Source organism: Akkermansia muciniphila, from assembly GCF_900184965.1.
In the GTDB taxonomy this organism is placed as follows: Bacteria; Verrucomicrobiota; Verrucomicrobiia; order Verrucomicrobiales; family Akkermansiaceae; genus Akkermansia; species Akkermansia muciniphila_A.
On the sequence record NZ_FXYA01000135.1, the window covers coordinates 1 to 57,671 of the forward strand.

General features: G+C 54.4%; 44 protein-coding genes, 1 tRNA gene and 1 rRNA gene (1 of these 46 running past the window's edge). 20 read left to right on the forward strand and 26 right to left on the reverse strand.

Going from position 1 to position 57,671, the window contains the following annotated elements:
* Positions 1 to 284: 284 nt before the first annotated feature.
* Together rrf and CI070_RS02235 are read left to right on the forward strand one after the other, a co-directional pair.
* Positions 285 to 400 (forward strand): 5S ribosomal RNA (gene rrf, locus CI070_RS02230).
* A gap of 197 nt (positions 401 to 597) precedes the next feature.
* Positions 598 to 3,114 (forward strand): alpha-N-acetylglucosaminidase, encoded by a 2,517-nt coding sequence (locus tag CI070_RS02235; protein WP_179218304.1) that lies wholly within the window; start codon positions 598 to 600, stop codon positions 3,112 to 3,114.
* A 164-nt stretch (positions 3,115 to 3,278) separates the two neighbouring features.
* Here the strand turns inward: CI070_RS02235 and CI070_RS12980 are convergent, their stop codons facing one another.
* Together CI070_RS12980 and CI070_RS02245 are read right to left on the reverse strand one after the other, a co-directional pair.
* Positions 3,279 to 3,473: a hypothetical protein gene (locus CI070_RS12980; protein ID WP_143246892.1), complete on the reverse strand. Its 195-nt coding sequence runs from the start codon at positions 3,471 to 3,473 to the stop codon at positions 3,279 to 3,281.
* Positions 3,474 to 3,618: 145 nt separating this feature from the next.
* The gene (locus CI070_RS02245; protein ID WP_094135523.1) at positions 3,619 to 5,487 is read right to left on the reverse strand and encodes an OPT family oligopeptide transporter; all 1,869 of its coding nucleotides are present in this window, start codon (positions 5,485 to 5,487) and stop codon (positions 3,619 to 3,621) included.
* 120 nt (positions 5,488 to 5,607) lie between these two features.
* Here CI070_RS02245 and pyrF point away from each other — a divergent pair, with 120 nt between their 5' ends.
* The 3 genes from pyrF to CI070_RS02260 all read left to right on the forward strand — a co-directional run bounded on the left by pyrF (position 5,608) and on the right by CI070_RS02260 (position 9,004).
* Positions 5,608 to 6,393, forward strand: coding sequence for an orotidine-5'-phosphate decarboxylase (pyrF, locus tag CI070_RS02250; protein WP_256943517.1), 786 nt, complete (start codon positions 5,608 to 5,610; stop codon positions 6,391 to 6,393).
* Between the two features lie 123 nt (positions 6,394 to 6,516).
* The gene (locus CI070_RS02255; protein ID WP_094135524.1) at positions 6,517 to 7,290 is read left to right on the forward strand and encodes an energy transducer TonB; all 774 of its coding nucleotides are present in this window, start codon (positions 6,517 to 6,519) and stop codon (positions 7,288 to 7,290) included.
* Positions 7,291 to 7,312: 22 nt separating this feature from the next.
* Positions 7,313 to 9,004, forward strand: coding sequence for a putative manganese-dependent inorganic diphosphatase (locus tag CI070_RS02260; RefSeq protein ID WP_094135525.1), 1,692 nt, complete (start codon positions 7,313 to 7,315; stop codon positions 9,002 to 9,004).
* A gap of 79 nt (positions 9,005 to 9,083) precedes the next feature.
* Here the strand turns inward: CI070_RS02260 and CI070_RS02265 are convergent, their stop codons facing one another.
* From CI070_RS02265 to dnaX, 3 genes are read right to left on the reverse strand one after another with little or no spacing between them, the layout of a single operon-like run.
* The gene (locus CI070_RS02265; protein ID WP_143245520.1) at positions 9,084 to 10,124 is read right to left on the reverse strand and encodes an endonuclease/exonuclease/phosphatase family protein; all 1,041 of its coding nucleotides are present in this window, start codon (positions 10,122 to 10,124) and stop codon (positions 9,084 to 9,086) included.
* A gap of 12 nt (positions 10,125 to 10,136) precedes the next feature.
* Positions 10,137 to 10,451 (reverse strand): YbaB/EbfC family nucleoid-associated protein, encoded by a 315-nt coding sequence (locus CI070_RS02270; protein WP_094135527.1) that lies wholly within the window; start codon positions 10,449 to 10,451, stop codon positions 10,137 to 10,139.
* A gap of 29 nt (positions 10,452 to 10,480) precedes the next feature.
* Complete coding sequence (dnaX, locus tag CI070_RS02275) at positions 10,481 to 12,679, reverse strand: DNA polymerase III subunit gamma/tau (protein ID WP_094135528.1); 2,199 nt, start codon at positions 12,677 to 12,679, stop codon at positions 10,481 to 10,483.
* Here dnaX and CI070_RS13405 point away from each other — a divergent pair.
* From CI070_RS13405 to CI070_RS02295, 4 genes are all read left to right on the forward strand, one after another.
* Entirely contained in the window at positions 12,563 to 12,892 is a 330-nt protein-coding gene (locus tag CI070_RS13405; protein WP_179218303.1) for a hypothetical protein, read from the forward strand. The two genes, dnaX and CI070_RS13405, sit on opposite strands and share 117 nt — an antisense overlap.
* A 6-nt stretch (positions 12,893 to 12,898) precedes the next feature.
* Complete coding sequence (locus CI070_RS02280; protein ID WP_143245521.1) at positions 12,899 to 13,675, forward strand: hypothetical protein; 777 nt, start codon at positions 12,899 to 12,901, stop codon at positions 13,673 to 13,675.
* 47 nt (positions 13,676 to 13,722) lie between these two features.
* Positions 13,723 to 14,538 (forward strand): hypothetical protein, encoded by an 816-nt coding sequence (locus CI070_RS02285; protein WP_094135530.1) that lies wholly within the window; start codon positions 13,723 to 13,725, stop codon positions 14,536 to 14,538.
* A gap of 361 nt (positions 14,539 to 14,899) precedes the next feature.
* A tRNA-Ser gene (locus CI070_RS02295) sits at positions 14,900 to 14,990 on the forward strand.
* Positions 14,991 to 15,072: 82 nt separating this feature from the next.
* Here CI070_RS02295 and radC read toward each other — a convergent pair.
* The 3 genes from radC to infA all read right to left on the reverse strand — a co-directional run bounded on the left by radC (position 15,073) and on the right by infA (position 17,896).
* Positions 15,073 to 15,813, reverse strand: coding sequence for a RadC family protein (gene radC / locus CI070_RS02300; RefSeq protein WP_094135532.1), 741 nt, complete (start codon positions 15,811 to 15,813; stop codon positions 15,073 to 15,075).
* Position 15,814: 1 nt separating this feature from the next.
* Positions 15,815 to 17,305, reverse strand: coding sequence for an NAD(P)H-hydrate dehydratase (locus tag CI070_RS02305; protein WP_094135533.1), 1,491 nt, complete (start codon positions 17,303 to 17,305; stop codon positions 15,815 to 15,817).
* Positions 17,306 to 17,398: 93 nt separating this feature from the next.
* Positions 17,399 to 17,896 carry a translation initiation factor IF-1 gene (gene infA / locus CI070_RS14355; RefSeq protein ID WP_343125203.1) on the reverse strand — a complete coding sequence of 166 codons (498 nt, stop codon included), beginning with the start codon at positions 17,894 to 17,896 and terminating at the stop codon, positions 17,399 to 17,401.
* A 254-nt stretch (positions 17,897 to 18,150) separates the two neighbouring features.
* Here infA and rplM point away from each other — a divergent pair, with 254 nt between their 5' ends.
* Positions 18,151 to 18,579 carry a 50S ribosomal protein L13 gene (rplM, locus tag CI070_RS02315; RefSeq protein ID WP_012420274.1) on the forward strand — a complete coding sequence of 143 codons (429 nt, stop codon included), beginning with the start codon at positions 18,151 to 18,153 and terminating at the stop codon, positions 18,577 to 18,579.
* 15 nt (positions 18,580 to 18,594) lie between these two features.
* Positions 18,595 to 18,990 carry a 30S ribosomal protein S9 gene (gene rpsI / locus CI070_RS02320; RefSeq protein ID WP_012420275.1) on the forward strand — a complete coding sequence of 132 codons (396 nt, stop codon included), beginning with the start codon at positions 18,595 to 18,597 and terminating at the stop codon, positions 18,988 to 18,990.
* Positions 18,991 to 19,215: 225 nt separating this feature from the next.
* On the opposite strand, the gene CI070_RS02325 is transcribed toward rpsI, so the two are convergent.
* Both CI070_RS02325 and CI070_RS02330 read right to left on the reverse strand, forming a co-directional pair.
* The gene (locus tag CI070_RS02325) at positions 19,216 to 19,653 is read right to left on the reverse strand and encodes a 23S rRNA (pseudouridine(1915)-N(3))-methyltransferase RlmH (RefSeq protein ID WP_094135534.1); all 438 of its coding nucleotides are present in this window, start codon (positions 19,651 to 19,653) and stop codon (positions 19,216 to 19,218) included.
* Positions 19,654 to 19,659: 6 nt separating this feature from the next.
* The gene (locus CI070_RS02330) at positions 19,660 to 21,228 is read right to left on the reverse strand and encodes an excinuclease ABC subunit UvrC (protein WP_256943518.1); all 1,569 of its coding nucleotides are present in this window, start codon (positions 21,226 to 21,228) and stop codon (positions 19,660 to 19,662) included.
* Between the two features lie 111 nt (positions 21,229 to 21,339).
* Here CI070_RS02330 and CI070_RS02335 point away from each other — a divergent pair, with 111 nt between their 5' ends.
* The 6 genes from CI070_RS02335 to ispF all read left to right on the forward strand — a co-directional run bounded on the left by CI070_RS02335 (position 21,340) and on the right by ispF (position 28,183).
* Positions 21,340 to 22,122: a MotA/TolQ/ExbB proton channel family protein gene (locus tag CI070_RS02335; RefSeq protein WP_094135536.1), complete on the forward strand. Its 783-nt coding sequence runs from the start codon at positions 21,340 to 21,342 to the stop codon at positions 22,120 to 22,122.
* Positions 22,123 to 22,212: 90 nt separating this feature from the next.
* The gene (locus CI070_RS02340; protein ID WP_218824875.1) at positions 22,213 to 22,608 is read left to right on the forward strand and encodes an ExbD/TolR family protein; all 396 of its coding nucleotides are present in this window, start codon (positions 22,213 to 22,215) and stop codon (positions 22,606 to 22,608) included.
* 41 nt (positions 22,609 to 22,649) lie between these two features.
* Positions 22,650 to 25,037, forward strand: a complete 2,388-nt coding sequence (locus tag CI070_RS02345) for a tetratricopeptide repeat protein (protein ID WP_179219345.1) — start codon at positions 22,650 to 22,652, stop codon at positions 25,035 to 25,037.
* 24 nt (positions 25,038 to 25,061) lie between these two features.
* Positions 25,062 to 26,855, forward strand: coding sequence for a transglycosylase domain-containing protein (locus CI070_RS02350; RefSeq protein ID WP_094135539.1), 1,794 nt, complete (start codon positions 25,062 to 25,064; stop codon positions 26,853 to 26,855).
* Between the two features lie 27 nt (positions 26,856 to 26,882).
* Entirely contained in the window at positions 26,883 to 27,647 is a 765-nt protein-coding gene (locus tag CI070_RS02355; RefSeq protein WP_094135540.1) for an inositol monophosphatase family protein, read from the forward strand.
* A gap of 26 nt (positions 27,648 to 27,673) precedes the next feature.
* On the forward strand, positions 27,674 to 28,183 hold the full coding sequence (gene ispF, locus CI070_RS02360) for a 2-C-methyl-D-erythritol 2,4-cyclodiphosphate synthase (protein WP_094135541.1): 510 nt from the start codon (positions 27,674 to 27,676) through the stop codon (positions 28,181 to 28,183).
* Positions 28,184 to 28,429: 246 nt separating this feature from the next.
* Here the strand turns inward: ispF and CI070_RS02365 are convergent, their stop codons facing one another.
* From CI070_RS02365 to CI070_RS02405, 9 genes are all read right to left on the reverse strand, one after another.
* On the reverse strand, positions 28,430 to 29,161 hold the full coding sequence (locus CI070_RS02365) for a peptidoglycan recognition protein family protein (protein WP_094135542.1): 732 nt from the start codon (positions 29,159 to 29,161) through the stop codon (positions 28,430 to 28,432).
* A 147-nt stretch (positions 29,162 to 29,308) separates the two neighbouring features.
* Complete coding sequence (locus tag CI070_RS02370; protein WP_094135543.1) at positions 29,309 to 30,229, reverse strand: type I phosphomannose isomerase catalytic subunit; 921 nt, start codon at positions 30,227 to 30,229, stop codon at positions 29,309 to 29,311.
* Positions 30,230 to 30,322: 93 nt separating this feature from the next.
* Positions 30,323 to 31,567 (reverse strand): hypothetical protein, encoded by a 1,245-nt coding sequence (locus tag CI070_RS02375; protein WP_094135544.1) that lies wholly within the window; start codon positions 31,565 to 31,567, stop codon positions 30,323 to 30,325.
* Between the two features lie 111 nt (positions 31,568 to 31,678).
* Positions 31,679 to 33,004 (reverse strand): Na+/H+ antiporter NhaC family protein, encoded by a 1,326-nt coding sequence (locus tag CI070_RS02380; RefSeq protein WP_094135545.1) that lies wholly within the window; start codon positions 33,002 to 33,004, stop codon positions 31,679 to 31,681.
* A gap of 27 nt (positions 33,005 to 33,031) precedes the next feature.
* Positions 33,032 to 34,120 carry a GDP-L-fucose synthase family protein gene (locus tag CI070_RS02385; protein WP_094135546.1) on the reverse strand — a complete coding sequence of 363 codons (1,089 nt, stop codon included), beginning with the start codon at positions 34,118 to 34,120 and terminating at the stop codon, positions 33,032 to 33,034.
* A 1-nt stretch (position 34,121) separates the two neighbouring features.
* Positions 34,122 to 35,189, reverse strand: a complete 1,068-nt coding sequence (gmd, locus tag CI070_RS02390) for a GDP-mannose 4,6-dehydratase (protein WP_094135547.1) — start codon at positions 35,187 to 35,189, stop codon at positions 34,122 to 34,124.
* A gap of 148 nt (positions 35,190 to 35,337) precedes the next feature.
* The gene (gene carA / locus CI070_RS02395) at positions 35,338 to 36,456 is read right to left on the reverse strand and encodes a glutamine-hydrolyzing carbamoyl-phosphate synthase small subunit (protein WP_094135548.1); all 1,119 of its coding nucleotides are present in this window, start codon (positions 36,454 to 36,456) and stop codon (positions 35,338 to 35,340) included.
* A gap of 32 nt (positions 36,457 to 36,488) precedes the next feature.
* The gene (gene carB / locus CI070_RS02400) at positions 36,489 to 39,692 is read right to left on the reverse strand and encodes a carbamoyl-phosphate synthase large subunit (RefSeq protein ID WP_094135549.1); all 3,204 of its coding nucleotides are present in this window, start codon (positions 39,690 to 39,692) and stop codon (positions 36,489 to 36,491) included.
* A gap of 251 nt (positions 39,693 to 39,943) precedes the next feature.
* Positions 39,944 to 42,079: a glutamine synthetase III family protein gene (locus CI070_RS02405; RefSeq protein ID WP_179218305.1), complete on the reverse strand. Its 2,136-nt coding sequence runs from the start codon at positions 42,077 to 42,079 to the stop codon at positions 39,944 to 39,946.
* A gap of 397 nt (positions 42,080 to 42,476) precedes the next feature.
* Between CI070_RS02405 and gltB the strand changes: the two genes are divergently transcribed.
* Positions 42,477 to 46,916 (forward strand): glutamate synthase large subunit, encoded by a 4,440-nt coding sequence (gene gltB / locus CI070_RS02410; protein ID WP_094135550.1) that lies wholly within the window; start codon positions 42,477 to 42,479, stop codon positions 46,914 to 46,916.
* A 567-nt stretch (positions 46,917 to 47,483) separates the two neighbouring features.
* Here gltB and CI070_RS02420 read toward each other — a convergent pair.
* The 6 genes from CI070_RS02420 to CI070_RS02445 form a co-directional block, all read right to left on the reverse strand.
* Positions 47,484 to 47,729: a YidC/Oxa1 family membrane protein insertase gene (locus CI070_RS02420; RefSeq protein ID WP_143245522.1), complete on the reverse strand. Its 246-nt coding sequence runs from the start codon at positions 47,727 to 47,729 to the stop codon at positions 47,484 to 47,486.
* Positions 47,730 to 47,943: 214 nt separating this feature from the next.
* Positions 47,944 to 49,830 carry a membrane protein insertase YidC gene (yidC, locus tag CI070_RS02425; RefSeq protein WP_094135553.1) on the reverse strand — a complete coding sequence of 629 codons (1,887 nt, stop codon included), beginning with the start codon at positions 49,828 to 49,830 and terminating at the stop codon, positions 47,944 to 47,946.
* Positions 49,831 to 49,886: 56 nt separating this feature from the next.
* Positions 49,887 to 50,135 carry a membrane protein insertion efficiency factor YidD gene (yidD, locus tag CI070_RS02430; RefSeq protein ID WP_094135554.1) on the reverse strand — a complete coding sequence of 83 codons (249 nt, stop codon included), beginning with the start codon at positions 50,133 to 50,135 and terminating at the stop codon, positions 49,887 to 49,889.
* Positions 50,132 to 50,503 carry a ribonuclease P protein component gene (gene rnpA / locus CI070_RS02435; RefSeq protein WP_094135555.1) on the reverse strand — a complete coding sequence of 124 codons (372 nt, stop codon included), beginning with the start codon at positions 50,501 to 50,503 and terminating at the stop codon, positions 50,132 to 50,134. The genes yidD and rnpA overlap by 4 nt, the downstream gene beginning before the upstream one ends.
* A gap of 64 nt (positions 50,504 to 50,567) precedes the next feature.
* Entirely contained in the window at positions 50,568 to 50,753 is a 186-nt protein-coding gene (gene rpmH / locus CI070_RS02440; protein WP_012420297.1) for a 50S ribosomal protein L34, read from the reverse strand.
* Positions 50,754 to 50,963: 210 nt separating this feature from the next.
* The gene (locus tag CI070_RS02445) at positions 50,964 to 53,075 is read right to left on the reverse strand and encodes a glutamine synthetase III family protein (protein WP_094135580.1); all 2,112 of its coding nucleotides are present in this window, start codon (positions 53,073 to 53,075) and stop codon (positions 50,964 to 50,966) included.
* A gap of 435 nt (positions 53,076 to 53,510) precedes the next feature.
* On the opposite strand from CI070_RS02445, the gene CI070_RS02450 reads away from it, so the two are divergent.
* Together CI070_RS02450 and CI070_RS02455 are read left to right on the forward strand one after the other, a co-directional pair.
* Entirely contained in the window at positions 53,511 to 55,661 is a 2,151-nt protein-coding gene (locus tag CI070_RS02450; protein ID WP_179218307.1) for a GDSL-type esterase/lipase family protein, read from the forward strand.
* A gap of 28 nt (positions 55,662 to 55,689) precedes the next feature.
* Positions 55,690 to 57,213 (forward strand): amylo-alpha-1,6-glucosidase, encoded by a 1,524-nt coding sequence (locus CI070_RS02455; RefSeq protein WP_218824876.1) that lies wholly within the window; start codon positions 55,690 to 55,692, stop codon positions 57,211 to 57,213.
* 69 nt (positions 57,214 to 57,282) lie between these two features.
* On the opposite strand, the gene CI070_RS02460 is transcribed toward CI070_RS02455, so the two are convergent.
* Positions 57,283 to 57,671: the 3' end of a D-hexose-6-phosphate mutarotase gene (locus CI070_RS02460; protein WP_094135558.1), read on the reverse strand. The gene runs 466 nt beyond the window's last position; 389 of the gene's 855 nt are visible here — the last part of the coding sequence; its start codon lies beyond the right edge, outside the window; the stop codon is at positions 57,283 to 57,285.

The following is a 57,671-nucleotide window of genomic DNA, read 5'->3' on the forward strand; positions in this document are numbered from 1 at the left end:
GGTGTAAGTGCAGCAATGTATTGAGCCAAGCGATACTAATTACCAATTGACTTCATCATATTACATCACTCCCCGTCGTGAATGAACACTTGCTCTTGTCTCATTCTCCTATGCATGATCTCAACCACCAGCCACGCAGATGTCAGTTTACGCTGAATGCCCCCTCCCCAAAAATCTTCTTAGACTCATACAAACCCATTAAAAAAATCCCACACTCGAAAGCCCCAATGCTGGGCTCCCGGGCAGGCAGGATGAAGATCGATGAAAGTCCCTTCCCCCTGAAGCCCGGTGGCCAGAGCGCAGTGGTCCCACCCGGTCCCGTTCCGAACCCGGAAGTGAAACGCTGCCGCGCCAATGGTAGTCGGACGATAGGTCCCGCAAGAGTAGGTCGCCGCCGGGATTTTTTCCCATCAGGCCCCGCCAGTCTCCAGACTCGCGGGGCCTGTTCGCTTCTTGCTCTCTCTTATGCCGTCTTCTTGAAGTTATTATTAGTGATAATATTGACTTTATTCCTTGTAAGAATCTGCAATTCTTGTATGTAGTAAAGTCACTATGTTTTCTCATGCCTTTGCCGTTGGAGCGGTTCTTGGAACTGTCATGTCCCCGCTTGTTTGCGTATCTGCTGCGGAAAGATCTCCTGTAGCGGCGGCTGAAGATGTAGTGGCGCGTGTAACTCCCTCGGCAAAAGGGGCTGTCCTGTTTCATTTAAATCCGGATTTGGGCAACAAGATCACTATCTCCGGTGTTGCCGGAGGCATCCGGGTGGAGGCTTCTGATGTGCGTCGCCTGGTGGCGGGGTATGGCTGGTATTTGAAGAATATCGCCAAGGTCCATTTTTCGTGGAACGGGAATCGGATGGCGCTTCCTTCCCCTTTGCCGGTTCCCTCCAGTCCGGTAACGATAGAAAGTCCGTGGAATATTGTTTTTGCCTATAATTACTGCACCCTTTCTTATACGGCTGCTTTCTGGGATTGGAACAGATGGCAGCGGGAGATTGATTTTCTGGCGTTGAACGGGTTTACGCATGCGCTGGTAACGGCGGGTCTGGAAAAGACATGGGAGGATTTTCTGATTGGCCTGGGGTATCCCCGGGAAAAAGCTCTTCGTTTTATCCCTAATCCGGCATTTGCCGCCTGGTGGAATATGGGGAACCTGGAAGGCCACGGCGGACCGTTGAGCCAGCAGCAGATAGATAAGATGGCGCAGATGGGAAGGCGTATTGTATCCCGTATGGAGCAGTTGGGGATGACGCCCGTACTTCAGGGGTATGTGGGATTCGTCCCCTCTGACTTTCAGGAAAACGTCCAAATGGATGGTCTGAAACTTATTCCGCAGGGTACATGGGTTGATAATTTTAAGAGGCCATGGGTAGCGGATCCCACTTGTGAGGCTTTTCCGAAACTGGCCTCGGACTGGTATAAGGCTGTCCGCAAGGTATACGGCATTTCCGGAAAGATGTTTGGCGGGGATTTGTTTCATGAGGGGGGACGGAAGGGGGACATTAACGTGACGAATGCGGCACAGGCCGTTCAGAAAGCCATGCAAAAGGCCTCTCCGGGTGCTTCATGGGTGATTCAGGCTTGGGGCGGGAATCCTACCCGCGAGTTGCTGTCCGGCTTGGACCCGGAACGCGCGCTTGTATTGCAGCTTACCAAGGATATGGCTAACGGAGGGAAGAATTTAAGAACTTTTAACGGTATTCCGTGGGTCTGGTGCGAACTGGCGAACTTTGGAGGCAATACGGGACTGTACGGTGGGATTCCCCTTCTTTCCCGGCTCGGAAGTGATTTGTCCGGTTATAGGGACAAGGGGCTGGTGGGCATGGGAACTTTGTCCGAAGGGCTGGAGACGAACCCGCTTCATTACGCCCTGTTCAGTGACCGTTTGTGGACCGGGGAGGATATTTCCCTCCGGGAGTGGCTTGGGAAGTACGCGCGTCAACGTTACGGTTCCGCCCCAAAGGCTGTCGTGAAGGCGCTGGAAGTCTTGTCTTCCTCCATTTACAACCCCGTCCGCTCTCAGGAGGGGTGTACGGAATCTATTATTTGCGCCCGTCCGTCCTGGAATGCCCGGAAGGCTTCCACATGGTCCAGCGGGGAGCGGTATTATCACTTGGGCGATATTGTAAAAGCGGCGCGCGGTTATCTGAAAGCCGCGAATGATCAGCCGAATCTGGTGAAAAAGGAGACATTCCGTTATGATTTGGTGGATGTTGTGCGTCAGGTTCTTGCGGACGCCGCTTTTTACCAGCTTCAACAGGTCAGAAGCGCGTTTGATTCCGGAGATGCGGCTGCGTACAAAAAGCAGGTAAGGCGTTTCCTGTCTCTGATTTCAGATATGGATGCCCTGTTGGCGACGGATAGCCAGTTTCTTTTGGGGACTTGGCAGAAAAGAGCTCTGGATTGGGGCAATTCCCGCCAGGAAAAGGCCTTGATGGACAAGTCAGCCAAAATGCTTGTTACTACGTGGAGTGATCTGGCTCCCCGGTCGCTGAATGATTATTCCAATCGCCAGTGGGCCGGTCTTGTTTCCGATTTTTATTTGCCTCGGTGGAGGAATTTTTTTGAATCTCAGATGGATGTGCTGACCGGCAGGAAGACGCGTGATGCCGCCCATGCCGCATTTATGGATAAAACGGTTCGGGAGGAGCTGGCTTTTGCCGGAAATGGGAAAATATATTCTGCCAAACCGGCAGGGGATACCCTGGCCGTCGCCAATCGCGTGATGAATGCCCACCGGGAAATGCTGGATGCCCTGAGTGCGGAAGAAAAGTTTTCCTCGGGAATTCCCTGGGAACTTCATCAAGGTTCCCCGTTGCAGTTTGATGTCACGGATCAGGTGACCGAACCGGGCACGTATACCGCAACTTTCCAGTGGAAAAATGGTCCCAGCGCCTTGAAAATCCATTCCGTTAAATTATATGAGGGCAACAAGGAGGTGGCTGCCGATGTTCATGAGGGTACGACTGGCGTGGAAAATAAGAATAATGTTTACAGGCTGGAATTGAAGAAGTACAGAACCAACCTTGATTCCTATACTCTGAAGGCAGAAGTTAGCGGTGTTTCTCAAGGCGCTTCCAAAGGAGAAATGATGTTGAAAAGGCCGGTGAATTAAGAAGCGGGCAAATTGTTGCGGAAAGGAGAGGCAAGGCGGTTATACGTGTGGGTTCTGCCGTTTTCTGTCTTCTGTTTTTTCCGGAATCAGTTTGTTCACCTTGCCGAAAAAAGGGAGAAGAGGAATTCCCTCTTCTCCCTTGAAAGATGGCTTGAGGGTGAAATTTATCGGCGGCAGCGCAATAATAGAGCGCCCAGGCCGAGCAGTCCCAGCGTAGCGGTTGCCGGTTCCGCTGGGCAGGAGACGGTATTATGGGACATGGAGAGGGAGGCGGAGACGGCATGATTTCTGTAAGCAGCCATATTCTCTGTGTCGGTCGTCAGGTTCAGGTCTTCCCAAGCGGTATTGGTAGTGGTCATGATGGGGGAAGCCATAGGGTCGCAAAACCGAAGTAGTTGCTGCCTGCGCTGCTGGCAGCGTTAGTGTTGGTGGTGGAGAATATGCTGGCTGCTTGGGCACCCCACCCAAACGATATGGAATTTTCTGAGGGAGAACGTTTCCGGTTCAGTGTGCCGCCTGGTAAATGCTGAACATCAGAATGGCCATTCCCGTGAGGGCTGCCCCTGCAATGATGCCGGAGGCGGAGGGAATTTTATATTCCCGTGATTTGTCCTTGAAAAGACGGTCCGCAGTCCAGCCGAGCACAGCCCCTGCAAAGAAGAGGAAGGAATCATTCCACTGGATGGCCCAGGCCAGACCAAAGCCGATGGGAGTGGGGAGCCATTTTCCTGTCCGGGGAAGATAGCGGGGGATAAGTACCAGAATGAGCCCGAGAATGCCGCCTGCGATGATGGAAAGGACCTTGATGCTATGCAAATGGCTGAATCCCATGCCCAGCGCTTCCGCCGTGGCTGCCCATGTTCTGGCTCCCGGGGCATTGAAAGACTGGAGAGCGTTCGCATCCGGAACCATGGAGCGGAAGGCCAGCACGGAAACGAGGGTCCCTAGAAAAATTCCGGAAAACTGGGCGATAAATTGTTTGCGGGGGTTGGCTCCCAGCAGGTAGCCTACTTTGAGGTCCACGAGCAGGTCTGCCGAGGAACTGGACGCTCCGGAAGTGATGTTGGCCGCCATCAGGTTGGCCGTTACATGCCCAGGTGCAATCCCTCCGAAGATGAGCTGGGTAACTTTTCCCATGGCTCCGGTGGGTGTAATATTGGCTTCTCCGGTGATTCGGCAGACGACCAGCGCCAGGAAGAAAGATATGACTACTGCGATGCAACTCATCCAGTACGGAACGTCAAAGGATGCATGAGCCAGATAGCCGAGAGCTCCCAGTGAGATAAGCTGGCCTGCCAGAAACCAGCTCATGGGCGTTTCTATTTTTTCCACATCCGTCAGTTCACGTTTTTTGCTCAGGGAGAACATGGCCCCCAGGGAAGAAAAGGAACGAACAATACTTTTCCATTGGAACAGGAAGGCCACAATGCTGGCGACGACCATGCAGGCGGTCCCTCCCCACAAGGTCCAGCTTACGCTTTCCCGATAGCCTGCTCCTGCAGGAAGCAGTTCCTGGCTTTCCAGCCACGGCACGTAAAGGGCCCAGCAAACAGTCCCTCCGATGAAGAGACTGAGGGATGTTTTCATGCCTATCAGAGCTCCCGCGCCCACGAACATGAGATCCCATTTGAAGAAGATAGTACGCTGGTACCAGTTGCCGAGAATATGTTGCTGGACTACTCCAAGCCATCGTTCTCCCCCTGCAGCCATGGCGATGGCGTTGGCGGCGGAGAAAAGGGCGGAGTAAAGAAGGGCCTTGGCCTGTCCCGCCGCTTTTTTGCCTTCCGAATAGAGAACCTTGAGAGTTTCCGCCGTGGCAATGCTGTCCGGGAATCTGATTTGTTCAATGTTGATCATTTGGCGTTTCATTGGAATGGCCATGGTGACGCCCAGTACGGCAATGAAAAATATCCAGGCAAAGGTGGTGCCAAGAGGCATGTGCTGTCCTGTCAACAGAAGCAGGGCTGCTACGGCGGAAGTGAGGGTTCCCCCTGTAGAATAGCCTGCGGAGCTGGCGGCGGACTGCATGCATGTGTTTTCCAGAATAGTCATGGGGGATTTTGAGATGCCCAGGCGCACAAAGGCGTTCCAGAGGGCAAAAGAGATAACTCCCGCCGTCAGAGCTACCCCAAAGGACCATCCCATTTTAAGGTTGGCATACAGATTAGTGAGGGAAAGGATGGAGCCGAGGAGCATGCCGACGATGACGGCTCTCCAGGTAAGCTGCTTCATTCTGTCTCCGGAACCCAGGTAGACTTGATCGTACCATTGCTGTTCTACTTCATCCGGAGTGCCTTGGAATCCCTCCAGAGGCAGTGGTTTTTCCAGACAGGAGGGGAGAGAGCAGGGCGACTGGGGAGACGTGGATGACATATGATCTATAAAATACCATTTACGGCCGTGGCGGAAAAGTCGTATCTGTCTTTCCTTGCTTTCGGAGCATCCTCCGCTTGGGACTTGCCTGCCTGTGACGGCCGTGGTTTAATGGACGTCATGAGCCAATCTTTTACGGATAAACTTGCCGCCCGCATTAAGGAGACCGGTTCCGCCTTGTGCGTCGGGTTGGATCCGCGCCCCGGCATGGATGATTTGGAGACGATTCCTGCGCTGTTGCGGAAGGTTGTGGAGGAAACCGCCCCGTATGCGGCGGCGTTTAAGCCGAATATTGCCTATTTTGAAGCCATGGGGCTGCGGGGACTGGAAATACTTGAGGATTTACTTCCGGATATGCCTGAGGATGTTCCGGTGGTACTGGATGCCAAGCGTGGAGATATTGGAGAGACTCAGAAGTATTATGCGCATGCTTATTTTGAACGCCTGGGCGTGGACGCTGTGACGTTGAGCCCTTTTATGGGATATGATACGCTGGAGCCTTTTCTGGATTATGAAGGTAAAGGTATTTACCTGCTGGCGGTTACTTCCAATCCCGGTTCTGCGGATGTGGAACGGCAGGAACTGGCAGGGGGCCGCAGGGTTTTTGAACTGGTGGGAGACATGGTGCTCCGCTCTGTCCGGGAAGGATGTAAAACTTCCGTAGGCATGGTGGTTGGGTTGACCAATGCGGATTCCAGTATTTTGGAGCGTATTCCGGATGCTCCTTTGCTCATTCCCGGTCTGGGAGCTCAAGGCGGCGATCTTTCCTGCCTGAGTGGCTCCGGTCATGTGGCTCCTCCCCTGATTAACGTCTCCCGAGGCATCATGTACCAGAATCCGGAATTGGGTTTTGCAGAGAAGGCTGCCGGATTTGCTCAGCGCATTCGGGAAGCATTGAATTATTGATGTTCACGTATTTTTTGCAAATCACAAAACGATAACGTCCTGCTTATGGCTATGCATGCGCTTGTCAAAGGGAGAGGGCTGGTATATTGAACAGGTGTTCCCCCCGTTCCCTGCCCGTTTTTTATGGATGAAAAGCCTGGAATTGTAAAATTCACTCCCCATTCCACTTCCAGATCCGCAATATTGATTGCGATGGCTGTGGCAGTGGGCGTACAGGTAGCTTTGTGTGCCGTGCTTGTAGCCATACATTTGCAGGATATGTGGTTTCCCTCCGTCCAGGGCGAGGAGGTGGAAATGACGTTTGTGTCTCCGTCCAAAGAAGCCCCTCAGGAAAAGGAAGAGGTTCAGCCTGTATCTGTTGTTCCTGTTGCAGCTCCTTCAACAGTCAGCCCCGTTCCGGAAATTGCATCAGATGAAGACCTGTTGGCGATCAAGCTGCCGGAAAATGAAGATTGTTCCGAAATGAAGGATTTTCTGTTGGATGAGGCTTCTTCGGAACTCTTGCCGGAAGAACTCGCCGTCATGCGGATTTCCATGAATGAGGTAAAGCGCAGGCAACCCGTGAAGAGCCCGGAGGTATCCCCGCCGGGGCGTCCGGACCCGGAGCAGAATATTTCCCCTGATAAAAAGGTGCGTTATAAACATGCTCCGTCCTTGCCCAATTCCGTCAATTCTTCTAAAGTCGGGAAGGTGAATGCCGTGGTGAAAGTGGTGGTTGGAGTGAATTCCCAAGGGGAACCTTCATCCGTCAATCTTCTTCAGTCAACGGGGAATGCGGAATTGGACCGCCTTTTCATGCGTTGGGTGAGAGAGAATTGGACTTTCTATCCGGCGGAAAAGGACGGAGTGCCCATTGCTTCCAAGGTGGTGGTGCCCGTCAGGCTGAATATAGATTAACCTGTGCAAGGAAATAAGAAAGATGCTTCCGGAGAAGACAGAGAATAGGCCCGTTTATGTGATCGGCCACCAGAACCCGGACACGGATGCTATTTGTTCAGCCATAGGGAACGCGGAGTTTTTAAGAACTCATGGCGAACCTGACGCAGTTGCCGCCAGATGCGGGGAGATGACGCTGAGAACATCCTGGGTGCTGGAAAAGGCAGGAGTGCCGGAGCCGATACTGATTCATGACGTGACGCCCACCGCCGGAACAATCTGCCGTCGTGATGTGATTAGCGTAAGCCCGGACGATACATTCCTGACGGCGTATCGAAGGATGACGGAGAATTCTCTGCAAACCATACCGGTAATTGACGCTGATCACAATCTTCACGGCCTGTTGCGTTATTTTGATTTGTTGAGCCTGCTCATGCCTTTGAATATGACGGAGATGAATGTTCGCTCCGTCTTTTCCAGCCTGAGCAATATTGCCACCACCATTGACGGCAAATGTCTGACCGGGGAATCCTTGAGCGAGGAAGAAACGCAGAATATCCTGCTGGTAGGAGCTTCCAGTGAACCCAGTGTCCGGACAAGGCTCGCAAATTACAGGAGAAAAGGGATTGTCCGGGATCTGATCGTTATTTGCGGAGACCGTCCGAATGTGCAACTATATGCGGTGGAACATGGCGTACGCGCTTTGGTGACCACGTCTGGCGCGTTCCCTTCCCTGGACATTATTGAGACGGCCCAGACGACGGGAACATGTATTTTAAGCACCCCGTGGGATACGGCCAGTGTTGGTCAGTTGATCCGTTGTTCTCGGAAGGTGAGGGAACAGGTTCAGAAGGATTATACAGTTTTTCCGGAAAATATGCTGTTGCCCGAGTTGAGGCAGGCTGCCGTGAAGCGCAAACAGACATTGTTTCCTGTGATGAGCCTCAAGACGGACAAGATCATTGGTGTTCTGAGCAAGACGGATTTGGTGGATCCGCCCCGTACGCGCGTGGCTTTGGTGGATCACAATGAATTTTCACAGGCCGTCAAGGGAGTGGAGGAGGCGGAAATTGTGGAGGTAATGGATCACCACCGTTTGGGCACCCAGCTTTCTACACGTGATCCCATCCGTTTTCTGAATGAACCCGTAGGTTCTACATCTACTTTGGTGGCGCGCAGATTTTACCATCGTAATGTGGAGCCTTCCCAGGCTGTAGCGGTTTGTCTTTGCGCGGGGATTCTTTCAGATACCCTGAATTTGACGTCTCCTACGGCGGCACGGGCGGATAGGGAAATGTTGGAATGGCTGACAGGTATCGCCAAAATAGATGCCAAGCAGTTTACAGAGGAGTTTTTTGCCACTGGTTCTCTGTTGCGTTCCAAAACCGAACCTTCCGTTATTATTCAGGCGGACAGGAAGACTTTTACTGAGTACGGCTACAAGATCAGTATTTCCCAGATTGAGGAAATTGGCATGTTTGGCCTGGAAGAGGTTCAGGAAGGTTTAGTGAGGGAACTTTGGAAGTTGGTGGAGAAGGAGGGGCTGAAGCTTGCCTGCCTTTTGGTTACGGATATTGTCACCCATGATTCTATGTTGCTGGCCGTCGGGGATGAAGACGCTTTGGAAAATATTGAGTACGAGCGGCTTGGCCCCAATCTATTTTCCGCCACTGATGTAGTAAGCCGGAAGAAGCAGCTTTTCCCTGCTATTTCCCGTGCATTAAAAACGTTGTAGATGCCGAGAATCTTTGATTTTTAAAGGCAAAATCTTTCCTGCAGAGGAGGGCCGGCGTTGCTGCGCAGTAAAGGATAGCTCAGGGGATTGCGATGTCTGCCACGATGGACCGGCGAATAGTATCCGGTATCAGCACAGTACTGGCTCTTTCAGGTTTAAGCGGCGGTGTGCAAAAAACTCGGTCCAGGCGCAATAGAGGGAATCTGACAGGCTGCGTAGCTCCATAACCGGCGCCTTTCAGTTTGAAACAATCCTGAAAGTCGGAACTGAATTTGGAAAAAATGGGGGATTGAGGGGCGGCGCTGAAGTTTCCGGCCATGATAATGGGAAGTTCTCCATGTTGGGTTCCTACTTCCTTCAGAGTGTCAAACAGGTATTGAAGTTGTTTGCGGTGGATGAACCGGAGTGTATGGGAATATTTCCAGCAGGCAGGGGCGTACAGGTCGAACCGATGTTCAAAAGGTTCCAGACTGATGTTGATGAGCCGAATTGCCAGGGAGGAATTTTCCGGTATCCAGTCTACAATCAAACCGGCTGTGTCCGTGATGTTCTGGGCCGGACCAATCTGACCGTGCCTCACGATAATGGCGCAACTTCCTATTTGCTTGATATAAGAGGTTCTACCGAAAATACTGTAGGCAAATTTGAGCGTTCGGTTATAATTGCTGCAGCCTTGGACGAAAATAACGTCTGCACGGAGTTTGGATATTTGTTCAATGGGAGGAGGCTCCTCACTCCTCTCGTACAAGGTAAGAACCCTGATTTGCTTGGCGTGCGGAGCCAGAGGCATCTTGTAGTACTCCATTCCGGTTCTGGAAATGGGAGGGAGAAAGTCTGTAATGACGATGCCGTACGCAAACCAGACGGTGATGCCAAGCAGACCGATCCGGGAACCGAAGACCAGCCATGCAATGAGCGCCGGAAAGGAGAAAATAAGGCAGCAAGCCCATATGGGCAGTGACGTTGCAAATGCCATCGTGTCCGAACCGGTCCAGAAGATGGTGACGACGATGACCCACAGGCACAGAGAAACGCCGCCCAGCGCTATTCCCAAGTGGTTGACTCCGGATAGCGTTGGTTGAGGTTCCTCCAGATGTTTGCGTCTTCTGAGTCGATGCACTGAGGTGACAGATTAAAAGCCCATGCCGGGAGGGAGATCCAGGCCTCCTGTCAGTTTTTTCATTTCCGTCGCTGCTGTTTCCTTACCCTTGGCAATAGCGGCATTGATGGTTTGAAGGAGCAGATCCTGAAGGAATTCAGAATCGGACGGGTCAATGATGGAAGGATCAATGAGCAGTTCCGTGAGGTTTCCGTCGCAGGTGGCGGTTACTTTCAATTTCCCGCCCGCCCCTTCCGTTGTAACGGTTTGCGAGGCGAGTTTTTCTTGGGCAGCTGCAAGTCCGGCCTGCATCTGCTGAACCTGCTTCATCATTTTCATTATGTTCATGGTCGTTGTATCTGGGTGAATGAGTTGGCTTATTGGGAAATGATACGGGCCCGGAAAATCTCCATGGCGGCATCAATCAGCGGATCCGTATAATAAGAGTTATCTTCATTTTCCTTTTTGGTGGTTTCCTGAATAGGCTCTACAGTTTTTTCCCGCTGGGTATGGGGTTTGGGTGCAGGAACCGGGGATGCCGGGGGAGGCGGTGCAGGCAGAGGATCCAGCTCTTCCTGCACCGGTTCGGGAATGGAAGAATCCTGACGGACAGAAATAGTAACAGGGGTTCCAATATATTGGGAAAGAGTAGTTTCCAGAGCCGTTCGAAGAGGACCGGCTCCAAGGCTGTCCATCCCTTGGCGGTCAGAAGGATGAAAAGAAATGGCGGCTACTACGCCGTCATAGCCGGAAAAAACGCTGTTGGTCAGAAAGTCCGCTTGAAGAGGGAATCTGACGGCTACTTGTTCCAGAACCGTTTTCCAATCTTCCTCCGTGATAGTCTTTCCTGTTTGTTGGGACGGAACTGCCGGTTCCTCTTTTTCTATGGGAACCTGGGGGTGGGATGATGAGCTTGGAGTATCGAATAGATTGTCAAAGAAGCTTTTGGTCCGTCTTTCCGGAGGAAGATTTTCCTCTGGATCCATGAAAGTAGGCTCTGGAGAATCCGTAGGGAGTTCCGACACATCGGAGACAGCGGAACTCGGGCGCCGGGTGGCTTCCTTGGGCACGGGTACGGTTTCTGTCCGCAATTTAGTGGCGGAGTAGGGAATCTCTTCCTCTGCAACGGCAAGGGATGGGGCTTCTGCAGCGGGTGTGAAAGTGTTTTGTTGCGGTTCGGTTTCCTGCGCGGGATAGGGAGAAGCTTGCGTGTCGATCCCCTGATTTTTCTGTACTGCGGGGGATAAGCAGGGAGGGGCCGCGGAAAAATCCGGAACCGGATCCATTAAGTGTTCTTCCGGAGCCGGGGATGGTTTTGTTGCAGCAACAGGAGGCCGGACATTGGATTGGGGGAACGGAGTGGGAGCTGTAGCGGAAGGAGTGAATGCACTTGGTTTTTGCAGTGAAACAGAATCTGAAGAAGATGCCGGGGGCACGGCGGCTAACGGAGCACCTTCCAACGCCATGATAATATCACTGATGCTGGCCTCAGCCAGAGTATGGACGGCCTTGATCAGGCCCATTTCCAGATGAAGTCTTTTATTGGTGGACCAGCGCATCTTATCTTCCGTTTCCGCCAGTACTTCCACCAAACGCAGGATTTTGTCCGTGTGGGTGCGTTTGACCAATCCGGCAAGTTCTTCCTTGGAGGATTCCGGGAGAGAGTCAAAGCTGGCTTCCGGATCTACTTTAGAGACCAGAATTTCACGTACGGCGGAGATAATTTCGGAAAGGAACTGACTCATATCCCTTCCTGCTTCCGCCTGTTCATGCAGAAGATGCAGGAGGGAGGGAAGCTCCTTGTTTAAAATAAGTGTCAGAGCGTGGGCCACGGTCTCCCGGGAAGTAATGCCGAAAATGTGGAGTACCTGCCGTTCTTCAATATGATCTCCACAGAAGGAAACAAGCTGGTCCAGCATGGATTGTGCATCCCGCATACCACCATCTGCCACTTTAGCGACGGCAAAGGCTGCTTCCCGGCTCAGATTTACTCCCTCTGCAGAAGCGATATGAAGCAGGTGTTCTGCAATGATTTCAGAAGGAATAGGGCGCAGGTCGAAGCGCTGGCATCGTGATAGAATGGTTGGCAGTATTTTGTGGGGTTCCGTGGTCGCGAAAATAAATTTGACATGAGGTGGCGGTTCTTCCAGCGTTTTGAGCAGGGCGTTGAAAGATTCTTTAGTGAGCATGTGCACTTCGTCTATATAGACGATGCGGAAATTGCCTCTGCTTGGAGCGAACCGTACGTTGTCCCTGAGATCCCGGATGTGATCGATGCCACGGTTGGATGCTCCGTCTATTTCAAGGACATCAAGGCTTCGTCCTTCCGCGATTTCTTCACATATATCTTCATGCGGGTCAAAATCCACTTTGGGACCACCGCTGCAATTTAGAGCTTTTGCAAAAATTCTTGCGGTTGATGTCTTTCCCGTTCCACGGGGACCTACAAAGAGATAGGCATGGGCAAGGCGGTTGTGCTCAATGGCGTTTTTCAACGTCTGGACGACATGATCCTGTCCAAGGACGTCATTGAATGTCAGAGGACGGTATTTTCTGGCAAAGACCTGGTAACTCACGGTTCAGAAAGACTAGAAGATGAGTTCCCGTTTGAAAAGAAAATAGAGAGTAATTGTTTTAAAATGTTGATAAAACGCTTCTTGGAGGGGCTCGTTACGGAGCCTGTCCGAAAAAAATATCAAGAAAACAATGAGGATGTTATTTTGATGTTGAAATCTGAAAATGTTCATGCCAATCTCACAAAAGTAACAGGAACCTTCTCATCTCTATAATTTCCTATGTGGGTCAAAGTATCAATAGCAGCCTTGGTCATTGCTCTTCTCGGGGGAGCCATGTATTATCTTGATAACGAGGAAGCTCTAACCAAGGAGCGTAAGGAATGCGCCTCCCGCTATAAGAACCTGAACGGTCTTCGTGGTGAGTTCACGGAAGAAAAGACAAAATATGTCGATTTTCTGGTGAAAAATGAGGCTTTGACGAATGACATCAATGCTCTAACCAAGGAAAAAGATGAGCTGGAAGTAAAGAATCAGGAGCTGGCGGCAGCCAATGAGGCCAAAAAATCTGATCTTCAAACGCAGCAAACCGCGTTGGCGGAATTGCAATCCAAGAGTAAGGATATGGAAAGCATTCAGGCCATTGCTGACAGAATCAAGGGGCTGGAAGAAGAGTCCAAACAGTTGGAAGTGCTTAAGCAGGCGGAACAGGGAAAACATGATGCTATCGTTGCTGAGACTGAACAGCTTGTCGTGAATAATGCTGCCCTCCGTCAGCTCAAGGCTGACCAGGATGCCCGTCTTTCTCCGCCTAACCTGAAAACGAGGGTGTCCCAGGTGATAGATGATTTTAATGTAGTTGTGATTGACGGAGGAGCCGCCGATCTGGGCGTGGTGCCCGGTTCCAAGTTGGCCGTGATGAGGGACGGTAACAAGATTGCCGAACTTGACGTAAACGCTGTTGAATCCCGTGTTTCCACGGCTACTATTTTACCAAGTACGGTAACCGCCGGCGAACGTGTTGAAGCCGGAGACGTCGTTGTATCTGTTCGTCCCTAGCATTTTCTCGGTTCAATACATTCCATACACTCTCACATATATACACAATGAAAACTGTTTTAGTAGTTTTATTGATTCTTGCAGCAGGGGCGGGTGCCTGGTTCTCCGGTCTTAGCGGCCTTTTCGGCATTAATGGCCAGTACCAGGATTTTAAAGAAATGATTTCGTATCGTAAAACCTTGGACAAGGAAATTCGTACTTGGACAGGTCTGCGCAACGATATGATTAAGAATCGTGGATTGGCTGCGGAAGAAAACCTTAGTCTGATTTCCAACAAGGCTTCCGTGACTCAGCAGCGCGATGAACAGCTTTCCAAGGAAGCAGAGTTGAAGGAGGAAGAAGTACAATTGAATGCAGACTTGTCCAAAATCAATAAACAAATTGAGGAATTAAAGAGCAAGTTGCAAGATTTTGGTGTTTCCAGCGTACAGGAAATCCAAGAGAAGATGGAATCTCTGGAAGCTTCCAATAAAAAGCTTCAGGAAGATATTGACCAGATTAAAAGTGCTACGGAAGTGGCTGCCAAGAAACGGGCAGAACAAGCCAGTGAGCTGGCTAGCCGCCAGAAGGAACAGGCTGAATATCGAGCTGCTCTTGCCAAAAATGGGGAGGAATATCCCGTTTTGTCGGTGGATCCGCAGTGGGGGTTTGTCGTGATTGGAGCTGGACAGGGTAGTAGCATTGATCCAAATACGGTTCTGCTTGTTACCCGTAACGGTCGCAGCATTGGTAAATTGAAGGTAACTTCCCTGGAAAAGAATCAGACGGTAGCTGACATTATTAAAGACAGCGTGCCTTCCGGTATGAGTATTCAACCTGGTGACAGAGTACAGCTTCTGCGTCCTCGCCAGTCCGCCAAATAAGGTTTTTTGTCACGTATTTTCCTTGAACCCCAGTATGTCTTTCGGCATAGTGGGGTTCAACTTTTTAAAAGGAAATGATGAAACACTTTACAATCTCCTTTTTGTTTGTATTTTCCCCTCTTTTTCTGCTTTCTTCCTGTTCCTGGTTGATGGAGCCGCAGGAGAGGGAGCGTGTGCCGCAGCCTCCTCCCGGTCCGGAAAAGAGTGCACTCCCTCATAATAAGACTCAAAGATTTGAGGCGGAGGCAACGCTCGGGCCGCTGGCGTCGCCAAGACGTTAAGGCTTTCAAATGACGTGGGCGGTGATTCTGTTCTTTACAGTATTCGGCAAACCGGGTACAACCGCCTATGTCTTCCAGGTGGAGAGATGGCTGAGCTGGTCTAAGGCACTCGACTCGAAATCGAACGTGGGCTAAAACCCACCGTGGGTTCGAATCCCACTCTCTCCGCCAGTTTTTTAATAAAAGCTCCGTGTTATGCCGGGGCTTTTATTTTTGGAAGGAGAACAGACCGGAAATTTGGATGAACGGCTGTTTAGTGGTAAAGGGGGTGTTCTTGACCGGGATCTTTAAGGCGATCTCCATTAGGATGATTGTAACTATAATAATTTTTATGGGCTGTCTCGGTAGGTTTACCAATGATTACATGATCCAGAAAGCGAACGCCTAATAATTTGGAGCATTCCCGCACGCGTTCGGTCAGGAGGTTGTCTGTACGGCTGGGGGAGGGGTTTCCGCTGGGATGGTTGTGGGCAAGGATGAAGCCATAGGCGTTGTGGATGACGGTGGGGCGTAAGATGTCGCGGGGATGAGCAATGGATTCGTTTAAGGTACCACTGGAGATTTCCACAGGTTTAATGAGGCGACATTTGGTATCCAGCAGCAGAACGAGTACCGTTTCCTTTTCTTTCCAGCGCATGGCTGTTGTCAGATAATCATAGACGTCTTCCGGTGTTTGAATGGGCTGACGCGACAAAGTTTCGCGAAGAGCCCTCGCGCCCAGTTCAAAGGCCGCGCTCAGCGTAGCGGCTTTCGCCATGCCTATTCCCTTGCAAATGTTCGCTATTTCAGCAGCTTCCATATGAGCTAGGGCGTCTAGAGATCCAGCAGACTGAATCAGGTCCGAGGACAAGTCCAATACATTTTTCCCCTTGATGCCCATTCGGAGGAAGATGGCAAGCAGTTCCGCATTGCTGAGGCTGTGCCTTCCCTGATGAAGCAGTTTTTCCCTGGGCAAAGACTGGGAGGGCAGTTCCTGAAGTTTGCGGTAGGTCATTTCAATAGCAGAGGCGTGCGGTGGAAAGAATGGCGGCAGGCAGATGTCGCAGCGTATCCCCTGCCGTCAGCGTTTGCTGGGTTGCTTCCCCGACGGAGATTGCCATTTCGGAAGCTCGGCCGCACAGGTAGACACCCAGAACGGCGGAAACCAGAAGAGATTCCCCCTGGCTTATGAAACCTCCGCAGATACCTGCCAGCACGTCTCCCTGTCCAGCAGTTGCCATGCCGGGATCTCCGGTGATGTTATAAAAGAGAGGTTTTCCCCGTTGGGTGACGATGGTGCGCGCTCCTTTGTAAATCAGAGCCGCTTCATGTTCTGCCAGAAAGCAGTCGGCAATGTCTGCCCGGATGGCATAGTTGTCTGCATCCGGCAGAAGTCTGCGAATTTCTCCGTGGTGGGGGGTAGCCAGAATATGTTCTCCCAAGTTCCACTGCATGGCCGCGGCCAGATTCAGCCCGTCCGCATCCAGAACGGTGGGAGTACCTGTTTCCAGGATAAGGCGGATAGCTTCTGCGTCTTCCTCCGATACGGAGCCGATGCCTGGGCCAATGAGGAAAGCGCTAAATGTACGGATGGAGATATCTGCGTAACTGTTCACGGGCCTGACCATGATTTCGGGAGGCATGGATGGAGCAATCAGGGGATAGACATTCTTGTGGACGTGCAGCGTAACCAGTCCGGCACCTGCCCGGAGAGCTGCTTCACAGCAGAGACGGGCCGCGCCCAGCATTCCTTCCGAGCCTGCTATGACGCCAATGTGCCCGCGTTTGTTCTTATAATCCGTATAGGGTCTTGCAGAAAGGAATTTGGTGAGTCTTGAAGAGGTAATAAGTTCCGTGGCGGGGATCGCCTGTACATGAAGACCGGGAAGGTCGATGCAGACCAAACGCCCGGCAAAAAGGGTGGCGTCATCGTCCAGCAGGCCCTGCTTAACGGCTCCTATGCACATGGTGAAATCTGCTTCCACAGCATTTTGTTGAGGCATCCCCGTGTCTGGATCTACTCCGGTGGGAATATCGATAGCCACGGTACGTACGGCCCCGCAGCGGTTTCTTATATAGTTTATTTCTGCGCAAAGCTCGGAGATTTCCCTGCGGAGCATTCCCTTTGCGCCAATTCCCAGCAGGCCGTCCAGCAAGATCATAGGTTTTCCCACACGGGGAAGGGGTGGGGCCTGGTATTCCTGAGGGGGGGGAGATATTTCCGCCAACTGCCGCATAGAAAGTTCACTCCATTCGGTGCGCGGGTAAGCGGTTCGGAAGCCTATTTCCCAACCATGTTGTTTCAGTAGGTTGAGGACGGTGAGGGCGTCTCCCCCGTTGTTTCCTTTGCCTACATAGGCTATGCACAGACCCGGGACGGGGAAGAACTGCATGAGAGATTCCGCAATACCGGCTGCGGCCAGGTTCATCAGTGTTCTGGCCGGTGTTCCGCTAACGATGAGCTCGCGTTCCGCGATCTGCATATTTTCCGTGGAGCAAATTTTCATGGCACGCTGATGGAGACAACCTTTACTGTAAGCTAAAAAACCTTCCCCTGCAAGCCGGAGAAGGTTTTTACAAAAGGAACGATCCGGGAACGGTTAACCGATGCGGAACGTGATGCGCGCTTTGGTCATGTCATAAGGAGACATTTCCATACGCACTTTGTCTCCTACCACGATTTTAATAAAGCGCTTGCGCATTTTCCCGGAAATATGGGCCAGCACTTCGTGCCCGTTGGGAAGGCGCACCTTGAACATGGTTCCTGCCAGTACGGCGCAGATGGTTCCTTCCACTTCAATTTCGCTTTCGGAGTTTTCTTCCTTGGGTTCCGATTTGCTAAAATGCTTTCTCCCCTTGGTGTGGCGTCCTCCGCCTCCTTGCGGGCGCTGCCTGTTGGCGTTACCTCCGGGACGGCTCCCCCCTCCTGTTCTGGGATTTCCCGGTCCTGCGGACTGTCCGGCCGGTCGTGACGCTCCTGTGCCATTGCCGGAAGACCGGGATTGTCCGGGACGGTTGCCGGTGCCGGTCGGTCTGGAACCGGTGCGGGAATTCTGACCGCCGCTGGGACGGCTGCTGGATCTTGGATTCGGGCTGATAGGTCTCTCCTTGTAAGGTTAAATGAACGCGTGTGTGCAAATTTCGCGCAGGCGTATGATAGACCATATTTTCGCAAGAGCAAGCCCTGAATGCGGAAGTTGCGCAATTAAACCGCAATTCTATGGAGAGGGACGGGAAAAAGGCCGGAAAAGAGAAAAAGTATTTGACATTTACGTGAATAATCATTAGGAATGCGCCCCCGAATTGGAAGATAACGGCAGGATGCCGAAAAACGAGAACGAAGAATTGAACCATGAAGACCTTCTCAGCCAAACCGCAAGAAGTAGAGCGCAAATGGTATGTTATAGACGCTGCCGACAAGGTGCTCGGCCGTGTTGCCGTTGAAGCGGCTAACATTTTGCGTGGCAAGAATAAGACGATTTTTACCCCCCACGTTGATTGTGGCGATTTTGTCATTATCGTGAACGCGGACAAGGTGGTGTTGACCGGCAATAAGGAAAATGCCAAAATTTATACCCGTTTCTCCGGTTACGTCGGCGGTAAGCAGGTGGACACTCCCCGTAAAATTCGCGCTCGCCGTCCTGAACTTCTTCTGGAACTGGCTGTTAAAGGCATGGTTCCTCACACCCGCCTGGGCCGTCAGCAAATGACCAAGCTGAAGGTTTATGCCGGAGCCAGCCATCCGCATGAAGCCCAGCAGCCCACCGCCATTACTCTCTAATTGATTTTTCAGAACATGAGTCAGACAACCCCATACAACGCCACCGGCCGTCGTAAGACCGCCATTGCACACGCTTGGCTTACTGAAGGTTCCGGCCGCATTACCATCAACCGCCGCGGTTTTGAGGAATATCTTCCTACCGTTCAGTTGCAGAACGCTGTTCTTCAGCCCTTTCAGGTTACCAACACCATGAACAAGTTTGATGTGAACGTCGTTACCAAGGGCGGCGGGATTCACGGACAGGTGGGAGCCATTCGCATGGCGATCGCCCGTGCTCTCGTTCAGGTTGATGAAGCTTCCCGTTCCCAGCTCCGTGAATTCGGTCTTCTGACCCGTGATTCCCGCATGAAGGAACGTAAAAAGCCCGGCCGTCCTGGGGCCCGCAAGCGTTATCAGTTCTCCAAGCGTTAAGCTTGGCTGGTTGCGAAGGAACTGGCTTTACCATTTCTTTCTCGGAAAAGGAGTACTCCTTGTGGAGTGCTCCTTTTTTGTTGCAGAAAGAACTTTGTTTTTACTGTTTTATACGTCTTTAAACAGCCTTTTCTGGTCGGATTGCTTACGGCGGCTTCAATGATTTTCCTGCATTTGCCTGAAGGGAACAGGTTTTCCTGTACAGGAATGTCTGGCCGACGAGGGTTACCGATGGTATGGTGTTCCTGCCAGAATAGTATGGCAGCGGTAAATCTGTTCCAGCAGGACAACAAGCGCCAGTTCATGTTGAAGGGTGAATTTGCTCAAGGACAGGATATGGTTGCACCGGGATCGTAATTCTTCCGTATGACCGTCCGAGGCTCCGATGAGAAACGCGATGCGGCGCACGGAATGCATTTGCCAGTCCTTCGCCAGATCGACCAGCTTTTTTGTGGTCCAGAGTTCTCCGCGTTCGTCCATGGCGATGCGCAGACAGCCTTCGCTGGCTGCCAGCAGGCGTTTTGAAACGTCCTGGGAGTTTCCATCCCTGACAAGTTTGAGTTCCGTTTTGCCGAAGGGCCTGAGGCGGTTGAGATAAAATTCCACGCCTTCCTTGGCGTAGCCTAGAGAAGGCTTTCCGGCGGCCAGAATCAGGAATTGCATGAGGAGTCAGGAGTTGGAAGATGAATTAAGGTAGTTCAGCAGGGCGCGGGCCCAGGTTTCCGAAATGCCGCGGATGGCGGCGATAGAAGCCGGATCTGCCTTTTTAATGGCAGCTACTGATTTGAATTTTTCCAGCAACAGTCTTTTTTTTGAGGCGCTCATGCCCGGTGCGTCGTCCAAGGCGCTTTCCCGCATGCGTTTGCGGTAGAGCAGTTCGTTATAGCCGTTGGCGAAGCGGTGGGCTTCGTCGCGGATGCGCTGCATGAGTTTGAGGGCTCCCGTGCTGTGAGGCAGACAAAGGGGCTGGGACTGATGGGGAAAAAATATTTCTTCCCTCTGTTTGGCCAGACCGACGATGGGCATGTCTCCCAGTCCGATTGCTTCCAAATCGGCCAGAGCGGAGGAAAGCTGCCCTTTACCTCCGTCCACCACTACCAGATCCGGAACCTTGATGGGGGCTTTTCCTTCCGCACTGAGTTTCTTGAGCCACTGGTACAGAGTCATGTCCGCCTGACGGGAGGCTACGGCGTCGCTCTCCGCCAGAATGCGGGAGTAACGCCTCCGGATGACTTCCGACATGGAGGCGAAGTCATTTTGTCCGTCTACAGTGCGTATACGGTACCGACGGTAGGCTTTATTGTCCGGCCTGCCGTTGGTGAAGCGCACCATGGAGGCCACGATATGGTTGGAAGAGACATTGGAAATGTCAAAGCATTCCATAATGAGCGGGGGAGATTCTAATCCCAGGGCCACCCCCAGTTCCTTCATGTCTTCTTCCGGGTGAACGGTGCCGGGAAGATCGGGAGTTCCTTTTCGGAACCGCCGGGCGGGTTCCAGTACCTTGACCAGATTGTCCCGGATGTCCCGCAGGTATGCCGCGCGTTCAAAGTCCAGTTCATCGGCGGCTTCCATCATTTCCTTGGTAAGTTCGTCCAGAGCGCTTTTTTTCCCCGTTCCTTCCAGCAGACGCACCGCCTGGTCAAAGTTCCGGTTGTAATCATTGATGGAAATGCGGCCAACGCACGGAGCGGAGCAGTTGCGAATCACATCCGCATGGCAGTGCCTGAAGTCATGGATTCCCGGATTTTTTGTCTTGCAGGTTCGCAATCGGAAGTGCCGGTTGAGCCATTCCTGCGTGGCGTACAGAGCCTGAGAGTGGACAAAGGGGCCGAAGTAGCGCGCGCCGTCATCTTTGCGCACTCGCGCCAGCTGGAAGCGAGGCAGTTTTTCCCCCTTCGGAATTTTCAGCAGGGGGTAGCGCTTGTCGTCCTTCATCTGGATATTGTAATGTGGGCGATATTGTTTGATCAGTTTGCTTTCCAGCAGAAAAGCCTCCTGGTCATTTCTGGTTTCAAAATAATCAAATGACGCAATAGCATTAATGAGCGCTCTTGTCTTATGGTTGGAGAGTGTGGCTCCCGTAGGAGAAAAATAATTGCCCAGGCGGCGGTGGAGGTCCTTGGCTTTGCCCACGTAGATAGTATTTCCCTGGGCGTCTTTCATGATATAAACGCCTGGTTTGTGCGGAGTTTCCCTCCAGAGTTCTTTCAGGGTTGGTTGCTCGCGGTCTGCCACGCAGACATTATGCCATATGAGGCAAAAAATGGAACTGCGGAAACGTACTGTATTACGGCTACTTGTCTTGCCTAGGAAAACTTCTTCTGTATAATCCTCTATGTCTTTTGTATGAACCCTGTACCGTTTACCACGCTGGCCGCCGCCATGGATTTTGTGGTGGGAGATAGAAATTATCCCCTTTCCGAGCTGTTCATGAAAGGCGGTTTCATCATGTGGCCGCTGCTTCTGTTATCCATCGCCGGAGTGGTGGTGCTGGTCATGTGCTGCTTTTCTACCCGTGCTGCCGCCGTTTTGCCTACCAAATTGGTGGAACAGGCGGAATCTTTCATCCGCAAGCGGGATTACACGGGGCTTTCCATCCTCTGTAAGAATGGAGATTCCTGTTACGCCCGCGTGATGTTGACTGTAGCCAACTTCATGTTGCGCAACCCCTCCGCCCAGTTTGAGGAGGTGAGGGAGATAGCCTCTGCGGAAGGAGGACGGCAGGCGGGGTTCCTAAGCCGCCAGATTTCCTGGCTGTCGGATATTGGCGCCGTAGCTCCCATGCTGGGGCTGTTGGGGACCGTGGTCGGGATGATGAAAACCTTTTTTGAGATTGCCAACGGTGATTTTTCCGGGGGCAAGCAACGTATTGACATGGCGGGCGGCGTGGCGGAAGCCTTGATTACGACGGCGGGCGGCCTGATGCTTGGCATTCCCGCCATCCTGGCTTATGTATATTTCCGCAGCCGTGTGCATAAACGGGTGGGTGACCTGGAAGCCGCCGTCACGCACAGCGTTTCCGTAGTTGCCACCCAGCTTCAGAAGCCGCGAGCCGGCGCTTTTCATGAAGAGGAGCTCCCCAAAGTTCCCGTAGACCCCACTTCCCTGCGCGATGTGCGCGGGCTCTAGCCGGAATGCGTCTGCTTCCTCACCTCACCGGAAGAATGTATGAAATTTCACTATAAAATGCCCAGTCCCATCGGGTTTCAATTGGCCCCCATGCTGGACATCGTATTTCTGCTGTTGGTGTTTTTCGTCGTAACCCAGACATTTGAGGATGATGAACCGGATCTTTCCATCAATCTTCCTTCGGCGGAGACTCCCAAGCCCGGTGAAACCGTGTCCAATGAAATTATCGTGAATATCCGTAAAGATGGTACCGTGGTAATTAACCGTCAGCCGTATACGATGCCGCAGCTGGAAGACAAGCTTTTTTCCGTTGCCCGCTTGGACAAAACCATGCTCGTTCGTATCCGCGTGGATGAAAAGGCGGAATCCGGCGTGGTGGTACATGTGATGGACGCATGTTTGAAAGCCGGGCTGAATAACGTTTCTTTTTCCACGCGTCCTCCGGCTCCGTCTTCCATCAATGTTTCCAATTCCCAGGCTTCATGAAAGCGTTCTTTTTCATTAATGCAGGTTTAATAACTTTGGCGATGTTTTCCATCGCCCAGGAAAATATTCCGGATGCCGCTCCCATCGCGGATGGTCCTCTGGTCGCCAATCCGGAGCAGGATACGCTGGATATGGCTGACATGCTGTACAAGCAGGCCCAGGCTCCGGCTACGAAGGAGAACCGGCAGGAATATGGGCGCCTTCTTGATTTAAGCTTGCGTAAGTATCTGGAATTTACCCAACGCTTCCCCCGGTCTGCCCAGGCTCCCCTGGCAGAGTATCGTGCTGCCATGTGTTTGGAGGAGCTGGGCAGGAAAGATGAGGCACACGTCCTGTTCCTCAGATTGATTCAGACAGGCAGCCCCTCCCTGGTTGCCGCCTCCGCCTACCGCCTGGCGACAGACGCTTCCTCTGCCGGGGAAACGGATAAGGCCATTCAGTATTACCAGCTCGTGATTCGCAATGCGGAACAGAATGATTTGAAGGTGGACGCCCAGTATCGCATGGGGCGCCTGTTTCTTTCCAGCGGCAATCCGGAGGCTGCCGCTACCATGTTTTGCGCGGTGATGGGCAACCCGGAAGCGAATGCCAAGTTTGTTCTGGTGTCCCGGATGGGATATGCCGCCCTGTGTGCGGATACGGGACGCCTGGGAGAAGCTTATTCAGAATATCGCAAGGTGCTGGAAACGCCCGGTGTGGATAACAGGAACCGGGGAATCGCCACCCTTCAGGCCGCCATGCTGGCTACCAAACTGAAGAAGACTGCGGAAGCCCAGGGCCTCTATGAACAGCTTTTGAAGGATGAATCTTTGAAGGAGATGGCTCCGGAAGCCCGAATGGGGCTTTTTCTGGGGCTGTACAATATGGGCAAGTACAAGGAGATACTTTCCCAGCATGAGCAACAGAAGGGAATAAAGATGCCGACAAAGGACGGCCAGGTGCGTCTGTTGATGCTGCTGGGGCAGGCCGCCTATAAATTGAAAGAGTACCGGAAAGCGGCGGATTTCTTTCTGGAAGCGGAAAAGGCCGTTCCTTATACGCAGGAGGCCATGCAAGCCTCCTTTTATCGGTTGCTGTGTTATAATGAACTCAAGCAGAAGGATCTTCCCCAGCGGGCTCAGAGTTTTTTGAACCATTATGCCAAGGCTTTTCCTACCAGTGAACTGCATGATATGGTGCGCCTGATGGCTGCAGAAAGCCTGTTCAGCTCCAATCCGGCGGATGCCGCCCGGTTTTATGCCAGCATTGATTTTGACAAGGTGCCCCCGAAGATGCGTGCGGATATTTTATATAAGAGCGCGTGGGCAATCGCTCAGGCTGGGAACAGAGGCGTGGCCGCCAAGCTGTTGACGGATTTTATCAATGATTTTCCGAAGGATCCCCGCATTTGTGAGGCATTGACATTGCGTGGAGACATGTATGCCAAGACCAAGAAGGAGGCTGAGGCGTTGATGGATTTTGACCGTGTGATTGCCCGCTGGCCGAAAGCCGAATCCGCCGCTGCCGCATGGCAGAGGGCCGCTCAGATTTATGCGGGACGCCAGGATATGGCGAACATGGCGAAGTATTATGAAGGCCTGATTCAGAATTTTCCGAAGGCGTCTCCTGCCGCTCTTGCTGAAGCCCATTTCCTGCTGGGGCGCGCGGCGTTTGACCAGGGAGATTTCAAGTCTTCCATCAGCCATATGGCGGAGGCCAAGACGCTGGATCCCCAGAAATACGGGGAACAAGTCAATGTGCTTTCCGTCCTGTCCTATCACAAGCTCCAGGACGTGAATAAACTGAAGGAAGCCCTGGAAACCCTGCAAAAGGAAAATCCTTCCGCCGTGGCTCGTGTGCCGGATGTTATTCCCGCATGGCTGGGTCTTCAGGCTTATGGAATGAAGGATCTGGAAACGGCGGACAAGTATATGACCTGGGCTACGCAGAACGACCAGCTTCAAAATGTGAAGAAGGTGATTTGGCGCAATTTGGCGAAGGTGCGTCTGGCGCTTAGAAAGTATGACCGCGCCCTGGTGGCTTCCAACAATTTCCTGAAGGATGAGGACCAGCCTTACCGCCGTGCGGACGGCATGCTGGACAAGGCTTCCATTCTTCTGGGACTGGGCAAGTATGCGGATGCCAGGAAGACGGCGGAAGAAGCGCTGGCTCTGGGTGTGGAAGGTCCTTTGATGGCTTCCTTGAAAATTGTTCTGGGGGATATTTCCTATGCGGAGAAAAAGTTTGATGAAGCGGCCAAGCATTACGGCGTTACGGCCGAGTTGTTTGTCAATGACGCTGAATTGAAACCCAAGGCTCTGTTCAAGGCGGCGGAAGCTTTGGACAAGGCTGGGCGCAAGTCGGAGGCTTCCCAATACCGGGCACGCCTGCAAAAGGAATTCCCGGATTGGAAACAGGATGGAGAGCCTCTGCCTCTGGATGCACGATAAGCGTTTTTAAGGATTAAACCCGGAATGGAGAACAGGCGTAAAAGATGGTATGATCTGTTCGGATTGCTGCCTCGCAATCTGGGCCGTCTGCTGTTGTGGTTCAGCCTCATTCCTATCGCTTTCATCATTGTTCTTCTCGTTTATGCATGGAGAGCGGACCAGTATGAGCTGGACGAGGTTTTGGCGCCGTTGGAAAATTGCGCTGCATATGACCGCAACGGCCAGTGGATAGGCACCTTGACAGATCATGACCGGGTGTATGTAGCGCGCAATGAACTGCCTGATAATCTGGTGAATGCGTTCATTGCGCGGGAGGATGAAGATTTCTTCGAGCATGGCGGCATTGTATACTCTTCCATTATCCGTTCCATTTGCCGGAATCTGACTACGTTGTCCTATGCCCAGGGAGCTTCCACGATTACGATGCAGCTGGCGCGGAATTGTTATGAACTGGGGGGGAAGACCCTGGATCGCAAGGTTCTGGAAATGGCCGTGGCCCGCCGCATTGAGGGCAAGTATTCCAAGGATGAAATTCTGACGGCTTACCTGAACCGCATTTATTTTGGCCAGCAATGCTATGGAATTGCGCAGGCGGCGGATTTGTATTTCGGCAAAAAAGTGGCGGATTTGACACTGGCGGAGTGTGCTACCCTGGCCGGGTTGGTGCGCGGACCTTCCATCTACAATCCTGTTTACAGCCCGGAGGCAGCCGTTAAAGTCCGCAATGCGACGCTGGAAAGAATGTTTGAGTGTGAATTTATTACCCGGGAACAATTATGGCAGGCGCTCCGCGAACCGATGGCAGTGGCTGGTAAACGGGAAGCGCGGCCCGGTTCTTATCCCGTTCTGGTCGTTTCCCGGGAATTGGGGGACCTGGATTGCTGCGATGAGCAGGAGGGAACCTCCAGCATTTTTGTCATGACCACGCTGGATTTGGAATTCCAGCGGATGGTTGAAGATGTAAGCGAGCCTATGCTGGCCGCTCTGGAATCTTCTTCCGTATGGGCGGGGCTGCCCAAAAGGGTGGATAACCAGTTGAATCATTGTGTGCAAGCGGCCATATTGTGCGTGGATTCCCGTAAAGGGGATCTGCTGGCCGTAACAGGAGGGCGCTCCGCCCAGGACGGTCTGGACCGGTGGCAGTCCAAGGTAATGCCCGGCGACCTGTTCACTCCCATCGTCAATTTGTGCGCCGTTGATCAGCGTAGAACCGTTATCCGCAGCAATCCGGAAGTCACTGGTCGCGGGGTAGGTTTCAATACGGTAATAGAAACGGCGCAAAAGGCCGGCTACAAAGGGGAACTTCCCCGTTCTTCGGACTTGTATACCGGCAGGTTCCGCATACCTCTCTCGCATGCCGTCAATGCCCTGTATCTCATCGGAAATGACGGGCTCAATGTAAATATTTCCTCCGTCAGGCAGGTGGGCACCACCAAAAAGAACCTGGTGATGGTGAATGCTCCTTCTCCGGAAGAAAGCCGTCAGGAGATCCTGCCTAGGGAATCCGCCCATCTGGTGGCGTCCCTTCCTCCCTTCCGCTATGACGAACGAGCCAGGAAAACATTCGTCAATGTCAGGCTTCCTGGGAATACGGGGCATTTTTCCGCCGTCATGGGGCGTTATTTCACGGTTTTTGTCTGGGTGGGCTTTGATTCTCCAGAGGATGCCATCTATGAGAAGAAGGGGATTGCCGCAGCATTGGCAGCAACCTGTTCCTCCCTGGCTGGGGAAGTGTATGACCGTGCGGAGGAAGGCCGCAGAAAAGCCGTTCGGGAACGCCGGGAGCGGGAGAATTCTGCGGAACAGGGGCCCCAGTGAAATTCAATTTTCCATTAGTAAAGCATCATGAGACACTCACTTGAAATGACCACGGCCATTCAGGCCGCCAAATCCGCCGGAGCTTTCCTGAAGAAGCATTTTTATGAGCAAAAGAAGGTGGATGAAGCCAGCCAGAATGACATCAAGCTGGAGCTGGACAAGCTCTCCCAGAAACTGATTACGGAGGAAATCCTCTCCGTGTTTCCCCACCACGCCGTTTTGGGCGAAGAAGGATACACCGGGGACAGGAACAGTGAATATGAATGGATTGTAGACCCCATTGACGGGACGGTGAATTATTTTTACACGATTCCCTGGTTCTGTGTCTCCATAGCTTTGCGCCGCCGCGGGGAAGTGGTTCTTGGAGTGATTTACGACCCCATGATGGATGAATGCTGGCATGTGGAAAAGGGCGGGATTCCATACATGAATGATCATCCCATGCATTGCAGCCGGCGGGAACGCATGGCGGAAGCCGTGGTATTCGTGGGGCATGGCAAGACGGATGGTTCCAAGGAAAAAGGGATTGAACGCTTCGCCAAGATCGCCTGGCAGGTACGCAAGGTGCGCAATAACGGTTCCGCCGCTTTGGCCCTGGCTTATATTGCCTGCGGTAGATTTGACGCCTATGTGGAAAGCGTCATTTCCATCTGGGATGTCGCTGCCGGGGTTTTGCTGGTGGAAGCAGCCGGAGGTAAGGTTGTTTTGGAACCGAAGGAAGACAATCCTGAACAATTCGCCATTGTCGCATGGAACGGTCGCATCCCTGTTATGGAAGCACTGGGAGAATAGCCTGAACATTATTGCCGCAGTACCGCATGAAAAACATGATTGCTTTGACCGGAATCGGCTATGATATCCACCGTTTTGCGGAAGTTCCGCGCCCCTTGATGCTGGGCGGCGTGCATATTCCTTCTTCCCGAGGCCTGGACGGCCATTCCGACGCGGATGTTTTATGCCACTCCATTGCGGACGCTTTGCTGGGCGCTGCCGGGTTGCCGGACATCGGCTACTGGTTCCCGCCGGGAGATCCTGCCTGCAAGGACATTCCTTCTCTGGATATTGTGGCGAAAGCCGTCTCTCTGATCCGGGAGCGCGGCGGTCGCATCGTGAATGTGGACTCGTCCCTTATTGCAGAATCTCCCCGCATTTCTCCTTATTTGGAGCAGATGAAAGGAGCTTTGGGAACCGCTCTGGGAATTTCCACGGCCCGTGTGGGCATCAAGGCCACCACGAATGAACAGCTTGGCGCGCTGGGCCGCAGGGAAGGCATTGCCGCTTTTGCCGTGGCGTCTATTCTGATGCCGGAGGATCCGGTCATGCCATAAGGCGAATTGCCCCGGTTCTTTTTCTGGAAGTCTTTTCCAGAAAGGGAACCGAATCGGGGCTCTGGAAAGGAATATGCTTCAGAAATAACGGTCAGGAGGGAACGGCTTTTTGGAGAGGCATTTTCCCCAAAGCGGTTTTAATGAAATGGCGAGAGATTGTTAACTGTTCTCCGTCGGCAAAGCCGTTGTAGGCCGCATGATAAATATTCCCCATCTTCCTGCGCAGGGGGGAAGTATTGTCCGGTATCAGCTGATGCAGCGGTAATAGTAATCCACGCGGGAGATGAACCAGGACCATTTGAAGCCGGGTTTGCCATTGTCCAGCAGAAGATGGGGGCAACGCTTGCCGGTCCAGTAGTAGTGGGGCACAACATTCCGCAGGGGAATATCGTGGGCATACATGTTGTAGGCCGCCAGCTTGGCGGCGCGGTCAAAGGTTTTGACGATGCTTTGTCCTCGCTTCTCACACATTTCAATGCCGATGGAGTACATGTCTCCGGGGCCGCCCCGGTCCGCATGGCGCCCTGTTTCATTCAGGGGGATATGCTGCATGGTCACGTACGGATCGACTGTATAATGCCAGTTGCAGCGCAAAGCTCCGTTATTCAGGGCGCGCGCGTGCTGCATGGCGTCTGCGGACGGGTTTTCCGTGTTGTGCATGGTAATGAAGCGCGGCTTCATTCGGGAAGAACGGCGGCGGAGCGGAGAAGATTTAGGCATGAACATAGGCCGGACATTGCATTCCGCCAGCAACTGGCGCGGAGAACGTTTCACCACGGGGACTCCGGAGGGCTTAAAGGAGATCATGGGTGCCATTCCTGCTTTTCCGGAAGGTCCCGAACAACTGGTCAGGGCAAGCAGGGCGGCGGTTTCCAGCAGAAAAGTTCTGCGGTCCATGCCCTGGACTTTCTCCAGCATGGGCTGGAGCTGACCGGAAAAGCGGGCAAGATAAGCGGCGATGGTGGAAATATTGCTCATACAAAGGCCGGAAGATGGGGAATTTTCAGCACGGATGCGGGAAAAGTTAAGTCCACGCTAAGATTCGCCTTTCTTCTTTGCAACGAAAAAGTGCGAAAGCTTCAGCATTGTGCCGAATTCTTCGCTTTTTTTGTCATATTGATCTGTTTAAACCGTTGTTAAGAGTAAAACAGTCTCTGCTTCTGCCGCAGTGACAGCATCCGCGCCTGCCGGGGATAGGATGAATTCGCCCTTCCGGGCCGTTTTCCCGTCCCAGCACACGGAACCGTGGAGAACCGTGAAAACGGCGAAGCGGGATGAGTCCGGCTGGGTGAACCGTTCTCCCTTATCCAGACGGTATTCCTTTGTGGTGAAATGCGGCATTTCCGTCAGGTAGCCGGGGCACTGGCAGAGTTTCCGGAATTCCCCGATGGAATCCAATGCCTGTTCCAGATGCAGTTCCCGCCCTCGTCCGGAGGCATCCGTGCGGTTCCAGTCATAAAGGCGGTAGGTGGTATCGCTGTTCTGCTGGATTTCCGCAATGAGATGTCCGGCGCCGATGGCATGAACCAGTCCCGCCGGAATGTAAAGATGTTCCCCCGGTTCCAGATGGGCGGAGCTTATCAACTGCTCCATTTGTCCCGTTTCCGCCGCATGACGGATGTCCGGAAGTGAGGCGTTCTCCTTCATTCCCCCGTAAATCCGGGCATCCGGAGTTGCGTGCAGTACGTACCATATCTCATTTTTTACTTCTCCCTGCCGGGCTGCCGCCGTGCGTTCCGGGGGATGCACCTGGACGGAAAGGTTTTCGCGGGCATCCAGAATTTTGCAGAGCAGGGGAAATCGAGGGAAACGTTCGTAGCCGGGCCCGAAAATTTCCTGCCGGCGTTCTTCCCACAGCCGGTGCAGGGGCATTCCTGCCCATTCTCCGTCTTTTACGATGCTCATGGCTTCCGGGCGGTCGCTGATTTCCCACGCCTCCCCATAGGCTGTTTCCCGGTCGGGCAGTTCCCGTCCCAGCATGGTTCTCATGCTCTGGCCGCCCCAGATGCGCGGCTGGTAGATGGAATGAAAGCGAAAAGGCTGCATGGCTGTGGCGGAAGCGTAGGCTATCTTTTATGGACGGGCAAGCAAAATGCCCACAGGGTTTCCTGTGGGCATGGAAAGGGAGGAACTGACGGGTTATTTGATGGATTCCCAAACAATGCCGATTTCGTCAAATGGCACGTGTTCCTTGTTCTTGTCCGGTTTCGGGACGCCGTAGTTGGTCCGGAACAGAGGCAGGATGGGGGCTCCCGTTTTAGGATCCTTGTTCAGGGGGGGCATGCCCACTTCCTCCAGAAGCAGGGCCATGCCGAATTCTCCCCCAGGAATTTCGCTAATCAGAATTTCAATAGGGTATACCTTTCCCTGTTCCACTTTGAATGTTTTACCGGCCGCAACGCCTCCCAGCGAGCTGTTCCAGTGTCCGGAGGAAGAGTACTTATAGAAAGTGACCGGTGGGGTATTGATGCCCACACTCTTAAGCTCCTTTTTCAGGTCGTCGTTTCCGGGTTTGTTTTCCATGGCTGCTATCCATTTTGGATTAGCGGTTATTTTCCCTAGTGATGCCTGGAACCAGCCATAATCAAACACATTTTCGTTATTGAAGCGTACGGCAATGACGTCGTCACCAGCTCCGACAAAGCGGAATGTTCCGGATTTTGGAGCGCGCACTTTGCCGCGATAGATGGCAATCCATCGGCTTGGTTTGACTTTGTCCGCGCAACCGTAGGCCTTAGGCGCGTCATTGGCGGATGTTCTGGGAACGTAGAACTGCGCTGCGTAAAGCTGTTGGGGCGCCTTATAGAAACGGTTCATATCCTTTTCATCCCACCCCCGATTAATGAAGCGGGAAAGAACGGAACAAAACTGTTCCTGCGAAAGATTGGTAGGACGTCCGCCAGGAGTTTGCTTGGTGTCGTAAAAGGTCCCTACCAGCGTGCTTCCGGAAGGTTGGGACGTACCGAAGGCGGAAGTGGAGTCCCCCAGGTCGGGGCCGAAGCCGTCTCCCATGCCGAGGGCGGTTCCTTCCTCCAGCATGACGGGTTCATCAGGCGCGTCAATGTCAATCTTGGGGAGGCTCACCGGAGCGGCGGCCGCTGCCACCACAACCTTGACGGGCGTTTCCGCGTGGGAAGAAGAGGAAGTTTCCCTCTGCACTTCCGGCGGCGGAGGCGTGTCCGACGGCGGAGCATCGTCCGGCGTAATGTAGCCGACGACCTTGGGCTCTTCCGGGGGGGCGATGATGATCGTCAGAGAGTAGAGAATGGCTCCTGCCAAAACGACGGAGAGAATGGATGTCGCGAATGCGGCAATATAATTTTTCCGCCTTTCCTTGCGCAGGGTGTCCACTGCGTCTTCCGTGGGTTCTATATGAAGGCTCATACATGTATGATAGCATAAGAATCCCATCTGTTGAGTAACATGAGGATAACAAGGATAACATGTCGGTAACGAAAAAGGCTGCCTTTGCCGTCCTTTTCCCTCATGGGCTTTTCAGCGTTTCCGCCGTCTTCCCTTTCCTCCCCGGGGCAGCGCAATGGCAAGGGTGGCGCAGACGCCCAGAATCAGGGGATAATACAGGTATTCCATGATCAGCAGGGGGGAGACTTGGGAGATTCCGGCGGCCATGAGCATTTGAGCCCCGTAAGGGATGACTCCCTGAACCAGGCAGGAAAAAGTGTCCAGAATGCTCGCGCTGCGCTTGGGAGGGATATGGAATTTATCGCCGATTTCCTTGGCTATGGGGCCAGCCGTGATGATGGCGATCGTATTGTTGGCCGTGCAGAGGTTGGCCAGGGAGACCAATCCGGCAATGCTGAATTCCGCGCCGCGCCTGCTGCGGATATGGGCCGTGATTTTTTCGATAATGTACGCGATGCCCCCGTTGAAACGGATGAGGGACAGCACGCCGCCTGCCAGCAGAGTAACGATAATCAGTTCTCCCATGCCGGTCATTCCGCTGCCCATGGCTTGGAACCAGGCGATGAAGGAGAAATAACCCATGCCGATGCCAATCAGTCCCGTGGCAAGGAGTCCCAGGGTCAGAACGGTCATGACGTGGATTCCTGCCAGGGCCGTCGCCAGCACGAGCAGATAGGGGAATACTTTCATCCATTCAATGGAGGTGTCCGCCGTGGAGGGAGACTGCACGTTCCATCCGAGCAGGATGTAGCAGGCCAGGGCCAGCAGGGCGGCGGGAAGCACTACCTTGAGGTTGGCCTGAAATTTGTCCCGCATGGAGCAGCCCTGCGTACGGGTGGCGGCGATCGTGGTGTCTGAAATGAAGGAAAGATTGTCTCCGAAGAATGCTCCTCCCACCACAATGGCCGTCATCATGCCGGCGCTGACCTGAGTGGCCTGCGCCAGCCCCGTGGCTACGGGAGCCAGGGCGACAATGGTGCCTACGGAAGTTCCTACGGAGAGGGAGATGAAGCAGGAGGCGATGAAAACGCTGGCAAGCAGCAGATTGTCCGGCAGGAGCCGCAGCGTGAGCTGGACGGTAGCGTCAATGGCCCCCATGTCCCTGGCCGCCTGGGCGAAGGCTCCTGCCAGCACGAAAATCCAGATCATCATCAGGATGTTCCGGTTGGCCACTCCGGAGGAAAACAGATCCACCCGTTCCGCCATGCTTTTTCCGCGGGTAATGAAAACGGCCCAGACGGCCGCCGCCGTAAAGGCCACCGTTACCGGGACGGCGTAAAAATCCTGTACGGCTATGGAGATGACCAGGTAAAGCAGGAAGAAAACCAGCAGGGGGCTTAACGCCCACAAGCTGGCTTTAGCAGGGAGTGGATTTTGCTTGTCCGGGTGGCTGGTCATGGGGTGAGGGGGGAGCCGACGGAAAGGTCAGTTGCCGGCAGCGCACGTCCGGCTCAGATACCACCGGTAAATGCGTTCCACTCCTTCTTCCAGCTCCACCCGGTGTTTCCAGCCCAGGGAATGCAGCCTGGAGACGTCCGTCAGCTTGCGCATGGTGCCGTCCGGCTTGTCTGCGTTGAACACCAGATTGCCCCGGTAGCCTTCCGTAGCGGCAATCAGCCGGGCCAGTCCGCCGATGGAGATTTCCTTCCCGGTGCCGATATTGATATGGCAGTTCCGCACTTCCCTGCCTCCTTCTTCCAACTGGCTGAAATCCACTTGCTCCATCACATGGACGCAGGCGTCCGCCATGTCCTCGCTCCACAGGAATTCGCGCAGGGGAGTTCCCGTACCCCACAGTTCCACGGAACCGGGGGTGATGCCGTATTTGTCCAGCACGGCCAGGATTTCCCTTTCTTCAGCCGTTCCGTCCACCTGTTCCACAGGGCGCATATCCAGATCTTTCCGCACGGCGTTCCAGTCTCCTTCCATCAGGCACTTGGCCAGGTGTATCTTGCGCACCATGGCGGGCAGCACATGACTGTTTTCCAGGTGGAAATTGTCATTGGGGCCGTACAGGTTCGTAGGCATGACGGCGATGTAGTTGGTGCCGTATTGCAGGTTGAAGCTTTCGCACATCTTCAGCCCCGCTATTTTGGCGATGGCATAAGGTTCGTTGGTGTATTCCAGCGGGGAGGTAAGCAGGGCGTTTTCCTTCATGGGCTGGGGCGCTTCGCGCGGGTAGATGCAGGTGCTCCCCAGGAAGAGGAGCTTGGATACGCCATGCCGGAAACTTTCCCCGATAACGTTCTGCTGAATCTGGAGGTTGCGGAAGATGAAGTCCGCCCGGTAGCGGGAATTGGCGATGATGCCGCCCACAAACGCCGCCGCCAGAAAGACGTATTCCGGCTTTTCCCGGTCAAAGAATTCCCGGACGGCCGCAGGATCTTCCAGGTCCAGTTCTTGGTGCGTCCGTCCAATCAGGTTGGAATAGCCTTTGTTTTCCAGAGATTTCCAGATGGCGGAACCAACGAGGCCGCGGTGTCCGGCCACAAAGATTCTGCTGTTTTTGTTCATCTCAGAAACGGACGGGAGTTTTGACGTATTCCATGTCGTGGCGCACCATGATGCGCACGAGCTCCTCAAACGGCGTGGAGGTGGGGTTCCAGCCAAGAAGGGTTTTGGCCTTGGTGGGGTCTCCCAGCAGTTGTTCAACTTCGGCAGGGCGGAAATATTTGGGATCCACTTCCACCAGGATATTGCCCGTCTTCCTGTCGCGGCCGCGTTCTTCCACGCCTTCCCCTTCCCATTCCAGCTCTATTCCGGCTTCACGGAAGGCCAGCGTGCAGAATTCCCGTACCGTGTGCATTTCCCCGGTGGCGATGACGAAGTCTTCCGGCTTGTCGTGCTGGAGAATCAGCCACATGCATTCCACGTAATCCTTCGCGTACCCCCAGTCGCGCAGGGCGTTCAAGTTGCCCAGGTAAAGCTTGTCCTGCATGCCCTGGGCAATGCGGGCCGCCGCCAGCGTGATCTTGCGGGTAACGAAGTTTTCCCCGCGGCGTTCGCTTTCGTGGTTGAACAGGATGCCGTTGACGGCGAACATGCCGTAGGATTCCCGGTAATTCTTGGTGATCCAGAATCCGTATTGCTTGGCTACGCCGTAAGGGGAGCGGGGATAAAACGGCGTGGTTTCCTTCTGGGGAACTTCCTGCACCAGCCCGAAGAGCTCGGACGTGGAGGCCTGGTAAATGCGGCATTTCTTTTCCATGCCCAGAATGCGGACGGCTTCCAGCATGCGGAGGGTTCCCACGGCGTCCGTTTCCGCCGTGTATTCCGGTACGTCAAAGCTGACTTTCACATGGCTCTGGGCTGCCAGATTGTAGATTTCATCCGGCTGCACGGTCTGGATGATGCGGATGAGGGAACTGGAATCCGTCATGTCTCCGTAATGAAGGTTGACCAGCCGGTTCTTTTTCATGTCCCGCACCCATTCGTCCAGGTAAAGGTGTTCGATGCGTCCCGTGTTGAAGGAGGAGGACCGGCGCAGGATGCCGTGTACTTCATACCCTTTATCAATCAGGAATTCTGCGAGAAAGGAGCCGTCCTGACCCGTAATGCCGGAGATTAATGCGATTTTGCTCATGTGGTGTGTAGGTGGTTTGCTGGCGGGAGTGATTGATGAAAGGAACCCTCTCCCAGAGCATGAAATTCATGCGCTTCGGTGCATAAATAAAGCATTTTTCCCTGTGAGGCGAGAAAAATGCTCTGGTCTTGAAGGTGGTCCGTATGGCTCAGCGTACCTCCTGCCGCCTGGTGGAGGCGATCATCTGCTTGAAGTCCCGGAACAGGTACTGGGGATCCCTGGGGCCGGGAGCCGCTTCCGGGTGGTATTGCACGCTGAATACGGGAAGCGTCCTGTGGGCTATGCCCTCCACGGTATTGTCATTCAGATTGATCAGCGTTATTTCCACGTCGTCCGGAACGGTGGCCGGATCCACGGCAAAACCGTGGTTCTGGGATGTGATGCTGATTTTACCCGTTTTCAGGTCTTTGACCGGATGGTTCGCGCCCCGGTGCCCGAATTTCAGCTTGAAGGTTTTCGCTCCCAGCGCGTGGGAAATAATCTGATGGCCCAGGCAGATGCCGAACATGGGCACTTTCCCAATCAAGGCAGCCACTTCCCGGTGAATGTCCGTCAGCGTGGCGGGATCTCCCGGACCATTGGAAAGAAAAACTCCGTCCGGGTTCATGGCCAGCACTTCCTCCGCCTTCGTATGGGCGGGAACTACGGTTACGCGGAAGCCGTTTTCCCTCAACTGGCGCAGGATGTTGTATTTAATGCCGAAGTCAAAGGCTACGATATCGTATTCCGCAGGGGGCAGAGCTTTTTCCGTAACCAGCGCATCCACTTCCTCCGGCGCCATGGGGCGGGAACCGATTTTGTCCACGATGTTGCAGCCTTCCATGGAGGGGGCGTTTCTGGCTGCTTCCACGGCTTCCTCAGGAGTCAGCTCCGTGGTGAGGCAAGCGCGCATGGCACCGGCGGAGCGCAGATGCTTGGCGATTTTGCGTGTATCCACCCCTTCAATGCCGATGACGCCCTGTTTTTCCAGCCACGGGCCCAGGGATTCCGTGGCCCGCCAGTTGGAGTGAACCTTCGCCAGCTCCGCCACCACAAAACCGCTGACCTGCGCTTTGTCTGATTCCCCGTCTTCCGGGTTGACGCCGTAATTGCCGATCAGGGGATAGGTCATGGTGACGATCTGGCCGCTGTAGGACGGATCCGTCAATACTTCCTGATAGCCGGTCATGGACGTGTTGAAGCAGGCTTCCCCCACTTCCGTGCCCGTGGCCCCGAAGTGCGAACCGATGAAGACGCTTCCGTCTTCCAGTGCGAGAATGGCTCTCATGGTGATGTAAGTATGCTGTAGGTGGTGCGGGATTAAAGGTTTTGGGCGTGGTATTCCTGAATGGTGCACACCTGAAGATTTTTGTTCTTCAGCGCCTCAATGGCGTTCACGCAGGCCTGCGCGGAAGCCAGGTTGGTGCAATAGGAGGTTTTGGCGGCAATGGCGGAGGAACGGATGATGATGTCGTCCGCTCGCGCGTCGTGGGAGCCGGGCGTGTTGATGATGAAATCAATGTCCCCGTTTTTAATATGGTCCACGATGTTGGGGCGGCGCGCCTCGTTGACTTTGTAGGCGCGTTCGCATTCAATGTCGTGCTGGAGCAGGTGAATCATCGTGCCGCGCGTGGCGCACAGCGTGAATCCCATGTCCGCCAGCTGCCGGGCCATGTGAAGCACCCGTTCCTTGTCCCGGTCATTCACGGAAATGAAGACTCTGCCTTCCGTCGGCAGGGGATTGAATGCGCTGACCTGGGATTTTGCGAAGGCGATGTCCGGGTCGGGATCAATGCCCATTACCTCTCCGGTGGATTTCATCTCCGGCCCCAGCACCACGTCGATGCCCGGGAAGCGGCCCCATGGGAAAACGGCTTCCTTCACGCAATAGTATTCCGGAGTGATTTCCCGGGTAAAGCCCAGTTCCGCCAGCGTTTTGCCGGCCATGACCTGTGCGGCCAGCTTGGCGAGGGGCCTTCCGATGGATTTGGAGACGAACGGCACGGTGCGGGAAGCGCGCGGATTCACCTCAATGACGTAAAGCTGTTCATCTTTTACAGCAAACTGGATGTTCATCAGCCCGCAGACGTTCAGTTTGCGCGCCAGCTCCTTGGAAGCCCGCGTGATTTCCTTGTGCATTTTCATGGAAATGCCCATGGCGGGAATCATGCTGGCGGAGTCCCCGGAATGGATGCCCGCCGGTTCCACATGCTGCATGATGGCTCCGATGACGGCGCGCTCCCTGTCCGCGATGACATCCACGTCAATCTCCACGGCGTTTTCCAGGAAGCGGTCAATCAACACGGGGCGTTCTTCGGAAGCTTCCACGGCTTCATTCATGTACCGGCGCAGTTCTTTTTCCTCATATACAATGATCATGCCGCGTCCGCCCAGCACGAAGGAGGGGCGCAGCAGCACCGGGTAACCGATGCGCGCGGCAATGGCGGCGGCGTCCTCCACATTGGTGGCCGTTCCTGCATCCGCCTGTTTCAGCCCCAGTTCCTTCAACAGGGCGGAGAAATGTTCGCGGTCTTCCGCCAGGTCAATGGCCTTGGGGCTGGTGCCGATGATGGGCACGCCGTGGGCTTCCAGAGCGTTGGCCAGGTTCAGCGGAGTCTGGCCTCCGAACTGGACGATGACTCCGTCCGGCTTCTCCTGCTCGCAGATATGAAGCACGTCTTCCAGCGTCAGGGGTTCAAAGAAAAGCTTGTCGGAGGAATCGTAGTCCGTGGAGACGGTTTCCGGGTTGGAGTTCACGATGATGGTTTCATAACCCATTTCCCGCAGAGCCATGGAGGCGTGCACGCAGCAGTAGTCGAATTCAATCCCCTGGCCAATGCGGTTCGGGCCGCCGCCCAGGATGAGGATTTTTTTTCTGCCTGTTTCGCGGGCTTCATTTTCATCTCCATAGGTGGAATAAAAGTAGGGGGTGTAGGCTTCGAACTCCGCGGCGCAGGTATCCACCAGCCGGTATCCGGGCACAATGCCCTGTTCCAGACGTTCCTTCCGGATGTTTTCTTCCGTGGTTCCCCGGGCCAGGGCGATTTGCCGGTCGGAAAAGCCCAGCTTCTTGGCTTCCCGCAGATCCAGCTTGTCCAGGCTGTCGCCCGCTCTAGCCAGGTCCTGCATTTGCGCCAGGAACCAGGGATCAATCTGGGTGAGCTGCTGCACTTCATCCAGGGGAAATCCGTTGCTGAACGCCGTTTGAATCCAGAAAATGCGTTCCGCCGTGGGAACAGCCAGTTTCCGCGTGATTTCTTCTGCGGAAGGCGCCTGCGGAGCCTTCGCGTCAAATCCCCAGCCCCAACGTCCCGTTTCCAGGGAACGCAGGGCCTTTTGCAGGGATTCCTTGAAAGTGCGTCCGATGGCCATGGCCTCCCCTACGGACTTCATGGACGTGGTCAGGTGTTCGTCCGCCTGCTTGAACTTTTCAAACGTGAAGCGGGGGACCTTGGTAACCACATAGTCGATGGTGGGCTCAAAGCAGGCGGGCGTTTCCCGCGTGATGTCATTCCGCAGTTCGTCCAGCGTGTAGCCCACGGCCAGTTTGGCGGCCAGTTTGGCAATGGGGAACCCCGTGGCCTTGGAAGCCAGCGCTGAGGAACGGGAAACGCGGGGGTTCATTTCAATGACAATCATGCGGCCGTTGGCCGGATTAATGGCGAACTGGATGTTGGAACCGCCCGTCTCCACGCCGATCTCCCGGATGACGGCGAAGGAAGCGTCCCGCATGGCCTGGTATTCACGGTCCGTGAGGGTCTGGATGGGGGCTACGGTGATGGAATCCCCGGTATGCACGCCCATGGGGTCGATGTTTTCAATGGAGCAAATGACCACGCAATTGTCCGCGCGGTCCCTCATTACCTCCATTTCAAATTCTTTCCAGCCGATCAGGGACTCTTCAATCAGGATTTCGGAAACGGGGGAAAGATCCAGCCCCCGGGCGCATATCTCCTCAAATTCCGTTTTATTGTACGCCACGCCGCCTCCCATGCCGCCCAGCGTGAAGGCGGGGCGGACAATCAGGGGAAAGGAACCGATGTCCCCGGCTACCCGGCGCGCTTCCTCCATGGTGTGCGCAATGCCGGAACGCGGCACGTCCAGGCCAATGCGGAGCATGGCTTCCTTGAACAGGTTGCGGTCCTCCCCGCGGTCAATGGCGTCCGCGTTGGCTCCGATCATACGCACCTTTTCCCTCTCCAGCACGCCGCTGCGATGCAGTTCCATGGCGCAGTTCAGGGCCGTCTGCCCGCCCAGGGTCGGGAGAAGGGCATCCGGTTTTTCCCGGATGATGATTTTCTCCACGAACTCCGGGGTGATCGGTTCAATATAAGTGCGCGGGGAGGTCTCCGGATCCGTCATGATGGTGGCGGGATTGGAGTTCACCAGCACTACTTCATAACCTTCTTCCCGGAGGGCTTTGCAGGCCTGGGTGCCGGAGTAGTCGAATTCGCAGCCCTGGCCGATGACGATCGGGCCGGACCCGATCACGAGAATCTTTTTAATGGAGGTGTCTTTAGGCATAATGGCGATGGAAGAATCCTGTGATCCTGGACCGCGGATTTCCGCCGGGGGAATTAAGTGCCCGCCGGGCTCCGGAGGAAAGTTTTTTTACGGTCAATGACGCGGATTTTCAGGGTGTGGGGATCAGTTGAACATGGCGGGGAAAGGAGGCCGGAACAGGGCGCGCCAAGGCTCCGGAGCCGTGCCGTCCCCTGCGGGCAGAGGCTTGACCCGCGAGGGGGGCATAACTCCGGAGCCCGTCGGTGCACCCTCTAATAGATGAACAGCATTTCCCGGTACTTGGGGAGAGGCCAGGACCGGTCGTTCACCAGGGTTTCTGCGGCATCGACGCTGGTTCTCAATCGGGACATCGCAACGAGGATGTCCTCATGGCAGCTCGTAAGCGCCGTTTCCAGGGTATCCAGGTCGGATACGATGGAATCCAGGGCGTCGCCCAGCTTGTCCGCCAGCTTCTGCAGGGCGGCGGTGCCGCTGGTCCGCTTGGCGTCCAGCGCCCTGGAGAGCGCGGAAACGGTTTGCTCGTATTCATTGCGCAGAGCGGGGAGAATGATGGTGGCAGCCATTTCCCAGGACAGGCGGCCTTCAATGCGGATGCGCCTGTGGTATTCTTCCAGGAAAATCTCAAACCTGGATTCCAGCTCCCGCCTGGAAAAGACGCCGTACTTTTCAAACAGGGCCACATTCTTTTCATTCACCAGGGTGTGCAGGGCCGTCATCGTGTTTTTCAGGTTGGGGAGGCCGCGGCGTTCCGCTTCTTTCACCCATTCTTCCGAATAATTGTCCCCGTTGAAGATGATTCTCTTGTGTTCGGAAATCCTGCGCTTGAGCGTTTCCTGGAGCTGCGGCAGGAATGTTTCCGGAGCGAAGGAAGAAAGTTCTTCCGCCAGGGAATCGAGGGATTCCGCCACAATGGTGTTCAGGGTCATCATGGGACCCGCGCAGGATTGAGATGAGCCCGGTGCGCGGAATTCAAACTTGTTGCCGGTGAAGGCGAACGGGCTGGTGCGGTTGCGGTCCGTCGCGTCCCGGGGAAGGACGGGCAGCGTGTCCACGCCGATCTTGAGCGTATCGTTGCGCTTGCCGCAGCCGGAAGAGCCGTTGATCATATTCTCAATTACTTCATTGAGCTGGGCGCCCAGGAAAATGGAGATAATGGCCGGGGGGGCTTCGTTCGCGCCAAGGCGGTGGTCGTTCCCGGCGCTGGCCACGGAATTGCGCAGCAAGTCGCTGTGTTTGTCAACGGCCTCGATGATGGCGGTCAGGACGGTCAGGAAAATGGCGTTTTGCTGCGGATCCGAGCCGGGGTCAAGCAGGTTCTTGTTTCCGTAGGAAATGGACCAGTTGTTATGCTTGCCGGAACCGTTGACGCCAGCAAAGGGCTTTTCATGAAGCAGGCATACCAGGCCGTGCTTGCTGGCCTGCTGGCGCAGAACCTCCATCACCAGCATGTTATGGTCGATCGCCAGGTTCACGTCCTCAAACAGAGGGGCCAGTTCAAATTGCGCGGGCGCCACTTCGTTGTGGCGGGTCTTGGCCGGGATCCCCAGTCTCCAGAGTTCCTGTTCCACGTCGCTCATGAAATTAAGGACGCGGGGCTTGATGGAGCCGAAATAATGGTCTTCCAGCTGCTGGTGCTTGGCGGGAGGTGCGCCGAAAAGGGTGCGCCCTGTCTGGACCAGATCCGGGCGGTTCAGGTAGAAGTTCTTGTCAATGAGGAAGTACTCCTGTTCCGGCCCCAGCGTGATGGTCACGTGTTCATCCGGAAGGCCGAAGCACCTCATCAGCTTCTTGACGGCGTTGCCCAATGCCTGGCGGGAGCGCAGCAGCGGAGTCTTCTTATCCAGCGCGTCTCCCGTATAGGAACAGTAGGCGGTAGGGATGCAGAGTGTGGCTCCGTTCCCGTGCCTCTTGATGAAGGCGGGGCTGGTGGGGTCCCAGGCGGTGTATCCGCGGGCCTCAAAGGTGCAGCGCAGGCCGCCGGAAGGGAAACTGGACGCGTCCGGTTCGCTCACAATCAGGTTTTTGCCGGAGAAGCTCATGATGGGTTCCATTCCCTTGGGGTCCAGGAAGGAATCGTGCTTCTCCGCCGTGGAGCCCGTCATGGGCTGGAACCAGTGCGTATAGTGAGTGGCTCCCCGTTCCAGAGCCCACTGCTTCATGGCGTGGGCCACATCCGCGGCAATGTCCGCGTTCAGAGGAAGTCCGTCCTGGATAGTGGCCAGGAGGGTTTTTGCCGTATCTTTGGGCAGGTACTTCTTCATCACTTCCGTGCTGAAGACATCCGCTCCGTAATAATCAATGCTGACCGGGGCGCTTTCGCTTGCTCCGCCCACGGGCAGGGAAGCGATGGCGCTGATGGCTTGTGTTCGTGTCGAGTCACTCATCATGGTTAACTGTTGTACCTTTTCTTCAGCAAGAAGCGTGCCAACTTTTCAGGTAAATGTTCTCATGAATATATTGTTAATTTTAATTTATTGATTATTAGTAAAATATGAATATTGTGGCGAAGGGGCTGCAAAAAAGGAAAACAAAACTGCGCATAAGAATGAATTACAAAAATGTAAAATCGCAACAAAGGGGTGATTACAAAAATGTAAAAAATTCTTCTCGGGGGGAACGATATTTTTATTCCGCTTCAAAATGTCCTGTTATGCCGGCAGCCGCGTCAGTCTTTGTAAAACGGGGGTAAAACAGTTTGAAAGCGGGAAAATAGGAAGTCTGGGCAATGTTGGCACGGTTTTTGCTACAAATAAGTCAGCTTAACCCAAACAAAACAGCAAACTGATGAATAGCGATCAATTTGAGACAGGCATTCCTGCGCCGCAGGGATTGTATGATTTTGAACAGGAGAGGGACGCCTGCGGCGTGGGCCTGGTGGCTGACCTGAAAAATGAACCGAGCCACAAAATCATTGAAATGGGAATTACTGTTCTCAAGAGGCTCATGCACCGCGGAGCCGTGGGAAGCGATCCGGATACCGGGGACGGCGCGGGCATTCTGCTGGCCCTTCCGGATGAATTTTTCCGCCTGGCGCTTCCCAACAAGCTTCCCGCCAGAGGCAAATACGGGGTGGCCATGATGTTCGGCGGATGCGGCCATGAAGAGGAATTGGAAGCCGCCGTTACGGAAAACGGCGGCAGCGTGATTGCGTGGAGGCAGGTTCCCGTTGACCGGGACAGCATCGGTAAAAACGCCCAGCGCACATGTCCCCTGATTCGTCAGTTATTCATTGACGGCAGCGGTTTTGCGGATCAGGCGGAATTTGAACGCAAGCTGTTTGTGATGCGCCGGGAAATGGAACGGCGCGTGGAAGGCTGTTATGTGTGCAGCTGCTCCAGCCGCAGCATTGTGTACAAGGGGCTGTTCCTCGGCACGCAGATTGAAGGATTTTACGGAGACCTGGCCAGCGAGCATTTTAAATCCCCTCTGGCCCTTGTCCACCAGCGCTACAGCACGAATACGTTCCCAACCTGGAGCCTGGCCCATCCCTTCAGGTATCTGGCGCACAACGGGGAAATCAACACCCTGCGCGGGAACCTGAACCACCTGAGCGTGCGTGAGCCGCATTTGTCCTCCACCCTGCTGGGGGATGACCTGCAGAAGCTGCTGCCCCTTATTCCCCCCGGCCAGAGCGATTCCGCCTGCCTGGACAACATGGTTGAGTTCCTGGCCGCCGCCGGGCGGGACCTGCGCCATGTCATGCTCATGCTCATGCCGCAGGCCTGGGGCGTCAACTACCATTTAGGGCCGGATGTGCGCGGTTTCTTTGAATACCACTCCGCCATGATGGAACCCTGGGACGGCCCGACCGCCGTCGTTTTTTCCGATGGTATCAATGCAGGAGCCATGCTGGACCGCAACGGCCTGCGCCCTGCGCGCTATACGCTGACCACGGATGACATTTTCATTCTGGCTTCGGAAACGGGCGTGGCGGACATTCCCGCGGAAAAAGTAGCCCGCAAAGGCCGCCTCCGTCCCGGGGAAATGATTTACTGCGACCTGGTGCACCACCGGCTGGTATCCGATGCTGAAACCAAGAATGAAATGGCCCGGCGCATGCCCTACCGCCGCTGGGTGGAGAAAAACAAGATTTCCGTCCGTTCCCTGTTTGATTCCATTTCCGCCTCTGCGGAAATGCCGGACCTCGTGGGCCGCCAGCGCCAGTTCGGATTCACCCAGGAGGATGTGGAGCTGATCATCCGCCCCATGATGCTGAAAGGCGCGGAACCTCTCGGCTCCATGGGAAATGACGCGCCGCTGGCCGTCCTCTCCGGAAAGGCTCCCCTCCTGTTCAATTATTTCAAGCAGCTCTTCGCCCAGGTGACCAACCCTCCCATCGACCCCATCCGGGAGGAGCTGGTCATGAGCCTGACCACATACATAGGCAACCATCCCAACATTCTGGAAGAAACGCCGGAGCATGCCCGTCTTATCAAGATGGCGCGTCCCGTCATTACGGATGAAGAGCTCAACCGCCTCTGCAATATTCGGGAGGCCGGCTTCCCCTCCGCCAGGCTTCCCCTCCAGTTCCCGGAAGGCGGGGACGGGAAAGCCCTGCGGGAGACGCTGGAAAGCCTGGCGGAATCCGCCGTGGGCCTGGTCAGGTCCGGCGTGCGCATTCTGGTGCTGACGGACCGCAACATAGGGAACGGCTACCTTCCCGTTCCCAGCCTTCTGGCCTGTTCCGTGGTGAACCGCGCGCTGGCTTCCGCCGGGCTGCGTTCCGACGTGGGGCTGATTCTGGAAACCGGGGAGGCGAGGGAAACAATGCATTTTGCGCTTCTGCTGGGCTTCGGAGCCACGGCGGTCAATCCGTACCTGGCTCTGGCGACGGTTACTTCCCTGGCCGCGCCGCAGGACTGCCCGCTGGATGTGGTGAAAGCCTCCGGAAACTACATCAATGCCATAGACAAGGGATTGCTCAAAATCATGTCCAAGATGGGCATTTCCACGTTGCGCAGCTACCGCTCCTCCCAGCTGTTCGAGGCTGTGGGGCTGAACCGGGAACTGATTGACGAATTCTTTCCCGGCACCGTCAGCCGCGTAGGCGGCATAGGGCTGGATGAAATAGCCGCGGAATGCAACCAGCGCGCCGCTCAACACGCGGAACACGGAGACAAGCTGGATGCGGGAGGGCAGTACAAGTATAAAAAAGGCGGGGAGAACCATCTCTGGAATCCGCAGACACTTCAGGCTTTCCGCGCTGCCGTGCGTGACAATGACGAACGGAAATACCGGGAATTCGCGGATTACAGCAATCGGCAGGCGCAGCATCTCTGCACCCTGCGCGGCCTGTTTGAATTTGCTCCGGCGGACGCTATCCCCCTGGAAGAAGTGGAAAGCGTGGATTCCATCTTGCGCCGTTTCGTTTCCGGGGCCATGTCTTTGGGTTCCCTCAGTCCGGAAGCCCATGAAACCATCGCCATTGCGATGAACAAAATAGGAGCCAAAAGCAATTCCGGGGAAGGGGGGGAAGATGAAGCCCGCTATGAACCCAACGCCCGGGGCGAAGTTCGCTACAGCGCCATCAAGCAGGTGGCGAGCGGGCGTTTTGGCGTGACGATTAATTATCTGCGCCACGCTTCCGAGCTCCAGATTAAGATGGCCCAGGGGGCCAAGCCCGGGGAAGGGGGGCAGCTCCCGGCGCACAAGGTGGATCCGTACATCGCCCGGCTGCGCCATTCCATGCCGAACGTCAGCCTCATTTCTCCTCCTCCGCATCATGACATTTACTCCATTGAAGACCTGGCCCAGTTAATTTACGACCTGCGCAACTCCAATCCGGATGCCCGTGTCTCCGTCAAGCTTGTTTCCGAGGTGGGCATCGGCGCGGTTGCCGCGGGCGTGGTGAAGGCCCATGCGGATGTGGTTGTGGTCAGCGGCCACGACGGCGGAACGGGAGCTTCTCCTCTCACCAGCGTGAAGCACGCCGGGCTGCCGTGGGAGCTGGGGCTGGCGGAAACGCAGCAGACGCTGGTGCTCAACAAGCTCCGTTCCCGCGTTCGTCTCCAGGTGGACGGCCAGCTGCGCACCGGGAGGGACGTCGTGATGGCCGCCCTGCTGGGGGCGGAGGAATTCGGTTTTGGAACCGCCATTCTGATCTCCATCGGCTGCGCCATGCTCCGCAGGTGCCATGAAAATACGTGTCCGGTAGGCGTCGCTACGCAGGATCCGGCCCTGAGGGCCAAATTCAGCGGCAAGCCGGAATACGTCATCAACTACCTCCGCTTTGTGGCCCAGGAAACGCGGGAAATCCTGGCTTCCCTGGGGCTTCGTTCCCTGGATGAAGCCGTAGGCAGGACGGATCTGCTTTCCGTCAACCGCGCCATAGATTTTTACAAGGCCCGGCATTTGGACTTCTCCTCCATCCTGCATGCGGCAGAGGGGGACGGACGCAGATTTGACCCTTCTTTTGAAAAGGAACCGCTGGACAACTACGACCGCCGCCATTTGCTGCCGGCATTGAAGCCCCTGCTGGAAAAGGGGGAAAAGATGGAACTCTGCCGCGACGTCCGTAATGTGGACCGGACGGTGGGGACGGAGCTTTCCGGCGAACTGGTGATGAAATTCGGGCCGCGCGGCCTGGCGGAAGATACGCTGACGGTGCACTTCACCGGATGCGCGGGGCAAAGCTTCGGGGCTTTTCTGGCTCCCGGCGTTACCTTTGAACTTGTCGGGGAAGCGAATGACTTTGTCGGGAAGGGCCTGTCCGGCGGCAAAATCATCGTGCGCCCCCCGGACCATATTTCCTACGTACCGTCGGACAACGTCATCGCCGGAAACGTCATCGGCTATGGGGCCACTTCCGGCAGCATCTTCCTTCACGGGCAGGCCGGGGAACGGTTCGCCATCCGCAACAGCGGCGCCAAAATGGTGGTGGAAGGCATCGGCGACCACGGCTGTGAATACATGACCGGGGGCCGTGTGGCGGTGCTCGGCAAGGTGGGCGTCAATTTCGCCGCGGGGATGACCGGCGGCCTGGCCTACGTGTATGATGCGGACAACAACTTCGATCAGAAATGCAACCTGGGCAGCGTGGACCTGGAAACAGTCATGCCGCATTCCGCTGATGAAGCGGAACTGCTTCAGCTCATTTACGAGCATTACATGGCTACCAGGAGCCGAAGGGCTTACGACCTGTTAAATAACTGGCCGGAGGAACGCGGCAAATTCATCAAGGTATTCCCGGTGGAATACCGGCATGCCCTGGCTATGCATTCCTGAAAGAAGCATGCAGCAGTTTTCTGTTGTTTGGGGTAAGGCTGGGGCCTCCGCGGGTGCGGAGGCCCCCATTTTTTCAGAGGCGTGCACGCTGTTTCATGGCCGGGTCATTTGGAGACAAATGTTCCAGGAATACCCGGTTCTGTACGGATTACGAATTCGAAGTCAACCGGAAAGTTTGAATAGAAATGTGTTAGTGGAGTTTTGGTTTTGAAAATTCGGGAGAATGGCAATTAATAAAAAAATAAATTGGAAGGTAACTGACTGATGGTTTTGTTATTCAGGCGATCGGAGAATGGCCGCGAATTCGTAATCCGCTAGGTTTGCTTCAACGGGTGTTTGGCTTTTTCTGCCAAGCCGCTCCAATTAACTACGCAAATGAATATATGACGAGGAAACCGGCCCTTTCCTGATGGAGAGGGCCGGTCTTTTGCGGAATTTCTGTAAGGGAGTTCCCTTTCCTTTTTTGAGGCTTGCGCCGGCAAAATATCTTTTTCTGCTCCTTTCCATGAAAAAAGTGCGGCCGCGGGGCGGTCGCACTTGAAGAGGCGGGAGGAAAAACAGGGATTCCTACTTTTTAGGCGTTATATTGCGCATATTGCGGCCTTTAGCTTGGCGCTGCTGTTCTTCCAGGGCCGCGCGCTGCTGCTCCATCATCTTTTGGAAAAAGCCCGACTTCTTCTTCTTGGCGGGGGAAAGCACGGGCATGGGCAGGCGGCGGATAAGGGCCGTTTGTCCTATGGAGATCAAATTCTGCGTGGTCCAGTACAGGGCCAGGGCGGAAGCCTTCAACGGGTGTTTGGCTTTTTCTGCCAAGCCGCTCCAATTAACTACGCAAATGAATATATGACGAGGAAACCGGCCCTTTCCTGATGGAGAGGGCCGGTCTTTTGCGGAATTTCTGTAAGGGAGTTCCCTTTCCTTTTTTGAGGCTTGCGCCGGCAAAATATCTTTTTCTGCTCCTTTCCATGAAAAAAGTGCGGCCGCGGGGCGGTCGCACTTGAAGAGGCGGGAGGAAAAACAGGGATTCCTACTTTTTAGGCGTTATATTGCGCATATTGCGGCCTTTAGCTTGGCGCTGCTGTTCTTCCAGGGCCGCGCGCTGCTGCTCCATCATCTTTTGGAAAAAGCCCGACTTCTTCTTCTTGGCGGGGGAAAGCACGGGCATGGGCAGGCGGCGGATAAGGGCCGTTTGTCCTATGGAGATCAAATTCTGCGTGGTCCAGTACAGGGCCAGGGCGGAAGCGAAATTGTAACAGAACAGGAAGAACATCACAGGCATCAGGTTCATGATAATGCGCTGGGAGCGTTCCCCCGCCTGAGGCGTCATCCTCATCTGGATAATCATGGTTACGGCCATGATGAGGGGCAGAATATTGATGGGAATGCCGAACAGATGGCCTACGGTATCAGGCAGGGAGAGGTCCGTCATCCACAGGCAGAAGGGCTGGCCCCTCAGTTCCGCGGAATACTGGAGCACTCGGTAGAAGGCGAAGAAGATGGGAATCTGGATGAGCATGGGGACGCAGCCGCTGGCCGGGTTGATGCCGTATTTCTGGTACAGCTTCATCATTTCCATGTTCACCTTTTGAGGGTCGTCCGGATATTTCTCCTTGAGTTTGACCATCTCCGGCTGAACCAGGGACATGCGTTTCATGGCCATGTAGGATTTTTTGTGCAGCGGCCAGATAAGAGCGCGGACAACGATGGTCATGCAGATGATGGCCACGCCCCAGTTGCCGAACCATCCGTGGAAGAGGTTGAGCAGCCAGTTCATCGGAACGCTCAGGAATACGAGCCAGCCGTATGCCATGATATCGCTGATGGCGGGATAGGAGAGATTCAGGTCACGCAGGTAGGCGTTGAATTTGGGGCCAGTGTAAATGTCATAGGTGAGTGTCTTGATTTCATTGGGGGCCATGGTCAGATTGGGGATTCCCATGGCTACGGTGACGCCGGGCACCAGGGCGTCGCCTTCATGCGTCAGAGGGAATTCCTGGCGGGTGGCGTACACCGTGGAGCCCCTGGACTGGTCCTGGGGAAGAAGAATGGTGGCGTAATACTGGCTCATGACGCCGGCATAAGTCAGGTCCTGAAGGGGGCCTTCCAGGACGCGGGCCTTGGCGCTGCTGAAAAAGCCGCCCGTGAAATAGGAAGGCGCTTCCTGTTCCAGGGAGCCGTCCGCGTGGTAAAAGAAATGGGTGTAGGTATCTTTGGGTTCGCTTTTGGCGATGGGGTAGGCGCTCCCGCCGAAGATGCCCATGTAGCGCAGATCCTGGACATTGGGAGATTTATTGAGCAGGGAGACGGTCAGGCGAATGAGGTATTTGCTGCCGGGCAGTACTTCCCCTTCCAGATTTTTGACGGGGTGCAGGGTGTACGTTTTGGAGATGAAAAGCTGCCGTGCGGGGTCATAGCCTTCCAGAGTTACGGAGTCCGCCGTGCGTTTCACTTCCTTATACACGGTATTGTCATAGGAAGGATCCTGGGTGGCGTCCATGTTGAAGACGAGTTCTCCGATGCCCCGCTGCTGGGCTTCGTTGATCGTGATGTTATGGTCCGCGACTTTTTGGGAGTCCACAATGTCGTTGTGCAGGGTAACCGTACCGATAGAGCCTCCCATGCGGTTGAACTTGTAAGTGATGAAAGGTTCCTGCCTGCCGTTCACTTCCTGCGTGGCTACCAGAGTGATTGGAGCGGTTTTGTCTTCTTCAAGGGCTTTATTGACGGAGGGCTGTTCCGGGGCGGAGGTTCCGGCTCCGGGGAGGCCGCCGGTAACCGGGGCATTGGCCGCCGCGGCAGCCGTCTGCGGTGCGGGAATGGGGGCGGTTTCAGCCTTTTTATTGTTGCCCATGTAAATATTCAGGCCCAGAAGGGCGGCGCAAATGCCAATGATGATCCATGCTGTGCGATCCATAATGTGATATAGCTTGATTGGAGTTGGTGAAAGGAAAGGGAAAGAAGGGTAATTGATCAGCGTGGGGGACGCGCCGGGGGCACAGGATCATAACCTGATCCGCCCCACGGGTTGCATCTTAAAATACGCCATGTGCCAAGAAGAAAGCCGCGCCAGGCGCCGTGGATGCGGACGGCCTGGATGAAGTACTGGGAACAGGTGGGCGTATAGCGGCAGCCGCTCCCGGGCCCCCCCAGGGCATGCAGGGGAGCGCTGATGAAGGTTTGGTACCCCTTCACAAGGGTGATGAGCAGCCATTTCATCATGTCTTGTCTTGTTCCCGGGAAAGAAGTTGCAGTTTGAGCTTGCGGGCGGCTTTCCGCCAGTCCCGTTCCAGGTCGGCGTAGCTGGCTTTCACGGCCCGCCAGCGGAGGACGCACACCAGGTGTACGCCGTTTTCAAAAGGAGCTCCGTGCGCCCTCAGTATTTCCCTCACGCGCCTTCGCAGTTTGTTGCGGACAACGGCGCAGCCGATTTTTTTCGTACAGATGATGCCGAATTTGGAGGGTTCCTCCGGGCGCTCCAACGGGGCCGCGCTTAAAACAATAAGCCGACCTGCTACGGATGGTCCCTCGTTGCGTACCCGGGCAAATTGAAATGCCCTGGTCATGCTTTGTTGACGAGTAAGACGCATCTCCCGCGGGTCGGCCCGTGAAAAGAAGTTCCAAGGAGGCGTTAACCGGATCCTTGCGGCTGGATTAACGGCCGTGCTGGATGGTGTGGCGCTTGTACTGGATTTCGGCTCCCTTGGGAAGCAGGCGCTTGCGGCCTTTAGCGCGGCGGCGGCGGATGATGTCCGCTCCGTTCTTGGTGGCCATGCGTGCACGGAATCCGAACTGACGCTTGCGGCAACGCTTGGATGGTTGATAAGTCCTCTTGCTCATGATGTTGAAAGATGCTTCTTGTGAATTACTAGATTCAGTGCCGTCCGTCTAAGCGGCCTATGCACAACCGGACGGAAAGGATAACTATTTTGATTGTTTTGTCAATCCGTCAGGCGATTAATTTGCCGTTTTTCTTGGGGAAAGCACGGGGATAAGTAATCTTTATGATTGATAGACAGTGTTTTTCTATTTCAGAAAAGACCGTTTGCTTTACAGGAAGAGCAGTTCCGCATATGTGGGAACGGGCCACAGGTTTGCGTCCGTCAGGCCTTCCAGCATATCAATGGTGCTTCTCAAATTGTCCATGCCCGCCTGGATGGCCTTGGTATCGGCTTCATCCACGGCGCGGCGCAGTTCCCGCACCTGGTCGGGGAGAAGGTCCAGCAGCGTGCCGATTTGGTTGGCGCGGTCCGTAGTGGCTTTTATTCCCGCCTTGATGCCGGATGCCTTCATCTGGGCAATGGCGTTGGTAAGCTGCGTGAGCTGTTCCGTTACGGCGGGGATGTAAAGGGTTTCCACCATCAGGAGGGCTGTTTCCGCTTCAATGTTGATTTCCTTGTGGAATATTTCCGTCTGGATTTCATGGCGGGCGTGGAGTTCTACGGGGCTGACCACTTTATATTTTTCAAAAAGCGCCCTGGCCTTGGGCGTTTCCAGAGCGGCCAGAGCTTCAATGGTGCCGGGGATGTTGGGGAGATTGCGGCGTTCCGCTTCCTCGACCCAGGCTTCTCCGTAGCCGTCTCCGCTGAATAGAATGCGCTTATGCTTCTTGATGATGTTTTGAAGAAGCTTGTTGAGGGTGGCGTGGAATTCCTCGGGCTTGTCCTTGACGGGTTCCAGGATGGTGCAGATTTCATCCAGGCTTTCCGCTACAATGGTGTTGAGCACCGTCATGGGCCATGCACAGGTTTGGGAGGAACCTACGGCGCGGAATTCGAATTTGTTGCCCGTGAAGGCGAAGGGGCTGGTGCGGTTCCGGTCGGAGGCGTCCAGGGGGAACATGGGCAGGGTGTCCACGCCGATGTTGATGGTCTTTTGAGTGCGCGCTTTTTTAGCGCTTCCTTTTTCAATTTGCTCAATGATGTCATCCAGCAAATCTCCCAGGAAGATGGAAATGATGGCCGGAGGCGCTTCATGAGCGCCCAGGCGGTGTTCATTGCCGGATTTGGCGACGGAGGCGCGCAGCAGATCCGCATGTTCGTCCACGGCCTTGATGGTGGCGCAGAGCAGGGTGAGGAAGATGGCGTTTTCCTGCGGGCTGGAACCGGGATTGAGCAGGCTCCCGTAACCGGGGGCGGAGAGGGACCAGTTGTTGTGCTTGCCGGAGCCGTTCATGCCGGAGAAGGGCTTTTCATGCAGCAGGCAGACCATATCATGCTTGTTGGCGGTTTTCCGGAGCACCTCCATGACCAGCATATTGTGATCCACGGCCAGGTTCTGGCTTTCAAAAATGGGCGCGATTTCAAACTGGCCGGGAGCGACTTCATTGTGGCGCGTTTTGGCGGGGATGCCGAGTTTCCAGAGGGCTTCGTCCACGTCCACCATGAATTCCAGCACACGGTCCTTGATGGAGCCGAAGTAGTGGTCTTCCATCTGCTGGTGCTTGGGGGGCACATTGCCGAAAAGGGTGCGTCCGCACATCATCAGGTCCGGGCGCAGGGCATAAAGCTGTTTGTCCACCAGGAAGTATTCCTGTTCCGCCCCCAGGTCGGCGCTGACGTGAATGTTGTCCGGACCGCCGAAGCAGGAAAGCAGCCGCTTGGCCTGCCGGGTGACGGCAGTCATGGATCTCAGGAGCGGCGTTTTTTTGTCCAGCGCCTGTCCCTTGTAAGAGCAGAAGGCGGTAGGGATGCAGAGCGTGGCGCCGTTTTCCGTCCGTTTGATGAAGGCGGGGCTGGTGGGGTCCCATGCGGTATAGCCGCGTGCTTCAAAGGTGGCGCGGAGACCGCCGGAAGGGAAGCTGGAGGCGTCCGGTTCGCCCTGAACCAGGCTCTTGCCGGAAAATTTGAGTTCCAGATTTCCTTCCGGGTCCACGTCCACAAAAGAGTCGTGCTTTTCCGCCGTGCTTCCATTGAGAGGCTGGAACCAGTGCGTGTAGTGGCTGGCTCCCTTTTCCAGAGCCCACGTCATCATGGCCTGAGCCACTTCATTGGCGATGTCGGGGTCCAGTTTTTCGTCCTTGCGGATGGTAGCCAGCAGTTTTTTGTAAACGGGCCGGGGCAGGTAATTGCGCATGGTCTCCATGTTGAAGACATCCTGACCGTAAATTTCCGCAATAAAGGTTGCGGCGTTGCCAACATCGGAAGGTGGGTTTGTATGCATCTTGATAGGGAACGCGCCAAAAGGCTCGGAACATACCAAACCTTAAAAGAGACTTTTTGGCAAGCCGAATCCTGCCCTATTTCTTCAGGACAAGGACTTCTTCCGCCTCCATCCGTTTTCGGGAGGAAGCGTAAACGGTTTTCCGGTTTTTATGGGTCTCCGGCGGCAATGGGGAAATTGGGGAAGGGGGGGACGCTGTAAAGGAAGGAACAGTCCGTGATTGTCGGGAAGTGGGCAGGGCCGGAATTGGTGAAATGCCGGGTTTTTTGTTTCATGAAACGGTACAGGAACCTGCCGATCGGCATTTTCCCGTATCTTGCAAGAAATCTATTTCGTTTTCAGTAGTAATAAGTACAACCATATTATTGTGAAATGCGTTTATTATTAATGCTAAAGTGTTTATTGCCAGTCCTGCTGTGTTTTTCGGGAGCGGGTATGCTGCTTCATGCCCAGCCTTTGAATAAGAGCCGGATTGCCATTCTGGGCGACAGTATTGCTTATGCGGGCCCATGGGCGAATGAGGTGGAAAACGCCTTGAAAGCCGATAAAAAGTTTGCGGCCTGCGAGATTGTCAACTTTGCCGTTCCCAGCGAGACGGTAGCCGGGTTGAGCGAGTATGGCCATGCGGGCGGCAGATTCCCCCGCCCATGCCTGCATGAGCGCCTTGACCGGGTTCTCAAGATGTACCGCCCGCAACTGATTCTGGCATGCTACGGGATGAATGACGGCCTTATGCAGGCATTTGACAAGACGCGTTTTCAAGCGTACCAGGAAGGGAATATCCGCCTTAAAGAGGCTGCCGACGCGGCAAAAGCGGAGGTTGTCTTCATTACTCCTCCATTGTTCCGGGGGGATTCCGCTGAACAGGCTGAGTACGACGCCGTATTGGACAAGTATGCGGAATGGCTGGTTTCTAAAAGAAAAAATGGCTGGAAGGTCATTGATATCCGTCCCGGACTTCGGAAGCTCATTGCCAGTGAGAAGTCCGGAAATCCCGGGTTCAGGTATTCCGGTGACGGCGTGCACCCCGGCCCGGAAGGGCACCACATGATTGCCCGGGAGGTTATTGCCGGGCTGGTTCCGGAGCTCGGCCTTGATGCGGAAGTCGCGAAAAAAGAGAACCGCCCGACGCCGGAGACGATGAAAAAACATGAAGAAGCCCGAAACGCATGGCTGGTCAAAACAAAACATGCGCGCCCGGAGATTCCGGGGTATGACCGGGAGATGGCCAGGCGCCAATTCCCTAAAACGGTTTCCTCCTGGAACGGTTTTCTGCGGGAGGAGTTTACCATAGGAGGCCGCAGGGCATTCATCGTCTTTCCCGACAAGCCTGCTGCCCCAGGAAAAGAACAGTTGTGGATATGGCGCCCGCAATTTTTCGATTATAAGCCTGTCGCGGATCTTGAATTGGTGAAACGCGGTTACGCGGCGGTATTTATCAGCATGGAAGACCTTTACGGTTCTCCCAAGGCCATGGATGTTATGGATCAATTTTACAAGTACCTGGTGGATGAACGCCAATTTTCCAGAAAACCGGTATTGATCGGACTGAGCCGTGGAGGCCTTTATGCGCTGAACTGGGCGGAAAAGAATCCTTTGTGCGTGGCTGGAGTTTATGTGGATGCCCCCGTCTGTGATTTCAAAAGCTGGCCGGCGGGCAGAGGCAAGGGTAAAGGTTCGCCGGATGACTGGAACAAATGCCTGCGCGCTTATGGATTTAATGAACAGCAGGCTTTGTCCTATCAAGGTAATCCCGTGGACAATATGCGCGGCATGGCTAAAGCCGGAATTCCTTTGTTGTTCATTTCCCGGACGGAAGATGATGTAGTCCCGATTGAAGAGAATACGGATATTTTCGCCAAGCGTTACGCCAGGCTGGGAGGCCCCGTAAAAGTTGTCCGCCGTCCCGGCGGCCACCATCCGCACGGTTTTGACAACCCTGCCCATATTGTAGACTTTGTTCTTTCCGTTACCGGACAGCCTGTCCCCTTGCGCATTGCGTGCCTGGGAGACAGCAATACGTTCGGGGCGGGAGTGGCCGGAGCCAATAAGGATGTTTTACGCTGGAGCCATCTTCTGGAGCAAAAGCTGAAGAAGGAATTCAAACAGAAGGAAGTGGATGTGCTGAATTGTGGGATAAACGGGCGTACCCTTTTAACCAGGGGGGACCTTCCGTATATCAAAACAGGCGAGTACCGGAACGCGCTCGATTCTCATGCGCAGATTGCCATTATCGCTTTAGGCACCAATGACGCCAAACCGCAGAACAGGAAATTCCTGTCCGAGTTTAAGCAGAATTATTCCGACATCATCGCCAAACTGAGGGAAAACATGCCCGGCATTCAAATCTATTGCGCAATTCCTCTTCCCTCGTGGCAGTCTCCCAGCCAAATTGACAAGGAAACGGTGGAAACTAAGATCGTCCCTCTTGTGAAGCAGGTCGCGAGGGATAATCAATGTAAAACCATCGACTTCTTTACCCCTTTTCAGAATAAACCGGAACTTTTCCCCGATGGCGTTCATCCCGATGCCGATGGGCAGGTGATCATGGCTGATATTGCATTCCGGGAACTTCTGAAAAAATAACCTTTAATTCAATAAACAAAAAATAATGATGAACGCTAAACTATCGGCAATCACAGGTTCGGTTCTCCTGCTGTCAGCCCCGTTGCAGGGATTTTCCGCGACAACCCATCCGGATTCCTGCATTAACCGGGATTGGAAAAAAGAGATTCCCCTTCCGGTGCATCCAAACCGGGAAATGGTGGATCTTTATCATAAGACATGGGAAATTGCGGCAGGCCGCGTCAGAAAAGGGCCGGAAGGCCTTCCCGCGTCCCCTTATATGGATGAGAATTGCTATGAAGATCAAATATGGATATGGGATACCTGTTTCATGGTGCTTTTCGCCAAGTATGCGCCCAGGTCATTTCCCGGAGTTGAGAGTTTGGATAACCTTTACAAGCCTGTTCACGAAAAAGCCGTTACTCCACTTAAGGTCCATTTGGTGGACAATCCCCCGTTATTTGCGTGGGTGGAGAAAGAATATTTTGACTTCACCGGTGATAAGAACCGCCTGGATGATCTCTTGAATAAGAAGCAATATCTGCAAAAGCACTTCAACTGGTTTGCCCAGGCCAAATCAGGGGAACGGTTTGCGTGTTCTCCCCAGAACATCCACTTGAATTCCATAGGAGATGACGGATTTACCTGGACGGGGGGAGCGAGCGGAATGGATAATACTCCCCGCGGGCGTGACGCCGGCGGCTATCGTAACGTTTTATGGGTGGATGCCATTTCCCAGCAGGCGCTCAGCGCCCGCTGCATTGCCGATATGGAGCAGGCTCTGGGCAATGCGGACGAAGCTAAGAAATGGAATATTGAATATGAAGCGCTTAAGGACAAAATCAACCATCTTTACTGGGATAAGAAGGAGGGATTTTACTACGATGTAACCATCTCGGACAAACAGCCCTGCCGCGTTAAAACCATTGCATCCTACTGGCCCCTTCTGGCTCAGGTCGCCTCCAGGGAACAGGCTCAAAGCATGGTCAGGCATTTGATGAATCCCGAAGAATTCGGAGGCAGTTATCCGACTCCTTCCCTGGCCCGTTCAGATAAGGATTATCATCATCAGACCGGGGATTATTGGAGAGGGGGAATTTGGCTGCCGACGACGTATATGACCATTAAGGCTATTGAAAAGTATGGCTATCATGAAGAAGCCGACGCTATTGCCGAGAAGGTTATCAGCCAGCAGCTTGCCGCTTACAGGAACATAGAGCCGCATACCATCTGGGAGTGCTATAGCCCAAGCGGAAATGCTCCTTCCACGGAACACGGACGCCGTGTAAGACCGGAATTTTGCGGATGGTCAGCCCTGGGGCCGATTTCCCTGTTTATTGAAAATGTGCTGGGATTCAAGGAAGTGTCCGCAGCCAGAAAAGAAGTGCGGTGGAGGTTGAAAAAAAACAAGGGCCGCCATGGGATCAAAAATTTGAGATTTGGCGGCATTGCAACCGATATTGTTTTTGATGGGAAAGGCACGGTATCCGTCAGGTCGAATGCCTCTTACTCTTTAATCATTAATGACAGTAATTATTCAGTGAAGAAAGGGGATACTGAAATTCAACTGTAAGGGCTTTTCAGGAAGGTCAACAAGGGGGTGCCCCGGAATGTTACTGGAGAGGTAATGCTGCCTGCCGTTTTAACAAGGGGAACAAGCTTCCTCCATATGCTTTACGGAAATTTTCTGATAAAGGGTATGGGTCTGCCCGGGAGCAAGGGAAATGGAACGGGGCGCCGCATTCCCCGTTTCAATGCACAGGAATTTATTCCAGGATTCCGCGCCCAGGTCCGCCATGTTGCCGGCGCCCTGTTGTCCGGGATTCCAGACGATGACGGAAGAGGCATGGTTCCGCTCCACCGTGATGGCACGGTTCAGCATGAGGTCTTCCAGTATTGTTTTTCCCGAATAGGAAGGGATGTCGTAAACGCGGTCCAGACACCCCAACGGCGCCAGCGGGCGTTCTCCGTGTTTCATGGGCTGGGCGGCTTCTTCCCGGAACGGGATGTCTTCCAGCCCGTGAACGCGGC

Excerpts from the sequence above, each read along its gene's own strand:
- yidD (WP_094135554.1), bottom strand. The coding sequence starts at position 50,135 with ATGATGAAATGGCTGCTCATCACCCTTGTGAAGGGGTACCAAACCTTC.
- CI070_RS02445 (WP_094135580.1), bottom strand. The coding sequence starts at position 53,075 with ATGCATACAAACCCACCTTCCGATGTTGGCAACGCCGCAACCTTTATT.
- carA (WP_094135548.1), bottom strand. The coding sequence starts at position 36,456 with ATGAGAGCCATTCTCGCACTGGAAGACGGAAGCGTCTTCATCGGTTCG.
- radC (WP_094135532.1), bottom strand. The coding sequence starts at position 15,813 with ATGACCTACCGCAAACTTCAGGAACTGCCCTCCCAGTCTTTGCCCAGG.
- CI070_RS02455 (WP_218824876.1), top strand. The coding sequence starts at position 55,690 with ATGAACGCTAAACTATCGGCAATCACAGGTTCGGTTCTCCTGCTGTCA.
- CI070_RS02340 (WP_218824875.1), top strand. The coding sequence starts at position 22,213 with ATGCTGGACATCGTATTTCTGCTGTTGGTGTTTTTCGTCGTAACCCAG.
- CI070_RS02450 (WP_179218307.1), top strand. The coding sequence starts at position 53,511 with ATGCTGCTTCATGCCCAGCCTTTGAATAAGAGCCGGATTGCCATTCTG.
- CI070_RS02380 (WP_094135545.1), bottom strand. The coding sequence starts at position 33,004 with ATGACCAGCCACCCGGACAAGCAAAATCCACTCCCTGCTAAAGCCAGC.
- CI070_RS02260 (WP_094135525.1), top strand. The coding sequence starts at position 7,313 with ATGCTTCCGGAGAAGACAGAGAATAGGCCCGTTTATGTGATCGGCCAC.
- CI070_RS13405 (WP_179218303.1), top strand. The coding sequence starts at position 12,563 with ATGGGCAAGGCGGTTGTGCTCAATGGCGTTTTTCAACGTCTGGACGAC.
- CI070_RS02355 (WP_094135540.1), top strand. The coding sequence starts at position 26,883 with ATGAGACACTCACTTGAAATGACCACGGCCATTCAGGCCGCCAAATCC.
- CI070_RS02285 (WP_094135530.1), top strand. The coding sequence starts at position 13,723 with ATGAAAACTGTTTTAGTAGTTTTATTGATTCTTGCAGCAGGGGCGGGT.
- rpsI (WP_012420275.1), top strand. The coding sequence starts at position 18,595 with ATGAGTCAGACAACCCCATACAACGCCACCGGCCGTCGTAAGACCGCC.
- CI070_RS02405 (WP_179218305.1), bottom strand. The coding sequence starts at position 42,079 with ATGATGAGTGACTCGACACGAACACAAGCCATCAGCGCCATCGCTTCC.
- CI070_RS02370 (WP_094135543.1), bottom strand. The coding sequence starts at position 30,229 with ATGCAGCCTTTTCGCTTTCATTCCATCTACCAGCCGCGCATCTGGGGC.
- rpmH (WP_012420297.1), bottom strand. The coding sequence starts at position 50,753 with ATGAGCAAGAGGACTTATCAACCATCCAAGCGTTGCCGCAAGCGTCAG.
- CI070_RS02375 (WP_094135544.1), bottom strand. The coding sequence starts at position 31,567 with ATGAGCCTTCATATAGAACCCACGGAAGACGCAGTGGACACCCTGCGC.
- CI070_RS02255 (WP_094135524.1), top strand. The coding sequence starts at position 6,517 with ATGGATGAAAAGCCTGGAATTGTAAAATTCACTCCCCATTCCACTTCC.
- gltB (WP_094135550.1), top strand. The coding sequence starts at position 42,477 with ATGAATAGCGATCAATTTGAGACAGGCATTCCTGCGCCGCAGGGATTG.
- gmd (WP_094135547.1), bottom strand. The coding sequence starts at position 35,189 with ATGAGCAAAATCGCATTAATCTCCGGCATTACGGGTCAGGACGGCTCC.
- CI070_RS02335 (WP_094135536.1), top strand. The coding sequence starts at position 21,340 with ATGAACCCTGTACCGTTTACCACGCTGGCCGCCGCCATGGATTTTGTG.
- yidC (WP_094135553.1), bottom strand. The coding sequence starts at position 49,830 with ATGGATCGCACAGCATGGATCATCATTGGCATTTGCGCCGCCCTTCTG.
- CI070_RS02245 (WP_094135523.1), bottom strand. The coding sequence starts at position 5,487 with ATGTCATCCACGTCTCCCCAGTCGCCCTGCTCTCTCCCCTCCTGTCTG.
- rnpA (WP_094135555.1), bottom strand. The coding sequence starts at position 50,503 with ATGCGTCTTACTCGTCAACAAAGCATGACCAGGGCATTTCAATTTGCC.
- CI070_RS02270 (WP_094135527.1), bottom strand. The coding sequence starts at position 10,451 with ATGAACATAATGAAAATGATGAAGCAGGTTCAGCAGATGCAGGCCGGA.
- rplM (WP_012420274.1), top strand. The coding sequence starts at position 18,151 with ATGAAGACCTTCTCAGCCAAACCGCAAGAAGTAGAGCGCAAATGGTAT.
- pyrF (WP_256943517.1), top strand. The coding sequence starts at position 5,608 with ATGAGCCAATCTTTTACGGATAAACTTGCCGCCCGCATTAAGGAGACC.
- ispF (WP_094135541.1), top strand. The coding sequence starts at position 27,674 with ATGAAAAACATGATTGCTTTGACCGGAATCGGCTATGATATCCACCGT.
- CI070_RS02305 (WP_094135533.1), bottom strand. The coding sequence starts at position 17,305 with ATGAAAATTTGCTCCACGGAAAATATGCAGATCGCGGAACGCGAGCTC.
- CI070_RS02280 (WP_143245521.1), top strand. The coding sequence starts at position 12,899 with ATGTGGGTCAAAGTATCAATAGCAGCCTTGGTCATTGCTCTTCTCGGG.
- CI070_RS02325 (WP_094135534.1), bottom strand. The coding sequence starts at position 19,653 with ATGCAATTCCTGATTCTGGCCGCCGGAAAGCCTTCTCTAGGCTACGCC.
- CI070_RS02385 (WP_094135546.1), bottom strand. The coding sequence starts at position 34,120 with ATGAACAAAAACAGCAGAATCTTTGTGGCCGGACACCGCGGCCTCGTT.
- CI070_RS02345 (WP_179219345.1), top strand. The coding sequence starts at position 22,650 with ATGTTTTCCATCGCCCAGGAAAATATTCCGGATGCCGCTCCCATCGCG.
- carB (WP_094135549.1), bottom strand. The coding sequence starts at position 39,692 with ATGCCTAAAGACACCTCCATTAAAAAGATTCTCGTGATCGGGTCCGGC.
- CI070_RS02235 (WP_179218304.1), top strand. The coding sequence starts at position 598 with ATGTCCCCGCTTGTTTGCGTATCTGCTGCGGAAAGATCTCCTGTAGCG.
- CI070_RS02365 (WP_094135542.1), bottom strand. The coding sequence starts at position 29,161 with ATGAGCAATATTTCCACCATCGCCGCTTATCTTGCCCGCTTTTCCGGT.
- CI070_RS02350 (WP_094135539.1), top strand. The coding sequence starts at position 25,062 with ATGGAGAACAGGCGTAAAAGATGGTATGATCTGTTCGGATTGCTGCCT.
- CI070_RS12980 (WP_143246892.1), bottom strand. The coding sequence starts at position 3,473 with ATGACCACTACCAATACCGCTTGGGAAGACCTGAACCTGACGACCGAC.